42 protein-coding genes and 1 tRNA gene (1 of these 43 running past the window's edge) are annotated in these 57671 nt (G+C 37.6%); 21 read left to right on the top strand and 22 right to left on the bottom strand.

Going from position 1 to position 57671, the window contains the following annotated elements; genetic code table 11:
• Positions 1 to 919, top strand: the 3' portion of a protein-coding gene (locus tag A8B79_RS02640) for an SIR2 family protein (protein ID WP_066217662.1). The gene continues 188 nt to the left of window position 1, outside the view; 919 of the gene's 1107 nt are visible here — the last part of the coding sequence; its start codon lies off the left edge, out of view; its stop codon occupies positions 917 to 919.
• Here A8B79_RS02640 and A8B79_RS02635 read toward each other — a convergent pair.
• Complete coding sequence (locus A8B79_RS02635; protein ID WP_066217660.1) at positions 916 to 1476, bottom strand: hypothetical protein; 561 nt, start codon at positions 1474 to 1476, stop codon at positions 916 to 918. The two genes, A8B79_RS02640 and A8B79_RS02635, sit on opposite strands and share 4 nt — an antisense overlap.
• Entirely contained in the window at positions 1473 to 3440 is a 1968-nt protein-coding gene (locus A8B79_RS02630; protein ID WP_066217658.1) for an ABC-F family ATP-binding cassette domain-containing protein, read from the bottom strand. Before A8B79_RS02630 ends, A8B79_RS02635 begins: the two co-directional genes overlap by 4 nt.
• A 315-nt stretch (positions 3441 to 3755) precedes the next feature.
• Between A8B79_RS02630 and A8B79_RS02625 the strand changes: the two genes are divergently transcribed.
• On the top strand, positions 3756 to 4850 hold the full coding sequence (locus A8B79_RS02625) for a CNNM domain-containing protein (RefSeq protein ID WP_066217656.1): 1095 nt from the start codon (positions 3756 to 3758) through the stop codon (positions 4848 to 4850).
• Here A8B79_RS02625 and A8B79_RS02620 read toward each other — a convergent pair.
• Complete coding sequence (locus A8B79_RS02620; RefSeq protein WP_066217653.1) at positions 4847 to 6208, bottom strand: aspartate kinase; 1362 nt, start codon at positions 6206 to 6208, stop codon at positions 4847 to 4849. The two genes, A8B79_RS02625 and A8B79_RS02620, sit on opposite strands and share 4 nt — an antisense overlap.
• 120 nt (positions 6209 to 6328) lie before the next feature.
• Here A8B79_RS02620 and A8B79_RS02615 point away from each other — a divergent pair, with 120 nt between their 5' ends.
• The gene (locus tag A8B79_RS02615; protein WP_066217675.1) at positions 6329 to 7537 is read left to right on the top strand and encodes an NAD(P)/FAD-dependent oxidoreductase; all 1209 of its coding nucleotides are present in this window, start codon (positions 6329 to 6331) and stop codon (positions 7535 to 7537) included.
• A gap of 23 nt (positions 7538 to 7560) precedes the next feature.
• Here A8B79_RS02615 and lysA read toward each other — a convergent pair whose 3' ends face one another.
• From lysA to A8B79_RS02585, 6 genes are all read right to left on the bottom strand, one after another.
• Positions 7561 to 8724 (bottom strand): diaminopimelate decarboxylase, encoded by a 1164-nt coding sequence (gene lysA / locus A8B79_RS02610; protein WP_066217652.1) that lies wholly within the window; start codon positions 8722 to 8724, stop codon positions 7561 to 7563.
• Entirely contained in the window at positions 8724 to 10577 is a 1854-nt protein-coding gene (locus A8B79_RS02605) for a cation:proton antiporter (RefSeq protein WP_066217650.1), read from the bottom strand. Before A8B79_RS02605 ends, lysA begins: the two co-directional genes overlap by 1 nt.
• 75 nt (positions 10578 to 10652) lie before the next feature.
• Positions 10653 to 11912, bottom strand: a complete 1260-nt coding sequence (hisS, locus tag A8B79_RS02600) for a histidine--tRNA ligase (protein ID WP_066217649.1) — start codon at positions 11910 to 11912, stop codon at positions 10653 to 10655.
• A 90-nt stretch (positions 11913 to 12002) separates the two neighbouring features.
• Complete coding sequence (locus A8B79_RS02595) at positions 12003 to 13721, bottom strand: asparagine synthase-related protein (protein ID WP_066217648.1); 1719 nt, start codon at positions 13719 to 13721, stop codon at positions 12003 to 12005.
• Position 13722: 1 nt separating this feature from the next.
• A complete protein-coding gene (locus tag A8B79_RS02590; protein ID WP_066217647.1) occupies positions 13723 to 14991 on the bottom strand; it encodes a lipopolysaccharide biosynthesis protein in 1269 nt (422 codons plus the stop codon).
• Between the two features lie 20 nt (positions 14992 to 15011).
• On the bottom strand, positions 15012 to 16133 hold the full coding sequence (locus tag A8B79_RS02585) for a glycosyltransferase family 4 protein (RefSeq protein ID WP_066217645.1): 1122 nt from the start codon (positions 16131 to 16133) through the stop codon (positions 15012 to 15014).
• A gap of 132 nt (positions 16134 to 16265) precedes the next feature.
• On the opposite strand from A8B79_RS02585, the gene A8B79_RS02580 reads away from it, so the two are divergent.
• A complete protein-coding gene (locus A8B79_RS02580) occupies positions 16266 to 17456 on the top strand; it encodes a glycosyltransferase family 4 protein (protein WP_066217644.1) in 1191 nt (396 codons plus the stop codon).
• Between the two features lie 3 nt (positions 17457 to 17459).
• Here the strand turns inward: A8B79_RS02580 and A8B79_RS02575 are convergent, their stop codons facing one another.
• Genes A8B79_RS02575 through gatC form a run of 3 tightly spaced genes read right to left on the bottom strand, consistent with a single transcriptional unit; the run spans position 17460 to position 21522 of the window.
• Positions 17460 to 18761 carry a hypothetical protein gene (locus A8B79_RS02575; RefSeq protein ID WP_066217642.1) on the bottom strand — a complete coding sequence of 434 codons (1302 nt, stop codon included), beginning with the start codon at positions 18759 to 18761 and terminating at the stop codon, positions 17460 to 17462.
• A complete protein-coding gene (locus tag A8B79_RS02570; RefSeq protein ID WP_066217640.1) occupies positions 18754 to 21231 on the bottom strand; it encodes a YfhO family protein in 2478 nt (825 codons plus the stop codon). The genes A8B79_RS02575 and A8B79_RS02570 overlap by 8 nt, the downstream gene beginning before the upstream one ends.
• 3 nt (positions 21232 to 21234) lie before the next feature.
• Positions 21235 to 21522 (bottom strand): Asp-tRNA(Asn)/Glu-tRNA(Gln) amidotransferase subunit GatC, encoded by a 288-nt coding sequence (gene gatC / locus A8B79_RS02565; RefSeq protein ID WP_066217635.1) that lies wholly within the window; start codon positions 21520 to 21522, stop codon positions 21235 to 21237.
• 138 nt (positions 21523 to 21660) lie between these two features.
• On the opposite strand from gatC, the gene A8B79_RS02560 reads away from it, so the two are divergent.
• The 9 genes from A8B79_RS02560 (at position 21661) to A8B79_RS02520 (ending at position 28953) form a co-directional block, all read left to right on the top strand.
• Positions 21661 to 21933: an HPr family phosphocarrier protein gene (locus A8B79_RS02560; protein ID WP_066217633.1), complete on the top strand. Its 273-nt coding sequence runs from the start codon at positions 21661 to 21663 to the stop codon at positions 21931 to 21933.
• Complete coding sequence (ptsP, locus tag A8B79_RS02555) at positions 21926 to 23641, top strand: phosphoenolpyruvate--protein phosphotransferase (RefSeq protein ID WP_066217632.1); 1716 nt, start codon at positions 21926 to 21928, stop codon at positions 23639 to 23641. Before A8B79_RS02560 ends, ptsP begins: the two co-directional genes overlap by 8 nt.
• Positions 23642 to 24691, top strand: a complete 1050-nt coding sequence (locus A8B79_RS02550) for a bifunctional phosphoglucose/phosphomannose isomerase (RefSeq protein WP_066217630.1) — start codon at positions 23642 to 23644, stop codon at positions 24689 to 24691.
• 20 nt (positions 24692 to 24711) lie between these two features.
• Positions 24712 to 25491, top strand: coding sequence for a biotin--[acetyl-CoA-carboxylase] ligase (locus A8B79_RS02545; RefSeq protein WP_066217628.1), 780 nt, complete (start codon positions 24712 to 24714; stop codon positions 25489 to 25491).
• The gene (gene tilS, locus A8B79_RS02540) at positions 25463 to 26791 is read left to right on the top strand and encodes a tRNA lysidine(34) synthetase TilS (RefSeq protein ID WP_066217626.1); all 1329 of its coding nucleotides are present in this window, start codon (positions 25463 to 25465) and stop codon (positions 26789 to 26791) included. Before A8B79_RS02545 ends, tilS begins: the two co-directional genes overlap by 29 nt.
• On the top strand, positions 26788 to 27354 hold the full coding sequence (hpt, locus tag A8B79_RS02535) for a hypoxanthine phosphoribosyltransferase (protein ID WP_066217624.1): 567 nt from the start codon (positions 26788 to 26790) through the stop codon (positions 27352 to 27354). Before tilS ends, hpt begins: the two co-directional genes overlap by 4 nt.
• Positions 27355 to 27406: 52 nt before the next feature.
• Positions 27407 to 27495 (top strand) — tRNA-Ser (locus A8B79_RS02530).
• Positions 27496 to 27554: 59 nt separating this feature from the next.
• On the top strand, positions 27555 to 28133 hold the full coding sequence (locus tag A8B79_RS02525) for a DUF2179 domain-containing protein (RefSeq protein WP_066217622.1): 579 nt from the start codon (positions 27555 to 27557) through the stop codon (positions 28131 to 28133).
• A gap of 148 nt (positions 28134 to 28281) precedes the next feature.
• Complete coding sequence (locus tag A8B79_RS02520; RefSeq protein ID WP_066217620.1) at positions 28282 to 28953, top strand: mechanosensitive ion channel family protein; 672 nt, start codon at positions 28282 to 28284, stop codon at positions 28951 to 28953.
• A 55-nt stretch (positions 28954 to 29008) separates the two neighbouring features.
• On the opposite strand, the gene A8B79_RS02515 is transcribed toward A8B79_RS02520, so the two are convergent.
• Both A8B79_RS02515 and A8B79_RS02510 read right to left on the bottom strand, forming a co-directional pair.
• A complete protein-coding gene (locus A8B79_RS02515; protein WP_066217618.1) occupies positions 29009 to 29743 on the bottom strand; it encodes an aminotransferase class IV in 735 nt (244 codons plus the stop codon).
• The gene (locus A8B79_RS02510) at positions 29740 to 30663 is read right to left on the bottom strand and encodes an aminotransferase class IV (RefSeq protein WP_066217616.1); all 924 of its coding nucleotides are present in this window, start codon (positions 30661 to 30663) and stop codon (positions 29740 to 29742) included. The genes A8B79_RS02515 and A8B79_RS02510 overlap by 4 nt, the downstream gene beginning before the upstream one ends.
• Positions 30664 to 30869: 206 nt before the next feature.
• Between A8B79_RS02510 and A8B79_RS02505 the strand changes: the two genes are divergently transcribed.
• On the top strand, positions 30870 to 32006 hold the full coding sequence (locus tag A8B79_RS02505; RefSeq protein ID WP_066217614.1) for a baeRF7 domain-containing protein: 1137 nt from the start codon (positions 30870 to 30872) through the stop codon (positions 32004 to 32006).
• 24 nt (positions 32007 to 32030) lie between these two features.
• Here the strand turns inward: A8B79_RS02505 and A8B79_RS02500 are convergent, their stop codons facing one another.
• A complete protein-coding gene (locus A8B79_RS02500) occupies positions 32031 to 32453 on the bottom strand; it encodes a secondary thiamine-phosphate synthase enzyme YjbQ (protein WP_066217612.1) in 423 nt (140 codons plus the stop codon).
• A gap of 389 nt (positions 32454 to 32842) precedes the next feature.
• On the opposite strand from A8B79_RS02500, the gene A8B79_RS02495 reads away from it, so the two are divergent.
• Positions 32843 to 34378, top strand: coding sequence for a SulP family inorganic anion transporter (locus A8B79_RS02495; RefSeq protein WP_066217610.1), 1536 nt, complete (start codon positions 32843 to 32845; stop codon positions 34376 to 34378).
• A gap of 48 nt (positions 34379 to 34426) precedes the next feature.
• Positions 34427 to 35305, top strand: a complete 879-nt coding sequence (locus A8B79_RS02490) for a YihY/virulence factor BrkB family protein (protein ID WP_066217607.1) — start codon at positions 34427 to 34429, stop codon at positions 35303 to 35305.
• On the opposite strand, the gene A8B79_RS02485 is transcribed toward A8B79_RS02490, so the two are convergent.
• The 3 genes from A8B79_RS02485 to A8B79_RS02475 are packed head-to-tail and all read right to left on the bottom strand — an operon-like array spanning position 35306 to position 37434.
• Positions 35306 to 35785: a GyrI-like domain-containing protein gene (locus A8B79_RS02485; protein ID WP_066217605.1), complete on the bottom strand. Its 480-nt coding sequence runs from the start codon at positions 35783 to 35785 to the stop codon at positions 35306 to 35308.
• A gap of 6 nt (positions 35786 to 35791) precedes the next feature.
• On the bottom strand, positions 35792 to 37084 hold the full coding sequence (locus A8B79_RS02480) for a type II toxin-antitoxin system HipA family toxin (protein WP_066217602.1): 1293 nt from the start codon (positions 37082 to 37084) through the stop codon (positions 35792 to 35794).
• Complete coding sequence (locus A8B79_RS02475; protein ID WP_066217595.1) at positions 37084 to 37434, bottom strand: helix-turn-helix domain-containing protein; 351 nt, start codon at positions 37432 to 37434, stop codon at positions 37084 to 37086. Before A8B79_RS02475 ends, A8B79_RS02480 begins: the two co-directional genes overlap by 1 nt.
• A 387-nt stretch (positions 37435 to 37821) precedes the next feature.
• On the opposite strand from A8B79_RS02475, the gene typA reads away from it, so the two are divergent.
• Entirely contained in the window at positions 37822 to 39642 is a 1821-nt protein-coding gene (gene typA, locus A8B79_RS02470) for a translational GTPase TypA (protein WP_066217592.1), read from the top strand.
• Between the two features lie 38 nt (positions 39643 to 39680).
• Here typA and A8B79_RS02465 read toward each other — a convergent pair whose 3' ends face one another.
• The 4 genes from A8B79_RS02465 to A8B79_RS02450 all read right to left on the bottom strand — a co-directional run bounded on the left by A8B79_RS02465 (position 39681) and on the right by A8B79_RS02450 (position 49946).
• Positions 39681 to 39950, bottom strand: a complete 270-nt coding sequence (locus tag A8B79_RS02465; RefSeq protein ID WP_066217590.1) for a hypothetical protein — start codon at positions 39948 to 39950, stop codon at positions 39681 to 39683.
• A gap of 263 nt (positions 39951 to 40213) precedes the next feature.
• The gene (recG, locus tag A8B79_RS02460; RefSeq protein ID WP_268872929.1) at positions 40214 to 42307 is read right to left on the bottom strand and encodes an ATP-dependent DNA helicase RecG; all 2094 of its coding nucleotides are present in this window, start codon (positions 42305 to 42307) and stop codon (positions 40214 to 40216) included.
• A gap of 177 nt (positions 42308 to 42484) precedes the next feature.
• Complete coding sequence (locus A8B79_RS02455; protein ID WP_066217584.1) at positions 42485 to 42679, bottom strand: PID-CTERM protein-sorting domain-containing protein; 195 nt, start codon at positions 42677 to 42679, stop codon at positions 42485 to 42487.
• A gap of 76 nt (positions 42680 to 42755) precedes the next feature.
• Positions 42756 to 49946, bottom strand: a complete 7191-nt coding sequence (locus A8B79_RS02450; protein ID WP_066217578.1) for a GLUG motif-containing protein — start codon at positions 49944 to 49946, stop codon at positions 42756 to 42758.
• 307 nt (positions 49947 to 50253) lie between these two features.
• On the opposite strand from A8B79_RS02450, the gene A8B79_RS02445 reads away from it, so the two are divergent.
• The 4 genes from A8B79_RS02445 (at position 50254) to fusA (ending at position 57614) form a co-directional block, all read left to right on the top strand.
• Positions 50254 to 54369 carry a hybrid sensor histidine kinase/response regulator transcription factor gene (locus A8B79_RS02445; protein WP_066217574.1) on the top strand — a complete coding sequence of 1372 codons (4116 nt, stop codon included), beginning with the start codon at positions 50254 to 50256 and terminating at the stop codon, positions 54367 to 54369.
• Between the two features lie 220 nt (positions 54370 to 54589).
• The gene (gene rpsL / locus A8B79_RS02440) at positions 54590 to 54964 is read left to right on the top strand and encodes a 30S ribosomal protein S12 (RefSeq protein ID WP_066217572.1); all 375 of its coding nucleotides are present in this window, start codon (positions 54590 to 54592) and stop codon (positions 54962 to 54964) included.
• A 25-nt stretch (positions 54965 to 54989) separates the two neighbouring features.
• Complete coding sequence (gene rpsG, locus A8B79_RS02435; protein ID WP_066217569.1) at positions 54990 to 55457, top strand: 30S ribosomal protein S7; 468 nt, start codon at positions 54990 to 54992, stop codon at positions 55455 to 55457.
• 18 nt (positions 55458 to 55475) lie between these two features.
• Entirely contained in the window at positions 55476 to 57614 is a 2139-nt protein-coding gene (gene fusA / locus A8B79_RS02430) for an elongation factor G (RefSeq protein ID WP_066217567.1), read from the top strand.
• The last annotated feature ends 57 nt before the right edge of the window (positions 57615 to 57671 follow it).

Raw genomic sequence — 57671 nt, 5'->3', positions numbered from 1 at the left:
AAAGTCAAAATTAAATCTTAATAATTTAGAATCAGTATTTTCAATTTTTGAAATGTCCTCTTATTTAGGTCATTATTTTAACGAGCCGGATGAAGGGAATAGAACTACACATGCATCTGAATTCGTAAAAGCACTTAAAGAATTGATTATTGTCACGCTAGAAAGGTCGATTAAATTACCGATTGCTAATGGAAACATAACGCCTATGGGTAGTTATGTTGATTTTGTAAAATTAGTAAATAGGTTAAGAAGAAAAGGACAGCCTAACCATGATGTTAAAATAATAAGTTTTAACTATGACCTTATGTTGGATTTAAGTTTTGAAAAAGCAGGTATAGGTGTTGATTATGGTTTAAAAGCTTATTCAAGTTCTAGGAATCCGATACCTATTTATAAACTCCATGGATCATTGAACTGGGGAGTTGAAGAGGAATCAAATCAGATTATACCATGGGATTTTGCTTCTTATTTTTCGAATCGTTCATATGGTTATCACACAGATGGTGGTTATTTGACATTAGGATCTCATATTTTAGATGGGGAATTCAAAAAAGAAAACGAAAAAATTGGGAAAGAAGTTTTTTTAGTGCCACCAACATTTAATAAAACTTTCAACAATAAAGAAATAAGAGAAGTATGGAGAAAAGCTTCTAAAGCTTTAAGTGAAGCAGAAAACTTATTCATAATTGGGTTTTCATTGCCAGAGACAGATCTTTTTTTTAAATATTTGTACGCTCTTGGAACGGCCGGTATAGATCTTTTTCAAAGGCTCTGGGTGTTTGATCCTAAACCAGAAGGAAAAGAAGTAGATGTTAAATATAAAAAGTTGTTAGGCCCTGGTGCTGAGCTTAGATATAAGTATCATCCAAATAGATTTGATGAAGCAATAAAAATTTTAAAAGAAGAGTTTAGAGTCTAATTTTTCTCTTCAATAACCTTCATCTCAGAAGTCAAATAGGTTCCAAAAGTAACTACATTTCGTGATTCCCAATATTCATTAAGTTCACCTTCAGGATTGAAATAGTGATAGGTTCTGGAATTTTCACCATCAAAAACGGCAATTTTATATGATCGGGATTGATTTGAAATCGGAGCCGGCGTATGATTTTCGATTTCCTTTTGATCAGGTATAGTATAGATCATAAGAAATTGGACCACGTTTTCGAAATCAGACCAACCATAAGCAGGAACCAAAGGGATTTCGCGGACTATCTTTCTTGTTAGCGGGTCGTTTGTGTCGTATTGCAGAACAACTCCTGTCCAGGAAGTATCAATTTTAGTGAGTTCATATTTAACACGTTCATTGATGGTTACGGCAATAGAACGGGAAGTATCTGGTTTAGCAGCGGATTGTTGAGTGTTATTCATCTCTGAAGAAAGCTCAGGTTTTAGTAATGCAGGTTCTGATGTCCCACAGCTAATACTTATGATTGCAATGCAAAGAGATAATAATAGATGCTTAGTATTTAATTTCATGCTATTTCTTGTTCTATGGCTTCAATTCTATTGGCATATTCTTCCCATTTTGAATATTTGTCTGTAAGATCCATTTTTATATTCTCATATTCTAATGAGGTTTTCTTAACCCTGTCCGCATCATCGTAGAAATCAACTTCTGCCATTAAAGCTTCAATTTCATTTTTTCTGCTTTCAGATTGCTCGATCTCCTTTTCAACTTTTTCTAACTTCTTTTTAATGGGATTTACTTCTTTACTGATCTTATTTCTGCGTTCAGCTTCTATCCGTCGTTGTTCTTTTCTTGAAAGAGAGCTGTCATCTGAAGATGCTGATTTAGATTGCTCTGATGCTCCCGAGTTTTTTTGAGCTTCAGCTTCTTCCTTTTTCTTATCAAGGAAATAAGAGACATTACCAAGGTAAGTACGAACTCTGTTTTTTTGAACTTCCAAAACCTTATCTACAATAGGATCTAAAAAAGCACGATCATGAGATACAATTACACAAGTTCCTTCATATTGTTGAAGAGCTTGTTGCAGGATGTTTTTACTACTCATATCCAAGTGGTTTGTAGGCTCATCAAATATGAGAAAGTTGGCAGGGGAGAGTAACATCTTTGCCAGTGCCAACCGGCTTTTTTCTCCACCGGAAAGAACTTTAACTTTTTTGAAGACATCATCACCACGGAAAAGGAAACTCCCCAAAATAGAACGCAATCGGCTTTCTTTTTCGTTAGAACCCGCACTCATCATTACTTCAAGTGCATCTTTTTTAAGATCCAGATCTTCTGCCTGATGCTGAGCAAAGTAGTTCGTAGTTACTTTATGTCCTTCGTTTCGTTCCCCACCCTGAATAGATTCTATCCCGGCAAGAATTCGGATCATAGTCGACTTTCCTGCGCCATTTGGTCCAACCACGGCAATTTTATCACCGCGTTCGATTTCATAATCCAGTCCATCAAAAACTACATTATCACCGTAGCTTTTCTTGATGCTTTCCAATCTCATCACAACCTGTCCGCTTCTTTCAGGTTCGGGGAAGCTGAATGAAACATTAGCCAGCTCATCTTCAACTTCAATGCGATCTATTTTCTCAAGTTGTTTAACTCGACTTTGAACCTGCCGAGCTTTAGATGCTTTATACCGGAAACGCTCAATAAATTCTTCCGTTTCTTTGAGTTCTTTAGCCTGATTTTTCTGTGCATTGATCAAAAGCTCACGCTCTTCTTCCCATTTTCTTTCGTAAAAGGAGTAATTTCCGGAATAGTCACTCATTTTCCCTTTCCGAAGAGCAAGTGTTCTATTGGTGATGGTATCCAAAAACGCCCTGTCATGTGAAACTACAATTACAGCACCTTCATAGGAATTCAGAAAATTTTCCATCCATTGCAAAGATTCAATATCCAAGTGGTTTGTAGGCTCATCCAAAAGAAGGTAAGTAGGTTTTTTAAGGAGAAGCTTAGCCAAAGCAATTCTCATCAACCAACCACCACTGAATTCGGTGGTATTTCTGGAAAAATCTGATTCTTTAAATCCAAGACCCATCAGAATCTTTTCAACGTCAGAACGCAAAGTATAGAGACCGGAAGCTTCCAGTTTGGTTTGCAGGAGACCGTATCTTTCGAGTAACTTTTCATGTTCGTCAGATTCAGGATCTGTTTCTGCCAGTTTTTGTTGAAGTTGATTTACTTCTTCTTCGAGATCAAAGATCTCAGAAAAAGCAGTTTCAACCTCTTCGATCACGGTGAGCTCAAAATCAGGATCAACACCATCCTGAGGGAGATAGCCAAGGGTTTCTTCATTGGAAAGAACAATGGAGCCCGCATCCTTTTCCTGAATACCCATGATAATTTTGAGTAAAGTTGATTTCCCGGCACCATTAGGGCCAACCAAACCAATTCGTTCACCCGGATTTATCAAGGTTGAAATTTCGTCAAGTAAATCCCTGTCGCCAAGGGCAAGAGATATTTTTTCTAATTGGAGCATTTAGTCATTTTATTCAAAGACTTCTAAAATAGCCATAAAATGAAGCCTTTAACACTAAAGCTTGATAATTTTTTATACATTCTTTTAGGATGAGTGTTTAACTATGGTATTCTTGAGATGAAGAAAAAGGGCTGATAGTCATTCCTGTGAAGCCTGCCTGCGGCATAGGCAGGGTAGGAATCTGAATTGTACATTGAAACTGAATTTCTTTGACTAACATAGATCAAGATTTCAGGCATACGCTGTGGAATGACCATTGTGTAATGAGAGTTGTATTTTCTCAACTCAGCTTAAAATTGAATTAAAAACCAATCAATGACTTTACTGATATTTTATTTGATACTGGCAATAGGTGTTTCTTTTATGTGTTCGATTCTGGAGGCAGTTTTATTGTCAATTACTCCGTCTTATGTTGCTGTATTAGAGAATAAAAATGCGAGTTCAGGTAAAATGCTTCGCAAACTCAAACAAGATATAGATCAGCCTTTATCAGCAATTTTGAGTTTGAATACAGTTGCTCATACAGTTGGTGCTGCCGGAGTTGGTGCTCAGGCTCAGGTTGTATTTGGGAATGCATACGTTAGCATCACATCAGCCGTGCTCACCTTATTGATTTTGGTGCTTTCTGAAATTATCCCAAAGACTTTAGGAGCCACTTATTGGAAAACTTTAGCCGTTCCATCAGCAAGAGTAACCGGTGTTCTAATTGTTATTACTTACCCGCTTGTAGTATTGTCAAGATGGATCACAAAATGGTTATCCAAAGAAGAAAATCAACCGTCTATAAGTCGGGAAGAGATCGGAGCAATGGCAGAAATTGGTTTTGAAGAAGGAGTATTTGAGGAAGGGGAATCCAATATTTTTAAAAACCTGATTCGATTTAGCTCTCTTAAGGTTCTTGATATCATGACTCCCAGAATTGTGGTGGTTAAATTCCAGGAAGACATGACCATCAATGAAGTTCTTGAAAACAAAGAGGAACTCAGAGTTTCCAGAATGCCGGTTTTTGGAGAAAATGAGGAAGATATTACCGGTTATGTTTTGAAGAATGATTTATTTCTGAACCAATCGGAAGGAAAGGGAGATAAAAAATTAAAAGATATTCGAAGAGAAGTCTTGATCATTCCAGAAGTAATTTCATTGAAAAATGTGCTCGAAAAACTATTGGAAAACCAAGAACATATTGCAGTAGTGGTAGATGAATATGGAGGGCTGGTCGGAGTAGTTACTATGGAAGATGTAGTCGAAACTCTGCTTGGAATGGAAATTGTAGACGAGATCGATGCCATCGAAGACATGCAAAAACTCGCTCGTGAAAAATGGAGAACCCGTGCTAAATCACTTGGTATTGTAATGCCCAAAGCAGCTACAAAAATTCAGCCTGATAAATCAGATAAAGAAAATACTTAAAAAAGAGAAGAGTGAATCTTTTGTGCTGTTTCAACCATGATTGTTTGATCAACCGCTAAATTCAGAATTCTTTTTTGCTTTGTGTAAGATATCATGCCTAAAGAGACAGGTTGTATTGCATCAAAAATATCGTTGCTAAGTTCTGTTGCATCAGAAGATCGATAGCCAATAATACTGATCAATCCTTTTTCTCTTTCAAGGTCAACGTTGCCGATCTCGATCAGGCTTTTGGCGATTTCATCCAGCTTTTCCGAATCAGAAAGAGCAATGGTAACCGAAGCTTCCGTTGTGTTGACTGCATCAACAGCTAAACGGTGATCTTCGAGCGCTTTAAAAACCCGGGTAAGAAAATTGTATCCCATAACCGTTTCGTAGGCGCTCACAGTTAAAAGCGCCATATCTTCTTTGAAAGAAACAGCCAAAGCTTTTTGAGTCTGTGCGCTTTCTCTGATGATTCTTGTTCCGCTTTCCTCAGGAGCAAACATGTTTTTAACAAGAACAGGAATATTACGTTCTTGGGCAGGTTTCAGTGTGGATGGGTGTAATACTTTAGAACCAAAATAAGCCATTTCTGTGGCATCAAAATAACTGAGCTCAGGAATCGGCTTTGCGTCTTTTATGAATCTTGGATCGCTTGTGAAAACGCCACTTACATCTGTCCAGATCTCTATGCTTTTAGAGTGGAGCGCTCCGCCGATCAGGCTGGCTGAATAATCAGAACCTTCAAAACCCAGAGTTGTTGTAGTTCCGTCGGGAGCTTCACCATAAAAACCACCTATAACAGGTGTAAATCCACCATCAAGAAGAGTCTCAAGTGAGCCGATCCTTTGATTGATCAATCCAAAATTAGGAAAAGCATTTCCATAGTTGTTATCTGTTTTGATGATCTTTTTAGCGTCAACAAACTGAGTAAGCTGGTCGGTTGCCAAACCACATTGAGCGAGCAAGTAAGAAGAGATCTGCTCACCTATGGATGCAATGGCATCTTTCATGGCAGGAGTAAGTTCTCCTACCTTGTGAGTATAGGTTAAGAATTTGTGGAGTAACCCGATTTTTTCATCCAGCTTTTTCTCGCAACTTTCTTTGATGAGTGTTTTTTTGGGATGTGGGTTTTCCTCAAGAAAATTCTGGATAATTTCCAGATGACGAAGTTTGATAGCGTCGCCCAATTCTAAAGCTTCGTCTAACTTATTATCAGCAGCTAGTTTGCCTGCTTCTATAAGCTGACGTGTAGTTTTCGCAGTTGCTGAAACCACAACAATTGGATATTCATAATTCTTGATGATCTCTAAAACCTGCTTCCAGGTTTTGTGATCATTCATTGAGGTGCCGCCAAATTTTAGTACGTGTAGATCCATTCCGATATTTATTAAGCGATGAAAATAAGGGTTATTGAATCGGATTGCATTCTTAAAACAGGATTAAGTTCCATAAAATTAAATGATGACTTAAAGAACTGTTATCTTGTACTTAAAAACATGAAAGTTGCTGTTATTGGCGGTGGAGCTGCCGGATTTTTTAGTGCTATTTCTGCTAAAACGCATAATCCTGATGCACAGGTAACGATCTATGAAAGATCTGACAAGTTGCTTTCAAAAGTTCGTATTTCGGGCGGGGGCAGATGCAATGTCACACATCATTGTTTTAAGATCCATGAATTAGTAAAATTTTATCCAAGAGGAGAGAAGCCGCTTAAAAAAGCATTCGGGATATTTTCCCCAACAGATACTATTTCCTGGTTTAATGATCGGGGGGTTGAGCTAAAAACAGAATCAGATGGACGCATGTTTCCGGTAAGCGATTCTTCTCAAACGATCATTGATTGCTTAATGAAGGAAGTGCATAATTTGGGAATTGGAATTAAAACGAAGTCTGCAATCAAGACTTTGAAAGAAAGCAAAAACGGTTTGATTCTTGGTTTTAAAAATGGAGAAACCAAAGAAGTAGAAAGAGTTGTCGTAGCAACCGGAGGAAGTCCCCGAACGGAGGGTTTTAACTGGCTTCGTGAACTGGGGCATAATACCGAAGAGCCCGTTCCTTCTTTGTTTACCTTTAATATGCCTGATGAATCTATTACAAAATTGATGGGCGTAGTTGCTGACCCTGTGTCTGTAAAGATCATGGGTTCAAAACTTAAAAGTGAAGGACCATTGTTGATCACACACTGGGGAATGAGTGGTCCGGCGATCTTAAAGCTTTCTTCTTTTGGAGCCAGAGAACTTAACGAAATGAATTATGAATTTAAGACCCTTATAAACTGGACTGGAGAATTGTCAGAGCAAGAGATCAGGGAGACTTTGAAAGGAGTAGTAGAAGAATATGGCAAAAAAAGGATCCATAATGTGAATCCATTTGAATTGCCGGGTCGACTTTGGGAATTTTTGATTGAAAAAGTAGAAGTGGGAGAGAACATGATCTGGCAAAATATGGGAAAAAAGAACATTAACAGAATGGTACATATTCTGATGAATGATGAATATTCCGTAAGCGGAAAAACTACTTTTAAAGAGGAATTTGTTACTTGTGGAGGGATAAGCCTACAGGATATTGATATAAAGACCATGCATAGTAAGAAGGTGCCAAATCTCTATTTCGCCGGTGAAGTTTTAGATATAGATGGTGTAACCGGAGGGTTTAACTTTCAGGCTGCATGGACAACGGGGTTTATAGCAGGGAAGCTGAGATAAAAATACCTATGAGTTGTTTAAAATCACCCAATCTCATCCGAGAAAGCAGTTCCGATCTCGTGACGTAAGTTATACCTGCTCTTCATAACTTCACCATAAGCACCACAACTTCTGATGGCAAGAATATCACCTCGTTTCAATTCAGGAATCTCATAATCCGTTCTGAAAACGTCTGAACTCTCACAAATCGGACCAACGATATCGTATTGCTTGTTGGTTCTTCCGGATTGATCTGAAATGATCTGAATTTCATGTTTTGCCTGATATAAAGCAGGGCGGATAAGCTCGGTCATGCCTGCATCAATTATGGCAAAGTTTTTCTCGATCCCTGTTTTGGTATAAAGTACACGGGTAATAAGACTTCCTGATTGACCAACAACAGAACGACCCAATTCAAAGTGTAATTGCTGATGAGATTTAAGCGTCAGATGTTTTTCAAACGTTTCGAAGAATTTTTTGAAATCCGGAATTCCACTACTGTCGGGGCTCGAATAATTTATCCCGAATCCACCTCCAACATTAATGATCGTAAGCTTATATCCTTTATTTTCAAAAACTTCATTCAACTCATTAGCTCTCAGGCAAAGTTTTTTAAAAGGCTCAAGCTCCTCGATCTGTGAACCAATATGAAAATGTATTCCAATCAGTTCTATATGCTTTAAAGATGGAAATAATTCGAAAATGTCCGGAAGATCTTTTTCGTTAATACCGAATTTATTTTCTTTTAAACCGGTAGTAATATACTTATGAGTATTAGCATCAACATTAGGATTGATCCTTAATGCAACCTTTGCAATTTGGTTGTTCTTCGAAGCTAATTCGTTGATTACTTCCAGTTCCTGAACCGATTCTACATTAAAGCATAGAATATTATTTTCCAGACCGATCTCGATCTCAATATCTCGTTTTCCTACACCTGCAAAAGCAATTTTACTTGGAGAAAAACCACATTCGATGGCTCTTTCTACCTCGCCTCCGCTTACACAATCTGCAGATAAGCCGGCTTTAATGACTTCATTCAAAATCCGAGGGTGAGAATTTGCTTTCAAAGCATAGTGAACATGATAGCCTTTAGAAACTCCATGTTCGTTTATCTGATCCAGAGTTTTTCTGAAAAGGTTCAGATCATAAAAATAAAATGGAGTAGTTCGGTCTTTGAAAGAGTCGAGTTGGTAGTTAGAAAACATCAGTGCGGCAAATTAGGATCTGGTTTTTGATCCGTTTCATTATCTGATGGATTCTTCGAATCAGCATCTTCTGAGACAAGACCTATGATTGTATCTCCCGCCTGAGGTGAGGGAGGATTATCCAGCGAAAAAGGCTCTATTGTATTTGAACTTGAAACCACAAATAAAGGTAATGCTTTATCGCCATATTTTTTCTCATAATTTTCAAAAGAAAACTCAGGCGTAATTGGGGTCTTTCGGATACCAGCTCCCGATCTCAAAAATTCTGAGATCTTATCAAAGTTCATCTCTTTTGAGAACAGTGTACGCCCACCAAGGGAATCATTTGATTCTAATTCCTTTTTGCTTGCTGTTGAAAGCGGTGGTAACTGGAATACCGAAGAATTACCGAAGATCTCTGCAAACTGAATAGCTGTTAATGAATTCACTTCGTCGTTAGGAGTCAAGGCTAGAGTTTTTCCAATTCCATCCAGATCAATTTCATCCATGGCATACTCTGAAAGTATATTTCCATAATACGTATCCAGTCCGGACTTTCTGGCTTTGGTTATATTTTCCCAGTTAGAATCGGCAACCAATACTTTAAATCCAAACTCTTTGATCGCATGAGCAATCATCCTGGCCCAGTTGTGGGCACCAACAATAACCACGCCTTTTGGAGCAGCTTTGGCAACACCTAAGAGCTTTGCAACCGGGCTCGCTGATAATCCATAAATAGTTACGGTAGCAATAATTACAATAAAAGTATACGGAACTAATTGTTCAGCATCGGCATAACCTTCCTGTTCTAATCGGAGAGCAAATACTGCAGATATTGCAGCGGCAACGATTCCTCTCGGAGCCATCCAGGCAACAAAAGTCTTTTCTCTCCAATTAAGATTAGAGCCAAGTGTTGAAAGAAAAATCGCAGCAGGGCGTATTACTAAAATAAGTGCTACTAAAAATAATGCGGCTTTTAGATTAAAGAATTCAAGAGCTGATACTTCTAATCTTGATGCCAGAAGAATAAACAGAGCAGAGATCAAGAGTACCTGAAGGTTCTCTTTAAATTCTATGATGTGTTTAATGCGAGCAGACTTCTGATTGGCAAGAATGATCCCCATCACAGTTACGGTTAAAAGACCGGACTCATGCTGTAAATGATTTGAAATCACAAACACTCCAACAACAACCATCAGAGTTACCGGATTTTGCAGATAATCCGGAATCCAGTGCTTTTTGAGAGTGAAGTACATAATTCCGGCACCGATGGCCCCAAAGAATGTACCGTAAGCGAGTGTTTGTATAATTACTAAACCGGCGTGACCATCCATATTTGAAAAACCACCTGAAATGATGACTTCAAAAACAAGAACAGCCATCATAGCTCCGATCGGGTCGTTTACAATTCCCTCCCACTTTACTACAGAGCCGGCAGTTTCTGTGGGTCGCACTTGCCTGAGTAAAGGCACAATAACGGTCGGTCCTGTTACGATGAGTATCGCTCCAAACAGAACGGATAACTCTAATCCTAAATCTAAAATGTAGAGTGCTGCCAGTGAAGCTAATGTCCAGGTAACAACAACTCCAATAGTAATGAGCTTGATTACCGTACCGCCAATTTTTCGGAACTCAGACATTTTTAAGCTGAGTCCACCTTCAAAAAGAATAATAGCTACGGAGATAGAAACAAAAGGGCTTAATAAATCGCCCATAAGTTTATCGGGATCAAGTAAACCGGTGACGGGTCCGGCAATAATTCCGAAACCTAATAAAAGTAAAATTGCAGGAAGTTTTGTTCTCCAAGCAAGCCATTGAGCAGATATCCCCAATGCCAATACACTTGCAAGACCAACAGCTATATATTCAGACATAAATTAAAGTTAGTTTAATTATCCATTTGGAGTATAAGTCGGAATAACTCTTTTTACCAGTATGGCGTTTGTTTTTTATTGAGAAAGTTTGGAGATAATTTCATCGATAGATAATTGAGCTTCTTCACTTTCTTTCATGTTTCTGAGAGTGAATTTCTGTTCCTTCAGCTCATTGTCTCCAACTATCAATGTAAATGAAGCATTTTCTCTATTCGCATCTTTCATTTGAGCCCTCATCGAGCGGTCAAGATAATCCATTGTAGCTGAAACCCCATTTTCCCTGAATAAAGGCAAAGTTTTTAATGCCCATTTTCGAGCATCTTCACCAAGGCTAACAATAAACACATCAACTTTTTTCTCTTCTGCCAGTGAGATTTCGAGTTCTTCACAAGCAATAAACAGCCTTTCCATTCCGGCTGCAAATCCAACGGCAGGAGTAGGTTTGCCTCCAATTTCTTCAACAAGTAGATCATATCGACCACCGCCTGCCAGAGCATCCTGAGAGCCAAGGTCAGAGCTTGTCAATTCAAAAGCTGTTCTTGTGTAATAGTCCATACCTCGAACTAAAAGAGGATCAAGTGTGTATTCGATATTTAATGAAGAGAGCATTTCACAAACCTGTTCAAAGTGGGCTTTCGATTCTTCATTTAAATGATCACTTATTACAGGGGCGTTCTTGATGAATTCCTGATCTTCGGGTTCTTTGGAATCCAGAATTCTCATAGGATTTTTTTCGAATCTCTTTTGGGAGAGCTCACTCAGTTTGTCAAAATGTGGTTTGAGGTATTCTTTTAAAACAGATTTATAGTTTTCTCTGCTTTCAGGATCACCAACTGAGTTTAATTTCAATTCGAAATTTTTGATTCCAATTCTTTGATAAATGCGAATCATAAAAGCAATACATTCTACATCTGCAACCGGATTATCAGTACCTATTACCTCAACTCCAAATTGATGGAATTGTCGCTGTCTTCCTTTTTGAGGTCGCTCAGCTCGGAACATCGGCCCAATGTAATACAGTTTTTGAGAACCACCTCTTTGGTCCAGGTGATGTTGAACAAATGCTCTTACGACAGGAGCTGTTAACTCAGGACGAAGCACATAATTACTTTCCCCTTTGGTAAATGCAAAGATCTCTTTAGTTACAATATCGGTAAGTTGGCCAATGCCTCGTTTAATTAATTCAGTTTGCTCCATAATTGGAGTTCTGATCTCTTCAAAATTAAACTTTGCTGCTTCTTCGTGAATGATATTTTCCAGCGCTCTCCATTTCGGAGATTCATCCGGAAGTATATCTACCATTCCGAGGTGTGTTGTATATTTTGCTTTGGCCATTTGTGTTTTTGTAAGAAATCTAATTCGGGTCAAAGATAAGGTTCATATAGATGAATTTCTTACTGAGAGAATATTAAAGTCAATAGATTTTCAATCAAGCTGATTGAGATATAATTTCACAGTAAATAGTGTTGATACAGCAACCATTTTACTAATAGGGTTGTCTTTTTCAAAAATAAGAATTGCGATCTCTTTTAATTCTTTATCAGGAAGAACCGAAATGTTTTCGTAAAAAAGCTTTGTGAAATTTTGTTCTAGTGCAGGACTCTTTGAAAACCATTCAGTAAATGGATTCATATTATCATATTGTTTATCGAAAAAAGAATAAACTTTATTCAAGATTTTTTTTCTTTGATACCCCATTTCAACTTTAAAAAGTGAAGTTGGTTTTACACCTGCTTTTTCCCACTTAAAATCTGAGACTTGAGGGAGTTTTTTATTAAACCAATCCAGATAAATAGCTTCGCCTTTTTTTAACTCAGGAGGGATATTCAAACAGTATTGTATTAACTCTTTATCATAGAATGGGGATGTCATATCAAAGAAATGAGAAGAAGTTCTGTCTCCATTAAAAGTGAGATTAAATTGTCTTTGCTCAAAAGCGAAAATTTCATCTGAACCTTCAAAATCATATCTATCCAAAACTTTTGGCAAGCGATCTATTCTTTGAGTAAGCAATGGATCTCTTACCATTCCAAACTTACTTGCATTCTCAATCGAAATTTTTCCTTTACTTGAAAATGATCCGAAAAGAACGTCCCCAATTTGCCCAGAATGAACACTCCCGTATTCGCTAAAATCTATATTCTTAACAGAGCTGTATAAATGTGCTGCTCCTAGAAATGCTGCCAGACCATCGTTTGCTTTAATATACTCTGTAATGTCATTTAAAAGATAGGAACCATCAAGAGGATTAAAATTATGATTGGTGTGATACCGTTTAGAAATTTTTGAAGCAATTTTATGATCACTGGTACCGATTTCGGCAAAATTCAATGTAGTTATTTCATTAAACCCCAGTTCTAGAGCAAGCAGAAGATTTACTCTGGAATCTAAACCACCACTCAAAAAAGAAAAGTGCTTGTAATTATATTCATTGTCTTTACCCCATTCATTTTGAACGGAAGATTTTAATAAAAAGTCCAGCTCTTCAATCACCTCTTTCTTAGATTTATTAGTTGACTGTTTTTGTAACCGGAAAAAGGGTTTGATGCCTAATTCAAAGGTGTTCAGGTCAATTTTTAAGATAGAGCCGTAAGGTATTTTTTTTATCTCTGTTATGGGCATTGAATCATCAAGTAGAAAACCCATTATCAAAAGAGACTTAATGGCATCAATATCAAGATTGACAGAAAGATTGAGATCTTTAAGTAAAGAAGAAATAAACTTCCCTTCAGAAGAAAGAGTGAATAGCTTATTAGATTTATTTATGTGATAATAAAGTGGTTTAGACGATACAGGATCAGTAAATGCATAAAATACTCTATTCTTTTTATCATAAATAAAGCCACAAAATTGGCCTTTTAGTTCACTAATAAAACTAAGTCCCGAATTTTTGTACTTAGATAATATGAATTTTTTTGGATCACTTGAATTGTATATAACACCTTCTATTCCTAAAACTACTTCATCATCTTCATATAGAAACCGGTCGTTAGTAAACTTATTGATCGTTGATCGCCCATAAATAATGTCCTCACCCCGGAATTCTTCATTGATTGTATGCTCAAACTTTGAGCTAAAAAATCTATTAAAATTATTTTCAGGAATTTCTTTTATAGAACTGAAAATGGAATACAATCCTGCCATACTATTTTTTTGCTAGTTTTAAGAACCAATTAAGATTATAACACTGAATTAATAATCCTGTTAAGCTATAAAGGCCGATTGCCAGATACACATTATTGAAATATACACCAGTTAATAAACCTAATATTCTTAACACTAAATATACAATCTCTATAACAAAAGCTTTACGTTGCCTGTTTCTCAAGATTGGCAGATAAGCTAATGGTGATACTACAAAAACCAAATATATATAAGGGATCATTAATTGAGTGTATTCACCAGCAACTCTCCATTCATTTCCAAAAACAAAATCAAATAACCAAGGTGCAAAAATCATTAAAATCAGAAAAGGAATAAGTCCAATTAAGGAAAGTTTCTTAATAGTTTCGATAGTAACACCATAAATATCTTTACCTTTATTCAAGCTTTCGGTGACCTTCCTGCTAAAAACCTGATAGGTAGAAGCGCTTATTAACGTGATGGGTAGAAAGGCGATCTTCAGGCTTTGATTGAAGTTTCCGACAACATCAGCAGTAAAAAAGGAAGCTAAAATTAAAATTGGAAAACTTGCAGATACTGTATTAAAGAAGGTGTGCAGGGCAGTAACCTTTGGAAACTCCTGATATTCAAGAGCAATCATTTTTAAAGTCTTGGGCTCTTCTAAATTTGATGTAAATCGTGATTCCTTTTTAAGGAAAAAATAGCTGGTGAAAAAGCTAAAGACATCTCCAAATACCCTTCCAAAAATGAGACCTTTAAACCCAAAGCTTAAAAACCCAAGCCCTAATTGACTTGATGTTGTGCTTACACTTTTAGCAACAGTTGAAAATGCAATGCTTTTATAGCTTTCAAAGCGATTTAAAATATTTTTGAATAGGTTGAAAAATCCAATGGTCCATATAGATATTACAGAAAGATAAATAAAGCCTTTCAGATTAGGAGTATTGATAAGGTTGAGGATCAAGTCTTCAAAAAAAAGGAGAACAATGAAAATTACAAAGCCTATAATCATAATGATTAAAGAACTTAGTTTTAAGAGCTTTAAAGCCACTGAATCTTTTTTTGGAAGTAATACAGCCGCATCAAATTTAAGTGAAGCTATTGCTGCAAATATTGATACAAAAGATCCAAATACTCCCAGTATCCCATATTCTTCGGGCGTATAAATACGTGTCAGAATTGGAGAAAATAGTACACTTATAAACTGAGAGAAGATTGTCCCACTCATCAAAATAAGTACGTTCTTTGAAGAAGTACCTAAAAATCGTTCTATCGTTTTTTTAAAGATCATTTTTTAAGGATAGAAGGCATTTAATCAGTAATATCATTATACACTTCAAGTATCTTATTCTTTTTTATTTCAGGAGAGAACTTTTTAATTACGTGCTGTCTGATTTTTTTCCTGTCAAATTGATCCAGCGAATGTATCATTTTATCGATGGTAAGAGCCAAAGAAGCGCTGTCACCAGGCTCAGTTAACATGCCATTCACCTCTTCAATTATGGTTTCAGGACCTCCAGACCTAGTTGAAATTACAGGAACGCCACATGCATTAGCTTCAATAATAGACAAACCAAAACCCTCTTTCAAACTTGGTAAAACAGAGAAGTCGGCATTTTCATAAGCATCTCTGAGTTCATTTCGTGAAGATTCATTTTGTATTTTCACAGAAATATTTTCAGGTAAATTTTCTACTATTTTATTTACTTTAGAGAAGTATTCCTGATTTTTTTGAATAGAAAAAATTTTTAACACTATTTTTTTTTCTGTACGGATTTCATTTAAAGCCATTACCAAAAAAAGGACTCCTTTTATAGGAGTAAGACTTGCTACTGTAACAATATTGATCGGTTCGGATGGGGAGTTTTTTTTGAGCGATGATTCTAGCCAGAAAGGATTAATAGAGTGAGGTATAGAATAAATCTTTTTCTCTAATTCAGGAATATAGCCTAAAATATCTTTTTTTAATGAATTACTGACTGTTATAATAGCAGAAGCTTTCTTAAGAGAATCTTTCAAAACTGGAAACCAGATATAGTCATCTTTATGAATGTTCCAATCACTGCCATGAATAGTTATTACTGTTGGCTTATCCAAATATGAAACAGAAAGCCCCGCAGGAATTAAAAAGTGAGAATGTATAATATCAAAGTCTTTATAGCGTGATAAATTTTTTAATTTCTTAGAAATATAATATCCCTTTTTAATTTTAAAGTATTTAAAAGGAAGAGAAAAATAGGATAATTTTTTTATATCAATATTTGGTGTAAAAACCTTGTGATTTAATTTTATTCTGTTAAAAAAAGTATTTACTACGGCAATTGTAAAAGAAGCGGAGTGCTCTAGAAGCTTTATCTCATCGAGGATAAAGATTCCTCGAGCAGGATGAAAATCATCAGGAAAAGAATGAGTGACTGTGAGTATTTTTTTCATTTCAACTTTAGAATTTCTGAATCAATCAATTGATAACAAAATAGCATAATACTAATTATTTAAAATCACTCAATTTCATTCTTTTATGACTTCAATGATTGCTAATTTAATCATCAAAAAAATATCGGTTTTATGAAAGTGTTAATGGTACTTGATCAGAAGTTTCCACCAGATCTAAGAGTAGAAAAAGAAGCTTCATCTTTGTTAAAAGCCGGTTACGAAGTTAGCATTCTTTCCATGGGAGACTATGATAAAAGTGAAACCGTAACCATCAGAGGTGTCAAGGTTTATAGGGTAGCTCTTTCTAAATTCATTGGCAACAAGATGCACGGTCTGGCAGCAATGATTCCGTGGTTAGATATTTATGTTGCGAATCAAGTATTAAAGATATTTAGAACTAATAAATATGATGTAATTCATATGCATGATTTATATCTGTTTGGTGCTATAAAAATTCTCAGGAAGAAGTTAAAAGCGATTTTTATAGGGGATCTTCATGAGAATTATATTGATGCTCTAAGAGACTACAAATGGAGCACTACTTACCCGAATAAGTTATTTATTTCATTTAAGAAATGGGAAAAAAAAGAGAAGGAGTGGTTACAATTATTTGATCATTTAATAGCGGTAAATGAGGGAATGAGGCAAAAAAATATTTTAAAAGGGGTAAATGAAAAAGACATCACCGTAGTTGCCAATAGTATAGATACAAAACAGTTTGATGAATATGGTATCGATCAATCAATTATTGAAAAATTTAAACCCTTTTTCACTTTAATATATATTGGGGGCTTCATAAGCAACAGAGGGTTGGAGCACGTTATAAAAGGTATGGTCGAACTTAAAAATTTAAGTAAGAAGATCAGGCTTGTTTTGGTGGGAGATGGTGAAATGAGAGAAACCTTGGAAGCACTGAGCAAAGAATATGAAGTAGAAGATGTAGTTATGTTTGAAGGATTTCAGTCTCAGGAAAAGATAAAATCATATTTATTATCCAGTGATATTGGTTTAGTACCTTTTAAAAGAACTCCACAGACTGATAATTCAAGTTCGAATAAACTATATCAATATATGTATTACGGATTACCCATTTTAGCTACCAATTGCACTTCTGTAAAGAAAATGGTTGAGGAGAATAACTGTGGTGTTGTTTACGAAGATGGTGATAGCATAGGATTTTCTAAACATGTAACCGAACTTTTTAAAGATCCCGAAAGAATAAAGAAATATTCGGTGAACGGAATTAATGCAGTGGAAAATAAATTTAATTGGAAAATAGAGGAAGACAAATTAATCTCTATTTATGATTCCCTGAAAGCCTAAAATTTATTTTTTGTTTCTCAATATGCCACTAACCTTTTTAGTTAATTCAAATCTGGAGAAAGGGTGCTTTATTAAATCATTACTCCAGCTGTTGTATGGTTCTGTGCCTGACTTAATGAGACCAATTAATTTTTCAGCAAGCTTATCAGTATCATCATAACCAAAGGTTAAACCAAGATTAAACTCAGTTATAAGTTTAGCTGCGTCCCCTTTTTGGGGACCAATAAATAAAATGGGTTTTTGTGCGCCAATGTAATCAAATATCTTTCCGGTTATTATAAGCTCGTTGTCTTCTGTATCAGGAATTACCAACAATAAAAGATCAGCGGTCTGCATTTCTTTTTTAGCAGCTTTATGAGGAATATATCCATGGTAACTGATCAGATCTTGCAATTCATATCTATTTATGATCTCCTTTACTTTTTCATTAAATGAGCCAAAAAATGATACTTTGATCTTTTTTCTCAGATCATCATCGAGTGAACTCAGAGCTTTAAAAAATGAGTGAGGAATTGCTGCTTCAGTCATACTCCCAACATACTTAATGGATAGTGCATCAGGATTACGCTTATCATTAGTTAACTCAAAATCTTCATGATCAAACCCATTTGTAATTGTGTGATAGTGACGGTCAAAAACACTTTGCTGTACTTTATTCATACTATCTGAAACAACAATCACTTCATCGGCTTTTGTTAAACACTTTTTTTCTAACGAAATATCTTTCTTTGAAGCTCTATCTGTTCTGGGCAGATGCTGGTTATAGAAAATTTGACTCCAGGGATCTCTCATATCCATGATCCAATTCAGGTCAGGATATTTTGTTTTTAGTTTTAAACCAATTAGATGAGTTGAATTCGGCGGACCTGTTGTAATGACTTGTTCTATTCCATATTCAGAGATAATTGTTTCAGCCTTCTTAAAAGCAAAAGGAACCCAACCTATTCTTGCATCAGGAATAAAGAAATTAGCCCTTATCCAGATTCCAATTTTTTTTAATAAAGAACCATCATTTGAAAAAGCAGTTGATGGAGTGGAAACCTCTTTATCCGTTTTTCCAGTCAATCCGCCAAACAGAGAATATGGTTCAATGCTTTTTGATCTGAAGACTTTTAAAGTTGATGAAACTTCGTCTTTTAAAGAATCATCAACTAGTGGATATGTTCCATTTTCGACAGTTAATACAAAAGGTTCTATATTAAACTTTGGTAAATACTTGGCAAATTTAACCCACCTTTGAACACCGGAACCTCCACTTGGAGGCCAGTAATAAGTGATGATCAGAACTTTTGTTTTTTCATTCACTATTTGAAGTATTATTTCTGAAGTAGGTTACTCCAAATGCTAAAGCGATCAGTACTTGAGCAACCAAAGAAATCCACCCTAAAGTAACTCCTAAAGAATAAGAAGAAGGCTTAAATTCCATAACAAGCTCATGGTCTCCGGCTGGGATCTTCATACCTCGAAGCACATAATTTGTTTTTAAGATTTCAATTTCTTCTCCATTTAACGTAGCAACCCAACCCGCAGGGTAGTATATCTCACTGAGCACCAGAAAACCGGGTGTTGATCTTGATACATTAAGAGTTATTTCAGAACCGGTATAATTAGTTATGGAAACCTCGGAAGTAGAATCTGTTGAAATCGGAATTTGATCAGAATTTTCGACTACGGCTACTTTGGAATAATCGACTTCCGGATTGCTGACGAAGTCAAAAGCTTCGTTTGGAGTATCTGCATAAACAAGAGAGTCTACAAAGAAAGCTTTGGGTAGTATTTTCTGATTTTCGTAAACCGTCCCTGAATTTCCATCGAAAACAGGTGTTAATCCCTGAAAAGGCAGTCCCGGGCGGAAGTTTACGTACTTAACATTTAGTGCTCCCAGTAGATTTAAATTCAAGCCTCCACTCTGAGTGTAAAGCGGTCCACCCGGAGAAGTGATATCGGATACAATGCTAAGTTTAGCACCAGTATATCCCCCTACCGTTGGGTAGAAATAAGAGGGAGTCGCTTCTTGAAACGGGCTTACCAAAAGCGGAAATACTCTGTATCGGTATTCACCATTTTCAGAATATATATTATCGATAATATATTGGTCAATGTCTCTTTTCTGAGACTCCAGGTATTTTCCGGGGTTTACGTTAGCGTTTACAATTACTCGTTCGGGAACGTAGCGCTTGCCAACACTTATCATATCGAACCCTGTAATAACTATAAGCCCGAGCGAGGCTAATGTGACAGATAGTTTCTTTTTAAGCGCAAACCAGATCAGTGCTCCTGCAAAAATCAGAAACAGACCCAATCGGAATACATCTTTATTTGCACTTTCTTGTCTGTCAGGCACAAAGTTTTGCTGTACATAAGTACTCGCTCTTTGCTGAACCTGTGGATTATCAGGACTAACATTATTTTGTTGAGCAATCTGATTAGCAATATTTGCAACTTCACCTGACTTTGTATAATCCATGGTTTTAACCTGAACAAGTACAAATACAAATATTAATACAGCCGTGCCAAGTGGAGCATATAACTCTTTTAGTTGAGGAGTTTTCTGCTTTACAAAATCAAAAAACCAATCTAATCCATAAACTGCGACTACGGTATAACAAAAAGATGTAAGGACTAACCAGGTTTCGGGTGCTCGGAATTTGTTAAAGAAAGGGATGTAATCAAAAGCTAACTCATTGAAGAAAGCAAAATTTTCTCCCCATGCAAACAATAACGCCAATGTACCGGTTCCAAAGAATACAAACATAGTTCTGCTTTTTTGGCGAAACAGAGCAATTAATAAAAAGGGTAAAAGCAGAGCACCTAAGTAGTGCGGACCTGATGTCACAGATTTAGGGCCAAAATAAGTTGGAGACGCCCCTCCAAATATTTCAGGGACTAATAAAGTTAATGATTCTTTAATTCCTTGAGACCAAGCGAAAGCATAGCCTGTAGAAAGTCCCGTTGTTCCATCTAAAGCTGAACCACCTCTAATGCTGTATTGGGAATATTCCTGTAGAGTAAGGAAGTTTTGTGCATGACCAAGAATCCCAATAACTCCGCCAAGGACAAGCAATCCGGTTACAATACCAAATTGCTTTAAGTTCTTTTCCTGGATCAGCTTCCATGAATTTGCAATCCATAAAAATCCCAATAAGTAAATGAAATAATATGTGATCTGCGGATGTCCGGAGCGCACTTCTAAGGCCATCGCAACAGAGAAGAGCAGTAATCCTGCCAGCTTATTTTTTGAGTGTGTAAGCTTCCAATATCCGGCGAGGACCCAAGGCGCGTATGCAAGCGCTACAAATTTCGAAGTATGACCTGCTCCAATGATTATTGGGAAATAAGTAGTTAACGAATAAAGCAAACTTCCGAATACAGCTGTTAATGGCTTGAATCCCATCAAGATCAGTAAAAAATACATTCCAGATAACATTACCCAATATGGAAAAGCTGGATAAATACTGTTAAAAAATCCGGACAAACGGTCAATATTAGGGATCTCATTCTTTACGGATACCACATAGGCGGGCATCCCCATATACATGTTTTCAGCCCAAAGCGGCTCTTTGCCATATTGCTCTCTGTATTCAATAATTGATTCAGCTCCGGCTCTCCACTGAGTAATATCGTGTCGTTGAAATTCTTTACCTCCGATTGTAGTAGCCGTGAATAAAATAAAAGGCACCAAAAAAAGTACAGCCAGTGCAATAAGGTGTTGTTTAACTTCTGAAAGATTATAAAAGAAACCGTCTTCAGAAGTATTCTTGTTTTGTTCGGTCATAAATTACTCAATTACTTTAGGTACGCGGAAATAATCAGAGTCGGCATCCGGTGCATTTTTGAGAGCGTCTTCGTGAGATACAGGCTCCTTGGCTTCGTCTTTTCTGAATCTGCTGTCCAAATCAATTACGTGTTCTAAAGGCTCTACATTTGAAGTATCTACTTCATTTAAAAGCTCCATATAATCTAAAATACTGCTCATATCCTTAGCATAGGACTTCGCTTCTTCATCAGTTACCTGAAGCCTTGCAAGGTTAGCTATATAATGGACATCTTTTTCTGATACAGACATATAGTATTTATTATTAATTTAAATGAGGGTGAATTTAAGAAAGATTATGTGAAAGGTTAATTCTATATTCAAAAAAAGACTTAATGCTTGGGAAATCATTGAAATTATACTCATTTTCGCACAGCTAATTCATTAAGTATGATAAAGAAGAAAATAACGATTAAGAATTCATCAGGTTTACATGCCAGACCATCGGCAGCATTGGTGAAAACTGCGAGTAAATTTTCATCGGATTTTTTTATTCATTTTTATGGTTATAAAGTTAACGGGAAAAGCATTCTGGGAGTGATGACCTTAGCCGCTGAACATGGTGCAGAACTTGAACTTGAATTTGAAGGGAGTGATGAGAAAGAGGCTATGAAAACAATTACTGAGTTGATTGATAATAAATTTGGCCTTAAGGATGAGTAAAGTTGAGAGTGTTGATCATAAAGTTATAAGTGGGATTTCAGCAAACTCCGGTATTGCTATAGGAAATATTGTTTGTATCAACAGTAACAGAAGGAAAGTGCTTCCCAAATCAATATCTGAAACGGAAGTAGATAATCATCTGAAAATATTTAAAGATGGAAGAACAGCTCTACTAGATGAATTGTCAGGTATGTTGGATTATCTTGATGAACAATCAGGATCAATTATTGATACCCAAAAACAAATTGTTTTAGATTCTGAAGTTGAAAAAAGGGTAGAGTCTTTGATAAAAGAGGAATTGCTCTCCAGTGATTTTGCTGTTTATAAAACATTTTGTGATTTCATAGAGCGTTTAAAAGAAAGTGGATCAGAGTTATTTCGGCAACGAATAGTGGATCTTGAAAATTTAAGAGATCGGTTCATCGATGTAATATGTGATGACGATAAAAGCTTTTCTATTAAAAAAGGGACTATTCTTGTAACCAAAGAGCTAAGTCCTACAGAACTAGTGTCCCTCCATGCTGAAGGCCTTTCCGGGTTGGTGATGGAAAAAGGTGGAATCACATCGCATGCAGCATTAATAGCTCAATCTCTGGAGATCCCGTGTATTGTCAGCGCTAAGAGTGCAACATCTAAAGCATTTAACACTAAAGGAGTACTGGATGGCCGGGAAGGAGTTCTGATTCTTGATCCGGAAAAAGAGATTCTGGATAAATATAAAATCAAACTTAAAAAGCTTAAGAAAACACAGAGAAGATTACTCAAAAATATTAATGAGCCATCTCGAACTAAATCAGGAACTGAATTTTTTCTTTCTGCAAATATAGAATTTGAGTCAGAACTGAACCAATTGAAGAAATATAATGCTACAAATATTGGTCTGCTAAGAACAGAAGGGTTGCTATTCAGCAATAAGACTGAATTCGATGAACAACTCAGGTTTTATGATTCCGTGATATTAGCAACTGAGGGTAGTGTTACATTTAGGCTTTTTGATGTAGGTGGTGATAAATTAAATGCTAAAATTCCGGAAGAAGCCAATCCCTTTTTAGGGTGGAGAGGAATCAGAATGCTTTTGGATGAAAAAGAACTGTTGGAAACCCAACTGAAAGCATTATTGATTTGTGCAGGAAAGTATAAAGGTCGAGTTAAAATTTTGGTTCCCATGATTTCTGTTGAGGAAGAAATTATAGCATTGAAAGCCATAATTGAAGAACTTCAAAGTAAATTGAGAAATGAAGGGATTAAGATTGATGAAAAAGTAGCTCTTGGAGCAATGATCGAAGTTCCAAGCGCGGCACTAAATGCCAAAAATCTTGCAAAACATTTAGATTTTATGAGTATTGGTACTAACGACCTAACTCAATATACCATGGCTGTGGATAGGGGAAATGAAAAGATATGTTCATTGTATCAACAGCAACACCCGGCAATTTGGGAACTTATTAAGATAACAGTTGAAGCAGCAGCAAAAACCAATACTGAAATTGCAGTTTGCGGAGAACTGGCCGGTAATGTACTTGGCGCATGCGGTCTGGTTGGCTTAGGTATCAGAAATTTAAGTATGATCTCAAATGCGATACCAAGAATTAAAGAAGAACTTATAAGTCATAATGATTCTGAGTTTGACGAACTTGCAGAATCCTTTTTGGCGGCATCAAATACAACGCAAATAAAAGAAATATTCGAAGACTGGAGAGTTCATTAAATGAAGATCAGTAAAGAACTAATAAACAAAGTAGATTCCGAAAACATGTGGGATTTGATATCAAACTTTCCAAAGCACTGGAAAGAGGTGATGAAACTCACAGAAGACGTTGAGCTAAATATTGATAGATCGAGAATCAAAAATATTTGTTTTGCAGGTATGGGCGGTTCTGCAATTGGAGCGGATCTCATTCGGGCATATTCCTTAAAGTCTTGTCCTTATCCGGTTCAGGTAAACAGGCATTATGAAATTCCAAATTACATAGACGAAAGTACCCTTTTTATAGCCTGCAGTTTTTCAGGAAATACAGAAGAAACCTTAAGTGCTCTGAACTCTGCGATGGCAAAAGGAGCACAGATCATTGGAGTTACTTCCGGCGGAGAATTAAAGAAGCAAGCCATAGAGCATGAGTTTGATTATATACAAATTCCGGGAGGTATGCCTCCAAGAGCAGCTTTAGCATATAGTTTTGTACCTCTTTTCAGAATATTTCAAACATTGGAATATCTGGATGAGTCAGATAGTGTTTTGGATGATACTTATAATTTATTGAGTGACGGGGTATCAAAATTTATTGATATAGATGATAATGACGCTTTGGCTTTAGCTCGTGAGCTGAATGAATCTCTTCCAATTATTTATAGCGATGCACTATTAATGGAACCGGTTAATTTGCGTTGGAGAGGACAGATTGAAGAGAATTCCAAAATGATAGCGTTTGGAAACCTTATCCCGGAAATGAACCATAATGAAATTGTGGGTTGGGAACATATTGCTCATCTGGCAGGTAGACTTACAGTAGTAATGCTGAAGGATCGGGATGATAATCCGAGGGTTACTAAAAGGATGGAAATAGTAAAAGAATTAGTTATGGATCAGGCTTTATCTGTTATTGAGATCTCAACCATAGGAAACAGTAGATTGGAAAGAATGTTTTCTTTAGTACAACTGGCAGATTGGGTAAGTATGTATTTAGCATTATTAAATGAAATAGATCCAACTCCAATTGCAAAAATAGACATCCTGAAAAGTAAACTTGCAGAAGTTTAGTAATATTTAAAATCTCAGCTTTGTTTGACAACAAATTATTTCAACAGCAGCTTACCACTAGTTGGGTTGGTCACGAATTAATACTTCTCAAAGAAATTGATTCAACCAATAACTATGCAAAGCAAATAGAAAAAGCCATTCCCGGCACAGTTGTCTTAGCTGAGGATCAAACAGCAGGTAAAGGGCAGCACAAAAAGGCCTGGACTTCAGAACCCGGAAAAAATCTTACTTTTAGTATAGTCTTTACACCAACACAAGCTGACAGAATATCGCTTTTGACATTGGCATGTGCTTCAGCAATTGAAGATGTAGTATGTAAGTACTTTGATAATTGTTCAATAGATCTGAAGTGGCCCAATGATGTAATTTGCAATGGAAAAAAAATATCCGGATTACTTACAGAAGTGATTCATAACGGAAATAAGGTAGACAGAGTTATTGTAGGAATCGGCCTGAATGTTAATCAGGAAAAGTTTGAAGGAGAGTTGAACGACATTGCTACTGCTATGAAAGCAATTTCAGGAAAGGAAGAATCCAGAGAACAATTGCTATGTGATCTGTTGGTACGCATAGAGTATAATTATCAAAGGTGGGTAAATAACAGTATAGAGCTTATAAAAGAGATCAATCCAAAACTGCAGGGTTATGGCGATTGGATCACTTTAGAGGTCGACGGAAAATCATTATCAGATAAAAATAAATTTCTAGGGATGAACGAACTTGGTTCTCTTCAGGTGTTGAATAAAGAACTTGGAGTAGATACCTTCTCCTATGAGCAAATCAGAGTACTTGTTGATTGAACAAGGAATTTCAAATAAAGTAAGCAGATATTTTTCCGGAACACCAAAATTCGTTATTGGAGTAAGCGGTGGTGCGGATTCGATGGCGCTGTTGTATGCGCTCAAGCAATTAAAGATTTCCTGTTTTGTAGTACATATCAACTATAGATTAAGGGGAGTTGAGTCTGATCAAGATCAGGAATTAGTTGAGCAAATGTCTTTTCAATGGGGATTTGAATGCTGTTCAGTGAGGTTAAATAAAGAAGAGATGCAGTCTGGAAATTTTCAAAATTGGGCGAGGAACGAGCGTTATAAGATATTTGAAGATTTAGCCGAAGAAGTAAAAGCAGATGCCATTGCCATTGCTCATCATCAGGATGATCAAATAGAGACCATCGTTCAGAAGTTATTCAGAGGGAGTAGTCCGGAATCCTGGACAGGAATGAAGGAATGGGATGCTCCGTTATTTCGTCCGATGTTGGAATTCAGCAAAGAAGAGATTCTGGCTTATTGCGATGAAAAATCCATTCCTTACAGAGATGATGAGAGTAATACTGATCCGAAATATTCAAGGAATTTTTTACGGGGTGAGTTTTCCGAAAAAATGAATAACCTGTTTCCCGGTTGGCAACAAAATGTACTGGGACTTTCAGACTTTGGAATGTTAAATGAAAAAATGCTGGATCAACTCTCAGAAGTGCATCTGGAAAAAGAAAGACTAAAGTTGGCGCCATTAAAAAAAATGGACGAGGTTTTAGCTCTGTCTTTGATAAAAAGATTTTTAGAGCAATTTATTCCTGTCGTATCAAAGGGAATTATTAATGAAGCATTTAGTCTTTTTTCAGCCCAGACAGGATCAGAGTTAAAAGTTTCAGATTCAGTTATTCTAGTAAAAGACAGAGATTATATTGTTCTGCAAAAAAAAGCAGAGTTTACTGAGGTCATAATCAAAGAGGAAGATATTGAGAATGTGTTTTCGGTACAGGGAACAGAATTTCGAATATCTGAACAGGTTGAATCAGAGTTATATTTAGATGCTGCTAAACTATCATTTCCATTATCTCTCAGAAGATGGAAAGCCGGTGATAAGATCCAGCCGCTTGGTATGACAGGGACTCAAAAAATATCTGATCACTTAACAAATCGGAAAGTTTCAACAGCAAACAGAGAAAAATCTTTGGTATTGAGCGATTCAGATGGTACTATTTACGCAATTATTTTTAAAGGAAACGATCCGGGCCCGGGAACAATTTCCGAGCTTTGTAAAGCAACCGATTCAACAAAACGTTATCTTTCGATAACATCAAAAAAGCAGGCATGAGTTATTACTTACCGGAAACCGTTGATTGCAACGGCGATACATTTAAAGTATTTATTACCAAAGAGGAGATTGAAGCAAGAGTCTCTCTGTTAGGAAAAAAATTAGACAAAGATTTTGAAGGCAAGCGACCGATCTTTATTGGGATCTTGAATGGCGCTTTTATTTTTCTTGCGGATATCATGCGGAGTGTTTCCATCCCTTGTGAGGTCGATTTTATGAAGCTTTCCAGTTACGGTGATGAAAAAGTTTCTTCAGGTCAGGTAACAGAGCTCAAAGAGATTGACGCCAAGGTGAAGGGAAGACATGTAGTTTTGGTTGAGGATATAGTGGATACGGGGCTTTCTATGAAATATATCGTTGAAAGAATGAATAGTTACGATCCGGCTTCTGTTTCGGTAGTAACTTTACTACATAAGAAAGATGCTACAAAACACGAAGTACAGATAGATTATGTGGGATTTGAGATCCCAACAAAATTTGTTTTGGGCTATGGTTTGGACTTCGCACAGGAAGGAAGAAATCTTGCTCAGATTTATGTGTTAGATTCTGAGCAGGAAAGTTAAATCTTAGATTGATTAGAGGTATTAACTAACGTATATTTGTTGCCCTTGTAAAGGAGAGGTGGCTGAGTGGCTGAAAGCGCTCCCCTGCTAAGGGAGTTTATATGGAAACATGTAACGAGGGTTCGAATCCCTCCCTCTCCGCAAGCCAATGTAAAGTAACCCCACACATAATTTATGTGTGGGGTTTTTATTTATCTATCATGTTCAGCCTGATCTCTCCAATTTTTATTCCTGTAATTATATTTTTTGCTCGCATTATGGATGTGAGTCTTGGTACTCTTCGTATCGTAATGGTTTCACGAGGGTATAAATACAAAGCCGCATTATTAGGGTTCTTTGAAGTGCTGATCTGGGCTTTTGTTGTTGCAGAATTGCTGAAGAACCTTAACAATTGGGTTAATTATGTAGCTTATGCCGGGGGATTTTCTGTAGGAACTTTTGTTGGTATGTACATTGAGAGTAAAGTGAAAGTAGGGACCATTATCGTTCGCATTATTACTCAGAATAAAAGAGAAGAATTGATAGAAAGTTTGAAAGAGGCGGGTTTTACAATAACGAGCATAGCTGGAGAAGGAGGGTTTGGACCGGTGAATATTATTTTTACTGTGCTCAAAAGGAGACGTTGGAATGAAGTTGTTTCCATTATAGAAAAGAATGACCCTGCCGCTTTTTATTCATCTGAAGATGTTACATACGCAAACTCATCCTTAGACTTGAGTAAGCTTGATTCTGATCGTGGAGCTACCAATAGACTACTGGGCTTGCGAAAAGGAATCTAAACATGGTTTTGCCTTGAATTTTGGTTGAGCTCTAATAGCTCATATACCTGAGGAGTAGAAGACCTCAGAAGTTCTTCTAATTAGTTTTTTACAATCTTATTGAGTAATAAGGAGGCAACCAAAAACTAACACTTACGAGGTACAGAACATGTTTGATGAAATCAAAGAGGTCTTGGTGCAATCCTATGAGACTTTTTTCAATGAATTAGCTTCCTTTCTTCCAAATATTATTGGGGCATTGTTGATTCTGATAATCGGTTGGATAATAGCAAAATTGGTAAAAACAGCTGCAGTAAGATTATTAAAATTAATTCGTTTGGATGTTGTGACCGAAAAAGCCAAGATCGATAAATTTTTGAAAGATGGTGGAAGTGATAAATCAGCCATAGATATTTTAGGAGGTATTATTTACTGGTTAATTATGCTGATCGTGATATTAGCAGGGCTGAATACTTTAGGCTTAGGAGTAGCATCTGAGCTTGTAAATCAGATAATACTGTACATTCCTAATGTTATTGTAGCGGTTTTGGCACTTATTTTTGGAGTATTCCTGGCCGGATTTATTGCTCAGATCGTAACCACGTATCTGTCTAATGTGGGTGTAGAGAATGCATCTGTTGTAGGCGCAGTCGCTAAATATGCTATTATATTCTTTGTAGTGTCTCTTTCTCTATCTCAGCTTAACATTGGAGATGAACTAGTTTCAAATGCATTCCTTTTACTATTTGGATCGGTATGTCTTGCTCTTGGTTTAGCCTTCGGTTTAGGTGGAAAAGAATGGGCTGCAAAAATGATAGAAAAAATGAGCAACAGAGATTAATGAATAGTTAGAATATAAAATACCCTGAAAGCCTTTCCGATTCGGAAGGGCTTTTTTATTTCAAAGCAATTTTTTCTAAGCGTTCGTAATGAGTCAGGGATTCACTTAGCAAAGCGTTAAGATTTTCCGGGAATGGATCCGTTTTTGGTTGATATTTCATAAAGCCGGTTGATTTATGAATATTACCATACCAATATTTAGCCCAAACCCCATCTTCAGGCCTTGCGCCCTTTTCCCAACTGAGCATATTTTCTTGATAGGGGATCGATATTTTTTCACAAAGTTTCTTCAGGATCCGCTCCGGGCTTTTAAGAAAAATCGTAGCATCTATAACTGCAGGAGTAATGTTTTCCTTTTCAAAATACTTCAAAAGTTCTGTGTGATCCTGATAACCTACATCTTTCATAGAAGGATTTTCAATGACTTTATCAAAAGATGGGAGCATTTCTTTGGGGTTTCTGGTCAGGATCACGTTAACAACATCGTGCATAAAACCTTTATTTAGATCTAGTAAATGATGTGTCATGTTTTTAAAAAAGACAACAGGTTTATCATGATTTCCCATCATCATTTCAATAACTTTATTCCCGTCTGTTTGCATGTCAGTCATTATTTCCTTTGCACCGGGATGGTATTCGTCGGCATTAGTTTGTGACAGATAATATCCGTAAAGAGGTTCATCAAAAACCCTTGTATCCGATCGTTGAGCAAATGAATACATTAAAGCTGTAGATATATTTCTTGGTCCTGACCACAAACAGATTCTTGTAATACCGTCTTTACTTTTCATGCTTTATTTCCTTTAACTCCTTCTTCAATAAGCTGATTGTATAACGAGCTTAGTTTTTTAGTCGAAGCACCATATTCACCATCCCCGATAATTCTTCCATCTATTTTTGTAACAGGAGTCAATCCACCAAAAGTGCCGGTTACGAAAGCTTCATCTGCTCCATAAACATCATATAAAGAAAAATCTTTTTGGAGACACGTTATACCAAATCTTTCACAGGCTTCTATTACTTTTCCTCTTGTTATACCGTTCATACAATACTGCCCTGTTGAGGTCCAGACTTCATCACCTTTAACAATAAAAAAGTTAGTGGCATTACAAGTGGAGACAAATCCATGGATGTCGAGCATTAATGCTTCGTCTGCGCCCGCTTCGATAGCTTGTACCAAGGCTTGTACTTCGTGAAGTTTACTATGGCAGTTTAATCTGGGATCTAAATAATCAGGAGATCCTCTGCGGATAGTGCTTGTAAAAAGAGTGATACCTTGCTCTTTAGTTTCAGAAGAGGCTTGTTTGTGTTCGGCAATAATTACAACATTAGGCCCTGATATAGTAAGTCTTGGGTCTTGAGAAGGTGTTTTTTTGATACCTCTTGTAACCATTACCCGGACATGAACATGGTCATTCATTTCATTAGCATCCAGAACCTTTCGTATATCTGCTACTAGATCTGCTTTGGTAAAAGGCAATTTCATTCCGACTGTAGCAGCAGCTTCCCAAAGTCTGGTCAAATGCTCATTCAGAAATACCAGAACACCTTGATGCAATCGAAATGCTTCCCATATGCCATCTCCCACAAGGTATCCACTATCAAAAACGGATATCTTCGCGTCTTTTCTGTCAAATAGTTCGCCGTTTATAGAAATCTTTATATGTTCGTTTCTATCATCATTTACTGCATTGTGAGTTCCGTGCACCATATTCTAACTTATTTTCTTGCTAATGTAGCAGGATTTATTGAGTACTTCATTTTTAATTTTACTCATGCCGATCGGGATTTTTTTAGAACTCAAAAATCAGAAATAGAGGAAGTGATCACAACTCCATCAAAGGTATTTGATAACATTGAATTAAACGAAATAAATTGGTGTTAGTAATATAAATTTCAAGAAAAAAAGGGATAGTAATGATTAACAGAGACACCATACTGGAACTAAATGAGATTGCGGGAAAAATTAGTATTTCAATATACATGACAACCAATAGATCAGAGCCGGAAGCCGGGCAGGATTCTTTACGATTTAAAAACATTTTAAAAGATCTGAGAAATGAACTATCCGAAAAAGGAATAGAGGATAAGAACATTGATGAGTTGTTATCAGAAGCAGATGCATTACTAAACGATTCAGAATTCTGGCGGTATAATGATGAAGGTCTGGCTTTATTCATCACAGAGGATTTTTTTAGATATTATCGATTGCCTTTCAAAACCGATGAGAGAATACTGATTGATAATCACTTTCTGGTTACTCCATTGATTCGAATGATGACTCTGGAAGGTACTTTTTGCATTTTATCAGTAAGTCAGAAAAATGTTCGTCTATTAAAATGCACTAGTGAAACCGTAGAAGAAATAGAATTAGAAGAAGCACCTTCTAACATGGAAGAGTTCAGAAAATTCGATGTTTATCAAAAAAGTGTTCAACAACATTCCGGAGAAAACAGAGGAGGAGCAATTTTTCATGGCCACGGTGGTGGAGATGATGATACAAAAGTGGTTGAGGAATATTTACGAAACATCGAAAATGAAGTCACATCAATTCTGCGTAAAAAAGAAGACCCTCTGATTCTTGCAGGAGTGGATAAGGCTGTAGCTCATTACCGAAAAGGAAATCATTATCACAGGCTAATGGATGAAGCAATTATTGAAAACCCTGACCTCCTGAACAATAAGGAACTCAAAGATAAAGGTTGGGAATTGATACAATCGTACTTTTTGAAAGGCATGTATGATGATTTGGAAAGGTTAGGAAACGCGTCAGAAACCGATAGATATTCCGGAGATTTACATGAAATTATTGAAGCGTCTTACTTCGGAAAAGTAGATACACTTTTTATTCCTACAGGTAAAGCTGTATGGGGCAGTTATAAAGTAGAAGAAAATCAATTCAGCATGATGGATTCTGAGAACGGTGAATATAAAAGAGATCTGCTGAATGCAGCGGCAATATATACGCTGAAAAAAGGAGGAAATGTATATTCACTTAAAGAGACCGAAGTGCCGGCAACGTCCGGTATGGCAGCTATTTTCAGGTATGCCTGATCTGATTTTTATAAACCAGAATATCTAAGTACCAATCAGAGTTACTACAATTTTGCGTGAGCCTCCATTGTTGCGATGCTCACAAAGATAGATTCCTTGCCATGTTCCAAGGTTCAATTTACCATTAGTGATAGGAATACTTACAGAAGAACCAAGTAGTGAACTTTTGATGTGAGAAGTCATGTCATCGGTGCCTTCTAAAGTATGTTCGTAAAGACTTATATCTTCCGGAACAGTTCTGTTGAAAAATGTTTCAAAGTCTGTACGGACGGTAGGGTCGGCATTTTCATTAATGGTTAAGCCGGCGCTTGTATGCTGAATAAAAACCTGCATAATGCCGGCGTTTATCTTTGTGATCTCCGGTACGTGTTGCAGAATCTCCCGGGTAACAAGATGAAAACCACGGCTTCTGGGCTTCAAAGAAAATTCTTTTTGAACTAAAGTCATTTTTGTTGGTAAGATAACAGATGTAGAAAGGTTTTGCTAAGTGATGAAACATCGAGCCACTTGTCTTTAATCCGGACCAATCAGATTTTGCCCCTGCATATTCTTAAAAAGAGAGAAAATGAAACCCGCACAAAAATTTATAAAACTAAGGGTTTTATCAACTGAAATTCATTAAACAGCTTCGGCTTTTACAATTGATTTCTGGGCTATCTCTCCACAAAACCGCTTCCAATACTAAAAATCATTTAAGTATTAATTATTACTTATTTCTCATACCTGATTTGGAAAGTCCTTAACTTATAAAGCTCAAAAAGAAACGATTCATCAACGAGAATTCCGGCAGAATACTAAAATAAAGTTGTGGAATTACTCGCCTATTAACATCAGGAATGAAAAGACTACTTAACCTCTATCGGTTCGATTTCTCGGAGCCGGTAAATTATAAAACAGAAATTCTATCAGGTGTAACGGTGTCACTGGCATTGGTTCCGGAAGCCGTGGCATTTGCTTTAATAGCAGGACTGTCTCCACTTACCGGTTTGTATGCTGCGTTTGTGATGGGGCTTGTGACATCGATCTTTGGTGGACGTCCGGGAATGATCTCCGGTGCAACAGGTGCTGTTGCAGTTGTGTTGGTTACTTTAGCTCAATCGCATGGAGTAGAATATATTTTTGCAACAGTAGTTCTGGCAGGGTTAATTCAGGTAACTGCAGGAATGTTAAAGCTCGGTAAATTAATGAGGCTGGTTCCACATCCTGTGATCTTTGGTTTTGTAAATGGATTAGCTGTGATCATATTTATGTCTCAATTAGCTCAGTTTAAGACTCCAACCGGTGAATGGATGACCGGAGATTCGTTATATATGCTACTTGGCTTGGTTGCTCTAACTATGCTGATCATTTGGGGATTGCCCAAATTAAGTAAAGCCCTACCGGCTTCTTTAATTGCAATCTTGGTAATTTTTGCGGTAGTAGTAACTTTTAATATCGATACAAGAACAGTGGGCGATATCGCTTCCATTAAAGGTGGTTTTCCTCCATTTCATATTCCTGCAATCCCTTTTACTCTGGAAACTCTAAAACTGATTTTTCCTTATGCGTTAATTATGGCAGGTGTTGGATTGATCGAAAGTTTGTTAACGCTGAATATTGTAGATGAGATTACAGAAACCAGGGGGCATGGAAACAAAGAAGCTGTAGCTCAGGGCGCAGCAAATATTCTGTCAGGCTTCTTTTCAGGGATGGGTGGTTGCGCAATGATCGGTCAAAGTTTGATAAACACTTCGGCAGGAGCAAGAGCTCGTTTATCAGGAATTGTAGCTGCGGTGATGCTTTTGGTATTCATTATGTTTGGATCAGGTTTGATCGAAAAGTTACCGATGGCAGCACTAACCGGTTTAATGATCATGGTTTCGATAGGAACCTTTGAATGGGCTAGTTTCAGTACGATAAACAGAATGCCAAATTCTGATATTTTTGTAATGGTGTTAGTAACATTAGTTACTGTATTCCTTCATAATTTAGCTCTGGCTGTAATTGTTGGGGTGATTATTGCGGCACTAGTATTTGCCTGGGATAACGCAAAGAGGATTCGTGCCAGAAAACATGTTGACGAAGACGGAATCAAACATTACGAGATATATGGACCTCTATTCTTTGGTTCTGTATCAGTATTTAATGAAAAATTTGATGTGCTGAATGATCCGGAAGAAATTATCATAGACTTTGCTGAAAGCAGGGTTGTGGACATGTCAGCGATAGAAGCTTTGAACAAGATCACAGAACGTTACTCTAAAGTCGGAAAGAAGGTGCACCTTCAGCATTTGAGCAAAGATTGCATTGCACTACTTGAAAATGCAGAAGCTATTATTGATGTGAATGTACTGGAAGACCCGAAGTATAAACTGGCTGTAGATAAGATTTAATTATAGTAAATTTTGAATGATTCAAGTGCTTGATTTGTATATTAAGTGATGAAGTACTGGAAAATATTCAAGAAGACGTTATCGGAATATGGTGTTCAGGATGCTATGAATTACAGCTCCTCAATAGCATTCTATCTTATCTTTTCATTGCCCGCAATTCTTATCATCACTATATATATTGCGGGTTCTGTATATGAAGATCAAGTTGTGAGAGATAGCCTCCTTGAGCAGTTTAATAATTTTTTTGGTCAACAGAGCGCAGAGGCGATCGACAAGATCCTTAGAAATGTGAACGAAGCAAGCGACTCAGTGATAAATCGAATAATTGGTTTTATAACATTGATAGTAAGTGCTACTACGGTTTTCGTGTCATTACAGGATGGGATCAATAAAGTGTGGGGAATTGTAGCTAAACCGGATAGCAACCTTTACAGAGTATTAAAGAACAGATTACTTTCTTTAGCAATGGCTGTAAGTGTTGGATTTTTGCTTCTGGTTTCATTGGTGATAGAAGCTTCATTGAATTTCTTTGACTCAAAAGTGATAGAAATTTTCTCTGAATCAGAATTCTATATAGCTAACACAATTAGCTTTAGCTTTTCTGTGATCGTAACAACATCAGTATTTGCCTGTTTATTCAAAATTATTCCCGATGCTGAAGTAAAATGGAAGAATGTATGGATGGGTGCACTTATCACTACAGTTCTGTTTGGGATTGGGAAATATATGATAGGCTTCTATCTGGGAGTCAGCTCATTCGGCAACGTATATGGCGCAGCAGGGTCTTTAGTGATCCTTCTTACCTGGATATTTTATTCTTCTATGATCGTTTTGTTCGGAGCTCAGTTTACAGCTGTATACTCTGAAGAAATAGAAGGAGGAATTAACACCTCAGAAAACGCAGAATTAGAAAGCGAAAACAGTTGATTATTTTATTGGCACCCAAACTTCTTCCAGCGATTCCGGGTTTTGAGGGCCAAGATATCTGTCATCAAGTACTTCAAAATGAGGCCGGTGATCCAATTCAAATTCTGAATCAGGAAGCCATTTCAGATGAATAAAATTCAAAGTCTTCTGAAAGTCAGCCATAGTACCTTTGTGAATAAACACAGCATATTTTCCACCCGGCAATTCCAGTGTTTCCATTTCTTTCGGGACAGATTCAAAGCTTTTTACTTCAGTTGCAGCCCAGTATTTAAAAATCAGTTTGGGATGAAAATCAGAATAGCTGAACAGGTTATCATAAATCTGAATTGAGTATTTCTCTCTGCCAACTTTGTTTTCGATAGACTTTACCTGAGGCATAAATCTTTGCCAAAGTCCCGGAGCTCCATAATCTGCTATTGAAGTATCAATACTCATGCCGATCAGTTTTTTGGGAGGTAACATTTTGATGTCTGGAGTCATAGTTTTCTAAATCAGGACTAAAGTTTTATTTATCGCTTTTTTTAAATCAGAATGAACGGAGAACTTTTCAGCATAACTATTCCATTCAGAAACAATATTGTTGATCTCATCCAGAATTTTCGGTGCTTTTTTCACATTCATTTGATAGGCTACATCCAGAAGGTCTTGTCTGGTAATATCAGAACGTTTTCCATTTATACTTAATGAATGCTGACTTACCCACTGACTTCCCGGACGATAAGCATGACAAATATCATAAGCCGGTGCCAGCTTCCATTCTCTGTCTTTCTCCATCATAAAAGCAAAGTTCTTGGTGTGGTCGTCACAATTTCTGCTCATTACATTGAATGCCATGCGCCTGTACATTTGCTCTGCCTGAGAGTAGGACAGACGAAGCATTCTCATTGTCTCAAATAGTTGCTCATAACTGTATTGAAGTACATTATTGAAATCGAAATGGCGAAGTGCACAGAATGTTTGAACATGAACTTTGTCTCCATTCGTAGTTCTGTCAAAACGCTTGGTCATGAAGTGAGCTCGGTCATTTTCTTCAAGCAAACGGGATTCCATCATTTCAATCCCGGCATCTTTAGCCATTTCATAATAAGCCATTTCAACACGACCATATCCGTTGGATGCTCCAAACTGTTTATCCATCACTCCGTCAAACTTGATCAGCCAATGTTCGAAGCCTTCAGGAGCAAAATACTGTCCGCTTCGAATCTCTTCCGTATCCTCATTGAAAGCAATTACCGCTTTAGCTCTTGCTCCACCGGCAGATGTTCCTATTTTAAGAATGTCATAAAACGCACGTTGTTCTTCTCGATTAGTAGAAAGATTGAAATTTTTTCTTTTGCTCAGAATCTTTTCAGCAACTTCAATTAGAGAATTGATCTCAAGGTTTTTAGAAACACTGCCGGATCCTCCCTGAGCAGGTTCTATTTCCAGAGCGCCCATACCTCTTTTGCCGATAAAGCAAAGTGTCTCAACAGGATTTAGACTATCAGTTGGTCTGCCTCGGGTAGTCAGCCAGGTATTGATCAATGCATTTCCATAATGATCAGGTAGGATGTCAGCCAATAAACCGGGTAGTCCTTTAAAGGTTTCATTGTCTCTTACTTCCGGAAAACTAAAAATTCTTTTCTTTGCATTCTTAATCGGCAATTTGATTGGAGACAGGTCTATATTTTCAGAAAGAAAAGAAGGCTCATATTCGAAAGAACCAAGTCTGGTGTTTTGATCCCAAGCAATAGCTCCGATTCTTTTGCCCCAAATATTTATATAAGCAGTCGTAATCATTACCAATCTACTCCGGGTTCCTCAACTTGATCTGAAGATCTTGATGCTCGTTGCCTTCGGCCGTCACTTTTCTTTGCAAGCTCCAAAGGGCTTATCTGTTTTTGTACCGTAAAGGCTTCCAGAGTATGAAGAAGATCCAAAGCTCTAAGCAACTGGATGAACGTGATCATGTTTACCCGGGTGCCTCTTTCAAACTCACTTAATGTGGATCGATTGATATTCGCTTTTTGAGCCAGATCTGATTGAGTAATATTTTGTTCTAAACGATGATGTTTAATGAACGAGCCAAGAGACTCTATAATAGCAGCGTCGCTTAAAATTTGCCATTCTTTGTTGTATATATCCATCATTAATATAATTATATGATATTAATGTATGTTTTTTCCATCAAAATTGCATTTTATTTAGGAAAATATTTTTAAAACTCAAAATAAGTGAGAATAGTAGATAGGCAATTTATAAAATTTAATGTTGTAATTAACCATCATTAAGCATTATGTATGTATATTGTGATGGAATTATTCATCTAATTCCGAAAATTAAATAATTCAAACTCTTTGAATGAGCTAGGTGGAAGGGGTAAATAGTATTTCTAACAATTTATTTGTGAACAAAAATAAATAAATATTTCATAATCATTATTTGTTCAAAATAGCTGTATATTTAAGGCTTGCTACTTTTAAGGAATTCTTCGCATGTAGGAATCGGGTAGTGCAAATTTCATTTCAATAAGAATAATGTCACAAGATTTAAGAAATATCGCCATCATCGCTCACGTAGATCATGGCAAGACCACACTGGTAGATCAAATTTTAAAACAGAGTGGAACGTTCAGAGAGAATCAGGAAGTCGAAGATCGGGTAATGGATTCAGGAGATCTTGAAAAAGAACGTGGGATTACAATCAGCTCTAAAAATACAGCGGTTAATTGGAAAGGAACTAAGATCAATATTGTGGACACTCCGGGTCACGCAGATTTTGGTGGAGAAGTTGAACGAATTCTGAAAATGGTAAATGGAGTTATTCTTTTAGTAGATGCCGCTGAAGGCCCGCTTCCACAAACAAAGTTTGTACTTAGAAAATCATTAAGCCTTGGTTACAAGCCAATCGTATTGATCAACAAGATCGATAGAAAAGATGCACGTCCTGATGCGGTTTTAGATGAGATCTTTGATCTTTTTGTGATGCTGGATGCCAACAATGAACAGTTGGACTTTCCGGTTCTCTATGCAGTAGCAAGAGATGGAATAGCTAAATTGGAATTGGAAGAAGAAAGCGACAGTTTGGCTCCGTTAATGGATACCATTGTTGAGCATGTTCCTTCTCCGGCGCAGCCTGTTGATGAAACGTTCAAAATGCTGGTAAGTAGTATTGATTGGAATGATTATGTAGGCCGAATAGCGGTAGGAAGAGTAGAGCAAGGAACTATAAAACTTAATCAGGAAGTTGCTCTTGTAAGTGGAAAAGGTGACCAAAAGATGAAAGGTCGCGCTACAAAATTATTTACTTTTAATGGGCTGAACAGAGAGCCGGTTGAAGAAGCATATGCAGGAGATATTGTTGCTTTAGCAGGTTATGATTCAGTTAATATCGGTGACACATTAACTGCGGCATCTGATCCTACTCCACTCGAGTATGTTGATTTAGATAAGCCAACTATTGCAATGTATTTCAGAGTAAACAACTCTCCTTTTGCAGGGCTTGAAGGAAAATATGTGACTTCAAATCAAATTAAAGATCGCCTTGAAAGAGAAGTGCGTACCAATGTTGCAATGAGAGTGGAAGCAACTGATAGTCCTGATGTGTTCAAAGTTTCCGGTCGTGGAGAGCTACAAATGGCAATTCTTATTGAGACAATGAGAAGAGAAGGGTTTGAATTCTCAGTTTCAAGGCCGGAAGTATTGATGCAGGAAATTGATGGAGTTACTCATGAACCGGTTGAAGAAGTAGTTGTGGATGTTCATACTGATTACAGCAACAGAGTAATTGATAACCTCCAGCAACGTAAAGGTATTATGCAGGGGATGAGCCAGGAGGGTGAGAATAACCGAATAGAATTCAGAGTTCCATCCCGAGGTTTAATTGGTTTTCGTGGTGAGATGTTAACTGAAACCCGAGGTACTGGTATTATGCATCAGCAATTTGATGCTTATGAGCCATATGCTGGTGAGATTCCGGGAAGAAATCGCGGAGCTTTGATTGCTCTTGAAAAAGGTGATGTGACAGGATATGCTCTTGAAGGAATTCAGGACAGAGGTAACTTTTTTGTTGAGCCGGGAGATAAAGCTTATATGGGAATGGTTATAGGTTTGAATAACCGTACCGATGATATGGTGGTAAACGTGGTAAAGAAAAAGAATTTAACGAACCACCGTGCTACACAAACAGCAGACTCAGTCAAAATATCACAAGCTAAAAAGATGAGCTTGGAAGAGTGTATAGAATTTATTGCCAACGATGAATTACTTGAAGTAACACCGGAAAGCTTAAGAATTCGTAAAAAGTATTTAGATCACAACGAGCGTAAGAGAGAAGAGAAGAAGAAAGCGGGAGTTTAAGAAGGCTTTAACTTAATGAATAAAAATCTAATGAATTGTCATTCATTAGATTTTTTGGTTATAAATCCAATCTTCAAAAGCCTTTGATACCATTTCAATTGCTTTTTTTCAGCTAAATGACCTTCTTTGCGGTTTATTTCACTATTGTTCAACACGAAACAAGTTTGACATAAATGATCTTGTTTACCTTTATAAATAGTAGGCTTTAGTTGAACAATAATTTTACCAACAGGACGCTCTTGGCCATTCTTGGTGCCACACATCCCACAGTGCTGAGCTGATTTCTCTTTAGTTTCCCGGAATTCCACTATTTCGTCATTCTTTAGATTATTTGCGTGAAAGAATATTGATGTTAATTATAACATTAAAATTTATTAATTGAACGAACAATCTCAAGAAAAGAATTAAACATTTACTGAATGTAGATTATTTGTAGAGATATGATCTGATATTTGTTCGATAAAGTAAGTTGAAAACGGATCGAGGTATTTTTACGGATTATCTTCTCAGGAATAAATGAGCAACAACCCAAAAGAAAACTAACTATATCTTTGTTGGGTGTTGAATATCCTCACCCCATCCCATAAAACTCAGCTTTTTCTTTGTGATAAGGTTCGAAGATCTTTTTTAAAGATTGGTTTTCCGGAAGTTTCAGATCAGCATCTTTTTGGATCAATTCTTTAGCTTTCTCCTTAGCCTGAGCTAAAATGAATTGGTCTTCCACAATATCAGCTACTTTGAAATCAGGAAGTCCGCTTTGTTTAGTGCCGAGGAAGTCTCCTGGTCCACGAAGCTTTAGATCAGCTTCGGCAATCTTAAATCCGTCGTTCGTTTCTTCCATAGTTTTAAGACGAAATGCTCCGGCTTTGCTCACTTTAACGTCAGGCATAAGAATGCAATAACTTTGTCGCTCGCCACGACCAATTCTCCCTCTAAGCTGGTGAAGTTGTGATAATCCGAACCGTTCAGCATGTTCGATGATCATCACTGAAGCATTTGGTACATCTACACCCACTTCAATTACAGTTGTAGAAACGAGAATTTGAATTTCATTAGCAATGAACGCTTTCATGATTGCATCTTTTTCATCGCTTTTCATCCTGCCATGCAAAAGTCCCAATTTAAAATCCGGAAATTGAGATTTGAGTTTTTCATATCCCGCGGTAGCATCTTTAAGATCTAAAGCTTCAGATTCTTCTACCAATGGATAGATCACATAAACCTGACCGCCATCATTAACTTCGGTTCGAACAAAATCCCAGACCCCTTCTCTTTTTTTGTTACCGCGGATAGCGGTTTTGATTGGCTTTCTTCCGGCAGGTAATCCTTTGATGATGGAAATATCCAGATCAGCATAAACCGTCATCGCCAAAGAGCGGGGGATAGGAGTAGCACTCATTACCAATATATGAGGATGAGATCCTTTATTCAGAAGTTCGGCCCTTTGCTTCACTCCAAAACGATGCTGTTCGTCAATAACGGCAAGACCGAGCTTATGAAATCTTACATCTTCCTGAATGATAGCGTGGGTTCCAACAACAATCTGGCATCCTCCGCCCTCCAGATCAGTGAGTACATCCATTCGTAGTTTTGATTTCTGTCCCCCCACTAAAAGCCGAACATTAATATCCAGTCCTTTCAAATGATCAGCTAAAGTTCTGTAATGCTGTTCAGCAAGAATTTCAGTGGGAGCCAGAAATGCGGCTTGAAATCCATTATCCAATGCCATAAGCAATGCTCCGATAGCTACTATTGTTTTTCCGGCTCCAACATCGCCCTGAATAAGTCTGTTCATTTGCTTTCCGGAGCGGACATCTTTCTTAATATCAGCAAGAGAAGAAATTTGTCCTTCAGTTAGCTGAAAGGGGAGAAGTTCATTAAAGTACTTTGATGTATAGTTTCCGGTTTCCGAGAAAACATGACCTGATTTTCGTTCTTCTACGGTGTGATGAATTTTTTCCATACTCATTTCAAAAAGAAAGAGTTCTTCAAACTTAAATCGGTTTAAAGCTCTTTTGTGCTCGGAATGATCTTCCGGAAAGTGGATCATTCTGTAAGCTTCAGCTCTGGAGGGAAATTTCATTTCCTTTACCAGATTCTGCGGTAAAAATTCATTAATAGTAATCTGATTAAGAAGTGTCTCAATCCAACCTGCTACAATTTTATTGGTAAGACGGGTTTTACTGAACTCTTTATTGCTGGGATATATAGGTACGATCTTGGAGAAATTGCTGACATCGCCCTCTTCAGAAAGTTTGTCAACTTCAGGGTGAGCGATTGTAATGGACTTACCGTATCGTTTAGCCGGACCGAAAAAAGCTACCAGATCACCTTCCTTAAATATCTTTTTGAAATAAGAAGCTCCTCGAAACCAAACACCTTTCACAATTCCGGTTCCATCATTTATAGCGACTTCCAATCTTTTACTTCTCTTAAAACCGACTTCCTGAAGATTCACTACTTTACCAACTACAGTAACTTCTTCACCCGAGCCCATCAGGTGATTTATCTTTTGGACATTACTTCTGTCCAAATAACGTCGGGGAAAAAAATTAAGCAGATCACGTTCGGTTCGCACGCCTTCCGAGGCGAGAGCGTCGAGTCTTTTGGTACTTAATCCGGATAGTTTAGAAATAGACAATTGACAGACAGAATTTTTAGTCAAAATATCTGATAAGCGAGCAGATTACAAGTAGATTTAAGTGTGAGCATTGATGCAAAAAAAATACCAGCCCTATTCAGGGACTGGTATTTAATAAGTGGACAGAAATGATGGTTATGGAGGTTTTACTCCAATACCCTTCACTCTAGTCCTCGGTTAGTAAATACGAGTCAGCTAATTTTATTCCTGTGTTTTGTCAAAACGCAGTTTTTTATATGCATACGCTCCACCAGCTGCAGCAAGTAAACCAAGCCCACCATCAATTGGAGCTTGTGCCGGATCATCACCGGGAAGTCCAGGTAGTTGTGCATTGATAACAGTTGTTAATATTAAGATGATTGTTAGAGTTAGTAAGGTAAAGAGTAGAGTTTTCATGGTGGATATATATTTAAGATGAAAGACATAAGATTTAAAGGAAGTCTCACTTCTTATGTCTTGAGTCTAATGTTTTTTATTTAATGAGAGTTAATTTTTTGATAAATATGTTGTTTCCTGCTTCTAAGCGATATAAGTACACTCCAGAGGCTAATGCTCTAGCATCGAAAACAACTTGGTGATAACCGGCTTCCTTTCTTTCATTAGCCAGCGTTGCTACTTTTCTACCCAGGATGTCAAAAACAGTTAGTTTTACTACACTAGCTTTTGGTAGATCATAATTAATTGTTGTAGAAGGGTTGAATGGATTCGGATAATTTTGACTTAACGAAAATTTATCCGGTAACCCTACTTCGTCTTCTGTATTTGTGGCAATTCCGGTAGTATTTATAACTACTTTCCATATTGGTTTAACAGTGGAAGATTTAGTTCTCAATTTTTTTGGTTCAGAAGAAGGCTTCGCATTTGTTTCTGATATAGAAAGTGACACTTCTTCTTGTGTTAGGTCGAATCGTTCTTCCGTTACTGTATTTACAAGTTCAATGGTCCAATTTTCCGGAAGCTTGTTTTCAGCAATGGAAAGTGATGTTTGTCCGGAAGTATTTTGAGCTTCAAGAGCAAGATCAAAAGAAAGAATTTCAGCATAAGGTCTTGAGTCAATAACAAGATTGATAGAATCTAATTGACTTGAAATATTTAAAAAGCTTTCAGCAAAAGAACCGAATTCAGGGGCATCAAATTCATCATATTCAATATGAGCCTCTTCTCTTACAACCAAACGAAGTTCATCAGATAAACCATTTTTATTTTCGAGATGTAATAACAAAGAAAATATTTCATTCTTGGCGTTAACTTTATATGCGACAGTATCTGTAGAAGCAATTGCCGTAGAATCTATATTTAGCTCAGCTGAAACTGCTGTCGCTTTTACATAGAAACCCTGAAAAGGCGCAATATATTTGGTTGCAGAATTTGTACCGCCTACACCTGTCTGATATGCATCATAATGGCCGTTGGCGCCATCCCAAACGTAATAGATACCGGTTGTGTTTGTTTTGGTTATTTCTTCCCAATTTAGGGTAGAGAAGCTCGGATTAGATATAAGATTTATTCCGTTTAGATTTGAAATGGCTCCTTCTGTATAGCTTAACGGAATAGTTTGAGGCAATGTAACACCATTTCCTTCGCTTATAATTGACTTAGGAAAACCTCCCTGAGTACCGGGCGTGCCATAGCTGTCATCTTCAAAAACGTACATCATAAATCCTTTTCCTGAAGAAGCAGAAGCATTAATTGAGTCCGGAATGCCCCAAGATTGACTGGATTCATTCCATGTGTATATATTAGACCTTCCTTTTGATGTTGACGCTCCTTCAATTCCTTGCGTCCATAATGAATCTGTAATAGTTGCAAAAGTAGAATTAGCAAACGGAGCACCAAACATCCTCCAACCTTGAGAACCTTTAATTTCCGGACCTCCTAATCTATAATCGCTCCACTGTAAAGTTGGTAATACCGAACCGTTTGGACGCACCCAAGTATCAGCAAAATCCCAATTTGTGTAGCTCGAATCGTTTTTAAGTTCCTCGGTTGAAAATCCTTTTACCGAAACTACGCCGGGGCTAAAGCTATTCCCTGTGGCGTTTGCTCGGTTGGTGGTTTCGGTATTCCAGTAGCTGTTTATGATGGAGGCATTCGATTCCAAACTGGCTACCAATCCCCCAACGGTAGAAGTGGCATTAATTGCACCAGAGGCGTAGCTGTTTTCGATGGTGGAACTAAGCACATTGTACGCAACCAAGCCTCCCACAATATAGCCCGCCGTAATATCACTGGTCGAAAAAGAATTAATGATGGTACTATTGCTTCGGTTAAAGCTAACCAAGCCCCCAACTTGTCCATCTGCCGTGATATCTCCCGTAGAATAACTTCCGCTAATGGTCGCTTCCGAATTATACCCAATCAGTCCACCTACATTGCGGGTGCCAACAATAGTTCCTGTTGCATAAGCATTGGAAATGGTAGCTGGCCCGCCATTATATCCGATTAAACCACCCGTATAAAGTGCGCCCGTTACATCTACGGACGATGAACTATTTACCACGCTAAGTTCTGGCCCGGAATGCGCCGTTTGGGTCCAGCCTATAAGCCCACCTACTCGATCTTTTGCCACTAAACTACCGCTTATGGTAGTATTGGTGATGGTTGAGCCCGCATTAAAACCTACCAAACCGCCCACATAACTAGAGGCTTTATAGTCGATATCCTCTAAATGTAAGTTAGCAATGGTGGCATCCGAAAAATAGCCGAACAAGCCCAAAAAATTAGAGCTTGGCTGGTTAATGGTAAGCCCGTTTATGTAGTGATTCTGACCATCAAGACTTCCGGTAAATTTTGTGGATGAATTCCCAATGGGTGAAAAGCCAAGGCTATCGTTCCAAGTTTGGCTTGGGCTTGCATCAATATTGTCCGTTAGTTGAAAGTGCTTACTCCATTCGGTTTCGTTATCACTTATCCACGAAAGGTTGGCTAAGTTTGCGATTTGGTAGGGATCTGCTTCGGTTCCGATTCCATTCACGGTAAAGAAATCTAAGTCAAACCCGTCCACAGAATCTTTATGGTTAGATTGCAAGTATGGTCTTGTAAAATTGCTATGAATTGTCCATACAGAGCTAAAATCAAATCCTGAATAATTTACTTTCGTTTTACTTTGAGAGGTAGATAAACCTGTTGCCATTTGGGAATTGTCGTCACTTCCAAAAGCGAGTAATTGCCCACTTGCGGTTGAGTCCCAATACGCTTCCGCTACGGTTCCGCCTTCGTTAAGCCCTATAAGCCCCCCAACTGTGGTAGTGCCAAATACAACTCCTGTGGCATACCCTCTAGAAATAGTTCCATCATGATTTCGCCCAATAAAACCCCCAACCCTTTCTGTTCCGGAAATATCCGCTGTCGAGTAACTATCATCAATGGAACCACTGCTATACCCAACAAAGCCACCCCCATATGTTCCTGCTTGTACGGTACCCATGGCATAGCTTGTTGTTATGGTGCCTGCATTTTCTGCCGCAAATCCACCCGCATAAGTAGCTCCGGTTACTTCTCCCGAGTAGTGGCTGCCTGAAATAGAACCGCTTGGAAAATTATATCTAACAAATCCGCCAGCGCTACCACTGCTGTTTACAGTTACGGTTGAATAACTATTTGTAATCTCTACTATGTTTTGCCCCACAAACCCCCCTGCTGTACTGGAAGCAGTAATACTTCCCGTAGAGTAGCTGTTGGAAATCGTCCCTCTATTATTTCTTGCCATACCTGCTACATGTTCTCCTGTGAAATCAATGTCTGTTACACCCAAATTTTGAATGATACTTCCTGTTCCAGCATTTACAAATAGACCGACTTCGTTGGATGGACGATTTATATAAAGTCCTGAAATCGTATGATTATCTCCATCGTAAGAACCCCTAAAATGTGGCCAAGAACCAATGGGCGAAAATCCAGCGCTATCATCCCAAGTTATGGTTGGGGAAGCATCAATATTTGCTGTTTGCACAAAGTACTTATCCCAAACGCTATCGGTTTCGCTAAGCCATGAAAGGTTTGGCAAGGTTGCAATTTGGTATGGGTCGGCTTCGGTTCCAGCCCCGTTCAAAGTGAAAAAATCTAGATCATATCCGTCCACAGAATCTGTATGATTTGATTGCAGATACGGCTTGGTGAAGTTATTGTGAATCGCCCACGTAGAATCAAAATCAAAGCTCGAAAAATTATTTTTCTGCTTCATGCTGGAGGAAGTCAATCCTATTACGTTTGAACTGCCAGAATTATCAACCCCAACAGTTTGCCCGCTATTCTCAATATCCCAATAAGCGCTAGTAATAGGGCGAGTAGAGTAACCAGCAATTCCGCCCACATTAAGGTTGCCGGTTACTGCTCCACCGGAGTAAGTATTGATGATGAAGCCCAATCCATTTCTTCCGATAAGTCCACCTACATATTCATTTCCATCAACATTGCCGGTTGCATAAGCATCAAAAACGGTGCTATTCGCATGCCCAATAAGCCCGCCCACATAGTTATTACCAGAAACATCTCCAGTAGCGTAGCTTATCAGAATAGAGTCTTGTGAAGATCGTCCTGCAAGCCCTCCAGTCCAATCTCCTCCTGAAACATTACCTGTTGCATAACTGTTTTTTACTGGAAGTTCTAGTTCGCCCACTAATCCACCAACAAAGTTTTCGCCTGTTACATTACCCGTTGCATGGCTAGTAGAAATAAAATAGAGCGTAGAATCGCTCAAGTCACTCGCTCGTCCGATTAGACCGCCAGCTAGAGAACTTTGATTCGATAAAGAAGTACTGGTTACTGTAGCGCTTGAAGAACTATTTGAAACGGAAACCTCGGTCACTAAATCGCCAACTAGTCCTCCAATTAATATCGTACCCGTTATACTTCCTGAAACATGAGCATTCGAAATTACTGTTTTTTTACCTTGTCCGATCAATCCACCAACTTGACTGGAACCTGTTATATCCACCTGGTCAAGTATCACATTTGAAATATTAGCGCCATTTGTACGTCCAAAAAATCCAGTCCCTGAGCCCCTAGAAATATAAAGTCCGGTTATGGTATAGTTTTGACCATTATAAGCCCCTGTAAATTCGTTGAACGCTGTGCCTAAAGGAACAAAGCCGCTGCCTGAATTCCACGAAGAAGTTTCTGATGCATTTATATTTGCTGTTTGTATTAGGTGTTCGTTCCAAAATGAAGTATCAGCACTTATGAGGCGAAGTTGAATGAGGTTTTTTATTTGAAAGGGATCGGCTTCGGTTCCATTGCCATCCATTTTAAGATCATCTACAAAATAACCATCCACCGTATCTTTATGATTAGATTGCAAGTAAGGTTTTGTAAAGTTTGAGTGAGCCGCCCACGTAGAATCAAAATCAAAGCCCGAAAAACTACTTTTTTGATACATTTGCGAGGTAGTTAATCCTGTTGCTACATGAACGTTTCCGTTGACTGCACCGACAGCATCGGTCTGGCCACTATTTTCTACATCCCAAAAATTATCCTGAGTTGCTCGAGTAGTATACCCAAATAGCCCTCCAACCTCATTAGTGCCCGTTACAAGTCCTGTAGAATAGTTGCCAGAAGCTCCGACCCAAACGCGGCCAATTAGCCCTCCAACCTTTGTTATACCACTAACTTCGCCAGCAGCATAATTATTATTTATAGGAGATGTATCAGCATGGCCAATAAGACCCCCTACATACTCTGTTCCACTTACATTTCCCAAAGCATAATTTTCAGATGCCAAAGCTCTTGAAAATCCAGCTAATCCTCCAATATAGTTTGTTCCGGAAACATCGCCCGTTGCATAGCTTTTTGTTATTTCGATACGCGAACTTCCTATCAACCCTCCTACATAGTCAATGCCAGTTACATTGCCACTAGCATAACTATTTGAGATATAAGAGCCTTCCGATATGCTTCCTGATTGGCCAATGAGACCTCCTACGTTAGAAGAGGAAGATGATACACTTACATTGGTTGAGCTATTTGAAATATGAACCAGCCCCTGAATCCACCCCACAAGACCTCCCGCGTATGATTTTCCAGTTAATTGCCCTGATACAAATACGTTATCAACGGAAATGTTATTCCCAAAAGCAATAAGACCTCCCGACCAAAAACTTGAAGTAATGTTGACATTCGACAGGGATATGTTTTTGACCAAAGCCCCATCAGCATGGCCGATAAATCCTCGCCCTGAACGGGGAGCAATAATGTAAAGATTAGAAATACTGTGCTCTTGACCATTATATGATCCTGTAAATGGATGTGAACTACTTCCGATGGGCGAAAAACCACTGCCAGAATTCCAGTTTAATGTTTCCGAAGCATCAATATCTGCAGTTTGGATGAGATGCTCGTTCCAATAGGAAGTATCTGCACTAACTAAACGAAGTTGACTTAGATTGCTTATTTGAAACGGTTCGGCTTCGGTTCCAGAGCCGAGCGGTCGAACTGCTCCCCCGGGAAGTGTGTCTGGTACATTCGATTGTATAAACGGATAACTTAATTCTTCATAGATATTCCAAGTGGAGGAGAAATCAAGCCCCGTAAACGAGGATTCATCCAGCATTTCATCACTGGTTAATCCCGTGGCACTTTGCGAGTTGTTGTCGCTGGCAATTCCTGTCGAGAGCCCACTGGTTTCGGTATTCCAAAAACTACCTGTAATGGTTCCACCGCTGTTGCTACCGAGCAATCCCGCAAAATTAAAAGAGCCGCTCGCAGCACCGGTAGAGTAGCTATCGGTTATACTTGAAGAACTATTGTTGGTACCCACTAGCCCACCAATATTCACCGTGCCATTCACCGTACCCAAAGCATAACTGTTGCTTATGGATGACGATTGATTGTTGGTACCCACAAGCCCACCTACTGATGAATATGCAACGGGAATATCAACATCCGCAAACGAAAGATTTATAACTCCGCTTTGGTCGTTCATACCAACCAAACCCCCAATACTGCTTGATGAACCTGTGGTGTTGCCCGTAACCGATCCCAATGCCGAGCTATTGGTTACGGTAGACGAACTCACATTGCCCACCAATCCACCAAGGGTGCGCACACCAGTTACACTTCCATTAAAGTGGCTATGACTTATTTGGGATTGGGAAATCCAACCAATAATACCACCCAAATTGCTGTTTCCTGTTACTGAGCCCGATACTGAAATGTTCGAGTATTCGGAACTTGAACCTGTAAGTCCCACAAGCGCTCCGCAATACGTACTTGCGGTGCAGGAAATATCTACATTTTGTAAGGTAAGATTTGAGACATTGGCTCTGTAAGCTATTCCAAAAAGACCGATGGCATCGCCCACAGTTCGGTTTATGGTTAAGCCAGAAATAGTGTATCCGGCGCCATCGTAAGTTCCCCCAAAATCATCGGAAAAACTTATACCAATGGGTGAGAAACCTTCGGCATCCCCGCCATTGCCATCGTCCCAGTTGGCTGTTGATGATGCGTCAATATCTGCGGTTTGCTCGAAGTATGAATTCCAGCTAGAAGTGTTTTGGGAAATCCAATAGAGATTTTCTAAGGAAGAAATTTGGTATGGAGAACCTGAAGTTCCGCTTCCTGATGGCGCAATTGCTGTTTGAGAGTATCCATAGTTAGATACTAAGAAAGTCAGTAAAAATGTTAATAGAAGTTTTGTATGCCGGGTAATTCTTGAATTGTTTTTCATCACCAATATCCGTCTTAGTTTTATCAGTAAACCCCGGCATATTTTTATCTAAGAAATGTTATTAGTTGTATCAATAGGGATAGCATCGAATTGAACTTCTTAAATAAATATGGACAGCTGCAATCTGATGGAGCTTTAATTAATCTATTTAAAAAGGTTCTGTACCCCTTAATAATAAACCATCAACAAATACTAACCTTTAATTATGTAGCCGAAGTATTAATTTTTCCAAATGATAGAAAATTGAAACTGGATTTATCTTATACTATCCTCTCAATTATTTTACTTATTCTATCAAAATTGCTGTATGCGAGTGTCAAAAGGCGTTGGTTTGTTTTTTTTACTGTTTTCTTCAGTGCAGGTTCTTGCCTTTCAGCCAACGCCTGTTCCATTTAATTGGGATGATATTTCAAGCCAATATCAAATTCGGAATTATTCTATAAAGGATGGGCTACCTATCAATTCCGCGAATCAGATTACTCATCAGACAGATGGGTTTATTTATGTAGCAACGAATGACGGGCTTGTCCGATTTGATGGAGATCGTTTTGTAGTTTTTGATACGAACTCCGATCCAACAATGCAGAGTAATCGAATTTTATGGCTAGAGAGTGGGGGAAATGATGAGTTATGGTTTACTGATGTAAATGGTAATCTCTACATGTTAAAATATGGTGAGGTTGTATGGCTCCAAAAAAAAGAGGCTTTTAAAGATATAGAAGTTTTGAAATTGGATGTTACAGCGGATGGAAGCGTCATCATTACAACAAGTAAAGGACTCTACCTGCAGAAAGAAGGAATTGAATTCGTACAGTTCAACGATGAAAATACTCAAGCAGAAATAAAAAATAGCTTTTCAGTTGATGGGGGCAGATTAGACTTTCTTACAGAGAATGGATGGTTTTATGTACGTGATAAGAAAGTAACAAAAGTAATGGATGCTGAGTCATTGTTAATTCCGGTTGAGGATGTATTCAAAATGAAAATGACAAAAGATGGAGTTAGATGGCTTTTAGGATATCACAATCAATTATTAAAAGTAGATAGTAATAACAATCAGAAACTCTATATATATGAACAAGAAAACTCAGTTATACTTTGGGATTTCATTGAAGTAAGCGATAAGGAGCTTTTAGTTGATACAAAAGAAAAATATCTGAGTTTTAACAGAGAAAACGGCTATTTCAAAGAAATTGATAGTGAATCAACATTAAGTGAACATGTTGAAAATATTGATTGGAAACAGGTAGAGCGTTCTGAATCAGTTATACGATTTCAGAACAGTATTTATGTTAGTGGGAAAAAAGTACTGAATACTCAACGTGGAATAGTCTATTTAACAATCGATAAGGAAGGTGGAATTTGGACTGCTACAAATGGCGACGGTATTTATCACATCACTCAAAAAAAGATCATCACTATTGGAGAAGATGAAATACCGGGATTATTCAATACATATGGGTTGCATGAGGATGGGAATAATATTTGGGCAACAAGTTTTGAAAACAACATATTTAAGATTTCCGATGAAGGGTTTACAAATTGGAACCGATCAAATAGCGAACTTGCTTATACTTTTTTTAGATCAGTATTTGTGGATGAAAATGAAACCGTTATGGCAGGCAATTTTGATCTTTGGGAGTATCAGGGTCAGAAATGGAAAAAAAACACGGCTTTTGAAAACGATCGTAATTTAATTGATGTAATAGCTAAAGATTCTAAACAAAGAGAATGGGTAGGTACTGCTAAATATTTATATAAATTTGATGGTACAAGTTATGTTCCATTTGAAGACAATTCAGGAGAGCGTTTAGAAGGGATTCGAAGTATTAAAGAACTTAAATCCGGTGAACTTGCAATTTCTACAGCAGGCTTTGGCTTGGTTATCTTAGGCACGGATACATTGTTCAGATATATAAACAAAGAACAGGGGTTGAGCAGTAATCTTATCCGTGACTTTTATGAATCAAGCAATGACACAGCATGGGTTGTTAGCGAAGACAGAGGCCTGAACAGAATAGTTCACTACCAATACAGGGATATAAAAAAGATTGAATATGTGTTGGCAAGCGATGGCTTAATCGATAACTCTTTGCACAAACTAATTGATGATAAGTCCGGCTATTTCTGGATAAACTCAAATAGTGGAATAATGAGAATAAGCCAAAGAAACTTAAATAAATATTTAGATGGTGAAATAAATAATTTAACTGTAGAAAGTTTTACAGAGGAAGATGGTTTAAATAATATTGAAGGAAATGGTGGAGTACAAAATGCAGGTCTTTTAACCAAAGACAATAAACTGATCTTCTCGAATCAATCAGGATTGGTCTATACACGACCCGAATGGCATGTTGAAAAAAATAAAAAAGAGCTGGCCATGCCTATGTTTGAAACTGTTTCTTTTTCAGATTCTGTTAAAACCCTATGGAATTTATCGGAAATTAATTTCTCAAGAGATGTTCGAAATATTCAGGTGAAGTTTACTTTACCCACATTTAGCGGCACTAAAAATCTGGAACTTCAATATAAGATGGAGGGTGTCAATGAAGTATGGGAAAATGCCAGCTATGAAAGGATAGCTGTGTTTACGAATATCCCATCGGGTGAGAATAAACTGTCGATTAGAGGTAAATTGAAAAGCTCTGATGAGTACTCTGAAGCTTCAATGCTGATAAATGTGGCCCCCTATTTTTATGAAACAGGTTGGTTTTTGGTTCTTTCACTATGTTTTTTGGGCGGAGTGTTTTACCTCGGTTATAAAGCTTTGTTAAAGCAGTCCAAATTTCGAGAAATGAAATTAGAAGAGCTTGTAAATGACAGAACAAAAGAATTATTGGAAGAAAAAGAGAAAACGGTAGAGGCTCTTCAAATAATCAAGAAGTTGGATGAATCAAAGTCTCAATTTTTCACAAATTTTACTCACGAACTAAGAACTCCACTTTCTTTAATTCTAAGTCCTTTAGAAGAAATGCTGGAGAACAATTCAATTCAAACTAACGGAAATAAAGCTCCACTTTCTTTAATGATGCGGAGTGCAAATCGTCTTAAAAGTTTAGTAAACCAGTTACTAGATGTATCAAAGCTTAGTTCAGGAGAAATAAATTTAACCTTTCAAGAAGTAGATATTGTAGAAATGACAAAGCGTATTTCCGCACAGTTTGAATACGCTTTTGAGAAACAGGGGATCAAGTTTTCAATAGAATCTACCAATCAATCAAACTTTGTGTTTCTGGATGTAAGCGCATGGGAGCATATTTGTACTAACCTGTTGGGTAATGCACTAAAATTCACTCCTGATGGAGGAAATGTATTTGTTTGTATAAATAATGAAGATGACTTTGTTAAAGTTATATTTGAGGATTCCGGATCGGGAATCGCAAAAGCGGATTTACCATTTATTTTTGATCCATATTATCAGGGGGATTCATCAATAGAAAAATCAGGAGGAACAGGAATTGGTTTGGCAATTGTGAAAGGGATGATAGAAAAAATGGGAGGTGAAATATTTGTTCATTCAGTAAAAAATGAGGGTACTACTTTTGATGTTATTGTAAAGAAAGGCAAAGAGCACATTTCAGAAAATCACCAAATCGTAAGTGAGTCATATAAAAACATCGACAAAAAGGAACCTGCATTTATTGATGTAAATATTAATGATGAATTAATAGAGAGTAAAAGCATTTCTGAAACTGCTCCGAAAGTGCTGCTTGTAGAAGATAATGAGGACTTCAGAATTTACCTCCAGTCTCTGATTTCTAGACATTACAATGTGAAGGTTGCCTCAAATGGTAAATTAGGACTAGAAGCCTTAGAAGATTTTCATCCTGATATCATTCTGTCTGATATTATGATGCCTGAGATGGATGGATTTGAAATGATGAACGCAATAAGAGGGATAGATTCATATAAACATATCCCTTTTATTTTTCTTTCAGCAAAAGATAGTGATTACGATGTGCAAAAGGGACTGAATATGGGGGCGGACATTTACCTAACCAAACCCGTTCAAAACAAGCTTTTGTTAGCCCAGATCAAAGTTTTGTTGAGAAGAGAAAGAATGCTCAAAGCAAGCGGGGAAAAATTAGAACAAACTGTTAAGAATACTTTTACTACCAGAACAACTGATATTATTAAAAGACATCTTGGTAATCCGGATCTTAATATAGACCTGATAGCTGAAGCTCTATCAATGAGTAGCGCATCGTTGTATAGGAAGTGGAAGAACGAAAATGATGAAACTATAAATCAAATTATTAATAGGTTTAGATTTGAAGAGGCATTAAAACTTATAAAGGATGAGGGCCTCAATATTTCAGAAGCATCTTATGCCGTTGGGTTCACAAACCTTTCATACTTTTCCCGAGCCTTTAAAAAAATGTATGGGCTCCCTCCTCAGGAGTATTTGAATACAGATAACTAGCAAAAAAATTCAAACCTGTAAATAATAAATTGATATAATGCTATGTATCAGTTGATAAATTATTGAATCAAAATAGAAAAGAATATCCTTTAATTTGATGTTTCACGAGGTGTTCTGAAATATTTAAGAAATAATGTTTAGAATTATTTTTAGAAGTACAGAAAAAAGCTATATATTTGCAAGCTCTAGATTTGATGGCAATAACCAAACAATTTGAACCGTGCCAACTATACAACAACTTATTCGAAAAGGTAGAAAAAGCAAGACTCGTAAGACAACTGCTCCTGCAATGCAGGGATGCCCTCAAAAGCGTGGCGTTTGTACTCGTGTTTATACAACTACCCCTAAAAAGCCGAACTCAGCTCTTCGTAAAGTAGCTCGTGTTCGCTTAACTAATGGAATTGAAGTTTCAGCATACATTCCGGGTGAAGGTCACAATCTGCAGGAGCATAGTATTGTGCTTATCCGTGGTGGACGTGTGAAGGATTTACCTGGTGTACGTTACCATATAATCCGTGGTACACTTGATACTGCAGGTGTAGATGGAAGAACTCAAAGCCGTAGTTTGTACGGAACTAAACGCCCAAGAGGGTAAAACCAGAATTTTAGATTGACCGACGATGCGTAGAAAGACAGCAGAAAAACGAGATGTACAGCCGGATCCAATTTTTGAGGATAAGCTAATTACACGTTTTGTAAACAACTTGATGAGAGACGGTAAAAAGAACGTTGCTCGAAAAATTGTTTATCAGGCATTTGAAATTATTGAAGAGAAAACCGGCGAAACCGGTATAGACATTTTTAAATCAGCAATGCAGAATGCAACTCCGGTTGTGGAAGTTAAATCTCGCAGAGTTGGTGGAGCGACGTATCAGGTTCCTATGGAGGTTCGTCAGGAGCGTGGTACTGCATTAGGAATGAGATGGTTGATTAGATCTGCTCGTTCCAGAAACGATAAGTCAATGTCATTGAGGTTATCTCGTGAATTGATGGATGCTTCAAACAATGAAGGTGGAGCAGTTCGTAAGAAAGACGAAGTTCACCGTATGGCTGAAGCAAACAAAGCATTCGCTCACTTTAGATTTTAATAGTATTTCAAGATTATCATGGCAGAAGTAAAACAACAAGACCCAAAAGTTATCGACAAGATGCGCAGAACGCGTAACATTGGTATTATGGCTCATATCGATGCCGGAAAGACCACTGTTACAGAGCGTATTCTTTTTTATACCGGCCGTAGCCACCGTATTGGTGAGGTGCACGATGGTGCAGCAACTATGGATTGGATGGAGCAAGAGCAAGAGCGTGGTATTACCATTACTTCTGCTGCAACTCACTGTATCTGGAAAGATCACCGTATTAATATTATTGACACTCCTGGTCACGTTGACTTTACTGTAGAAGTAGAGCGTTCATTACGTGTTCTTGATGGAGCGGTTTTTGTGCTTTGTTCTGTAGGTGCTGTTCAGCCTCAATCTGAGACTGTATGGCGTCAGGCTAACAAATACAAAGTTCCTTGTATGGCATTTGTTAACAAAATGGACCGTACCGGAGCTGACTTCTATAATGTAGTTGGCCAACTAGATGAGAAATTAAATGCTAACCCGATTCCAATTCAAATTCCTATTGGTTCTGAAGAGAACTTCAAGGGTGTTGTTGATTTGATCAACATGAGAGGAATTGTTTGGGATGATGCTTCTTTGGGTGCTAAGTACGACGAAGTTGATATTCCTGAAGATCTTGCAACAAAAGCTGCAGATTACAGAGTTCAGTTGATCGAAGCTATTGCTGATCATGATGAGTCGTTGATGGAAAAGTATTTGATGGAAGAAGAGATTTCAGAAGATGAAATTCTTGCAGCTATCAGAAAGGCAACTATTGCAAAAGATATTACTCCTGTAATGTGTGGAACTGCACTGAAGAATAAAGGTGTGCAGGCAATGTTGGATAGAGTTATTTCATTCATGCCATCTCCGCTAGATGTTCAGGCTGTAAAAGGTGTTAAGCCTCATACTGAAGATGAAGTGATCAGAGAAGCAGATGTAAACGCTCCTTTTTCTGCACTTGCATTCAAAATCATGACCGATCCTTATGTTGGTAAGTTAACTTTTGCCAGAGTGTACTCAGGTACGTTGGAAAAAGGATCATATGTATTGAACTCTTCAACAGGTAAAAAAGAAAGAGTTGGGCGTCTGCTTGAAATGCACGCAAACTCTAAGAAAGATATTGAAGTAGCTCAGGCTGGTGATATTGTTGCTGTAGTTGGTGTAAAAGAAGTTTATACCGGTGATACACTTTGTGATCTTGATGATCCGGTTATCCTGGAGCAGATTACATTCCCTGAGCCGGTGATCAAGCTTGCTGTTGAGCCAAAAACTAAAGCTGACAGTGAAAAGCTTTCTGCAGGACTTCAAAAACTTGCAGAAGAAGATCCAACATTTCAGGTTAGAACTGACGATGAAACTGGTCAGACTACTATCGCCGGAATGGGTGAGTTACACTTAGAGATCATTGTTGATCGTCTTAAGCGTGAATTCAAAGTTGAGGCAAACGTTGGTGCTCCTCAGGTATCTTACAGGGAAACAATCTCTAAAGCAGTTGAGCACAGAGAGCTTTACAAAAAGCAATCTGGTGGACGTGGTAAATTTGCTGATATTCAGTTTGAAATTGCTCCAATTGAGTATTTTGCTGATTACGATGGTAAAAAAGATCGTATTTCAGAAGAAGATGGATTTATGTTCATCAATGAGATTGTAGGTGGTAATATTCCTAGAGAATTTATCCCTTCAGTTCAAAAAGGATTCAAAGCAGCGTTAGAAAATGGTATTCAAGCTAACTACGCTGTACAAAACATTGGTGTAAGACTTTTTGACGGTTCTTATCACGATGTGGATTCTGATCAATTGAGTTTTGAGCTTGCAGCTAAGTTAGGATTTAGAAATTCAGCTAAAAAAGCAAAGCCTCAACTACTTGAGCCGGTTATGAAAGTAGAAGTAACTACTCCGGAAGAATATATGGGTGATGTTATCGGTGACCTTAACAGTCGTCGCGGTATCATTCAGAGTATGGACAACCGAAATGACGGTTCTGTTGTGAAAGCAAATGTACCTCTTTCAGAAATGTTCGGATACTCAACTGACGTTAGATCTTTGACTCAAGGTCGTGCGGTTTACTCAATGGAATTCGAAGAGTACACTGCTGTTCCTGAAAAGATTGCTCAGGAAATTATCGAAAGTCAATCATAAAGAAATTTAATAAAAACAAGACAAAGACATGGCAAAAGAGACCTTTCAACGCACCAA

This window comes from Balneola sp. EhC07, assembly GCF_001650905.1.
In the GTDB taxonomy this organism is placed as follows: domain Bacteria; phylum Bacteroidota; class Rhodothermia; order Balneolales; family Balneolaceae; genus Balneola.
This window is presented reverse-complemented; position numbering and strand designations above follow the sequence as displayed.

What these genes read in the sequence shown, in the direction of transcription:
- hpt (WP_066217624.1), top strand. Translation starts at nt 26,788, where the DNA reads ATGAGTTATTACTTACCGGAAACCGTTGATTGCAACGGCGATACATTT.
- A8B79_RS02525 (WP_066217622.1), top strand. Translation starts at nt 27,555, where the DNA reads ATGTTCAGCCTGATCTCTCCAATTTTTATTCCTGTAATTATATTTTTT.
- A8B79_RS02455 (WP_066217584.1), bottom strand. Translation starts at nt 42,679, where the DNA reads ATGAAAACTCTACTCTTTACCTTACTAACTCTAACAATCATCTTAATA.
- A8B79_RS02445 (WP_066217574.1), top strand. Translation starts at nt 50,254, where the DNA reads ATGCGAGTGTCAAAAGGCGTTGGTTTGTTTTTTTTACTGTTTTCTTCA.
- tilS (WP_066217626.1), top strand. Translation starts at nt 25,463, where the DNA reads ATGAGCAAATCAGAGTACTTGTTGATTGAACAAGGAATTTCAAATAAA.
- A8B79_RS02615 (WP_066217675.1), top strand. Translation starts at nt 6,329, where the DNA reads ATGAAAGTTGCTGTTATTGGCGGTGGAGCTGCCGGATTTTTTAGTGCT.
- A8B79_RS02475 (WP_066217595.1), bottom strand. Translation starts at nt 37,434, where the DNA reads ATGATGGATATATACAACAAAGAATGGCAAATTTTAAGCGACGCTGCT.
- typA (WP_066217592.1), top strand. Translation starts at nt 37,822, where the DNA reads ATGTCACAAGATTTAAGAAATATCGCCATCATCGCTCACGTAGATCAT.
- A8B79_RS02595 (WP_066217648.1), bottom strand. Translation starts at nt 13,721, where the DNA reads ATGGCAGGATTGTATTCCATTTTCAGTTCTATAAAAGAAATTCCTGAA.
- A8B79_RS02450 (WP_066217578.1), bottom strand. Translation starts at nt 49,946, where the DNA reads ATGAAAAACAATTCAAGAATTACCCGGCATACAAAACTTCTATTAACA.
- hisS (WP_066217649.1), bottom strand. Translation starts at nt 11,912, where the DNA reads ATGGCCAAAGCAAAATATACAACACACCTCGGAATGGTAGATATACTT.
- ptsP (WP_066217632.1), top strand. Translation starts at nt 21,926, where the DNA reads ATGAGTAAAGTTGAGAGTGTTGATCATAAAGTTATAAGTGGGATTTCA.
- A8B79_RS02605 (WP_066217650.1), bottom strand. Translation starts at nt 10,577, where the DNA reads ATGTCTGAATATATAGCTGTTGGTCTTGCAAGTGTATTGGCATTGGGG.
- A8B79_RS02630 (WP_066217658.1), bottom strand. Translation starts at nt 3,440, where the DNA reads ATGCTCCAATTAGAAAAAATATCTCTTGCCCTTGGCGACAGGGATTTA.
- rpsG (WP_066217569.1), top strand. Translation starts at nt 54,990, where the DNA reads ATGCGTAGAAAGACAGCAGAAAAACGAGATGTACAGCCGGATCCAATT.
- A8B79_RS02520 (WP_066217620.1), top strand. Translation starts at nt 28,282, where the DNA reads ATGTTTGATGAAATCAAAGAGGTCTTGGTGCAATCCTATGAGACTTTT.
- A8B79_RS02560 (WP_066217633.1), top strand. Translation starts at nt 21,661, where the DNA reads ATGATAAAGAAGAAAATAACGATTAAGAATTCATCAGGTTTACATGCC.
- A8B79_RS02510 (WP_066217616.1), bottom strand. Translation starts at nt 30,663, where the DNA reads ATGGTGCACGGAACTCACAATGCAGTAAATGATGATAGAAACGAACAT.
- A8B79_RS02515 (WP_066217618.1), bottom strand. Translation starts at nt 29,743, where the DNA reads ATGAAAAGTAAAGACGGTATTACAAGAATCTGTTTGTGGTCAGGACCA.
- A8B79_RS02585 (WP_066217645.1), bottom strand. Translation starts at nt 16,133, where the DNA reads ATGAAAAAAATACTCACAGTCACTCATTCTTTTCCTGATGATTTTCAT.
- A8B79_RS02485 (WP_066217605.1), bottom strand. Translation starts at nt 35,785, where the DNA reads ATGACTCCAGACATCAAAATGTTACCTCCCAAAAAACTGATCGGCATG.
- A8B79_RS02505 (WP_066217614.1), top strand. Translation starts at nt 30,870, where the DNA reads ATGATTAACAGAGACACCATACTGGAACTAAATGAGATTGCGGGAAAA.
- fusA (WP_066217567.1), top strand. Translation starts at nt 55,476, where the DNA reads ATGGCAGAAGTAAAACAACAAGACCCAAAAGTTATCGACAAGATGCGC.
- A8B79_RS02480 (WP_066217602.1), bottom strand. Translation starts at nt 37,084, where the DNA reads ATGATTACGACTGCTTATATAAATATTTGGGGCAAAAGAATCGGAGCT.
- A8B79_RS02580 (WP_066217644.1), top strand. Translation starts at nt 16,266, where the DNA reads ATGAAAGTGTTAATGGTACTTGATCAGAAGTTTCCACCAGATCTAAGA.
- A8B79_RS02570 (WP_066217640.1), bottom strand. Translation starts at nt 21,231, where the DNA reads ATGACCGAACAAAACAAGAATACTTCTGAAGACGGTTTCTTTTATAAT.
- A8B79_RS02500 (WP_066217612.1), bottom strand. Translation starts at nt 32,453, where the DNA reads ATGACTTTAGTTCAAAAAGAATTTTCTTTGAAGCCCAGAAGCCGTGGT.
- gatC (WP_066217635.1), bottom strand. Translation starts at nt 21,522, where the DNA reads ATGTCTGTATCAGAAAAAGATGTCCATTATATAGCTAACCTTGCAAGG.
- A8B79_RS02490 (WP_066217607.1), top strand. Translation starts at nt 34,427, where the DNA reads ATGAAGTACTGGAAAATATTCAAGAAGACGTTATCGGAATATGGTGTT.
- A8B79_RS02635 (WP_066217660.1), bottom strand. Translation starts at nt 1,476, where the DNA reads ATGAAATTAAATACTAAGCATCTATTATTATCTCTTTGCATTGCAATC.
- A8B79_RS02625 (WP_066217656.1), top strand. Translation starts at nt 3,756, where the DNA reads ATGACTTTACTGATATTTTATTTGATACTGGCAATAGGTGTTTCTTTT.
- A8B79_RS02590 (WP_066217647.1), bottom strand. Translation starts at nt 14,991, where the DNA reads ATGATCTTTAAAAAAACGATAGAACGATTTTTAGGTACTTCTTCAAAG.
- A8B79_RS02550 (WP_066217630.1), top strand. Translation starts at nt 23,642, where the DNA reads ATGAAGATCAGTAAAGAACTAATAAACAAAGTAGATTCCGAAAACATG.
- lysA (WP_066217652.1), bottom strand. Translation starts at nt 8,724, where the DNA reads ATGTTTTCTAACTACCAACTCGACTCTTTCAAAGACCGAACTACTCCA.
- A8B79_RS02495 (WP_066217610.1), top strand. Translation starts at nt 32,843, where the DNA reads ATGAAAAGACTACTTAACCTCTATCGGTTCGATTTCTCGGAGCCGGTA.
- A8B79_RS02620 (WP_066217653.1), bottom strand. Translation starts at nt 6,208, where the DNA reads ATGGATCTACACGTACTAAAATTTGGCGGCACCTCAATGAATGATCAC.